The following is a 57671-nucleotide window of genomic DNA, read 5'->3' on the forward strand; positions in this document are numbered from 1 at the left end:
TTTTGACGAAGAAATTCAGAATTATTGGTTCCAAGCATCTTCTAATTGTGGTTTTGCGTTTTCAATCAATTGATCGACATCTTGATCTGTATTAGACAAAATGTTTTCCATGATTGAACGCATTTCATTGTAAGCAGGATCAGCATTTTCAATCACTGGGATCGAGAACAATTCTTTGGTTGCATCTTCTAATTTGGCAGCCACTTTTGTTTCAGGATTGTTTTTGTATTCATCGCTTTCCAAAACAGATTCAACAACTGGCATGTAGCCGGTATCGATTGCCCATGTTTTTTGCGCTTCTGGAGAAGTCAAGAATTTCATGTATTCAAAAGCAGCAGTACGTTGCTCTGGTGTTGCGCTGTTGAACATGTACAAGTCAGTTCCTTGTTGCAAGTTGATTGGTTCTGGACGAGCTGCTACGTCATATTCAAATTTGCCTTCGGTATCTTTTTTAACAAAACCTTCCCCTGCGATTGAGCCGACATACATTGCGACTTGCTCGTTGGCAAATGGTCCAGACAAGTATTGATCAGAACCAGCGATTCGGAAGTAGCCCTCTTTGACACCATCCAGGTAGTAGTTGATGACTTCTTTTGATTCATCGCTGTCTAGTTGCAAGTCTTTGTCAAAATCAACACCTTGGTTTTTCATTGCGATGGCGTAGTAGTTGTTTAATGAGTCAAAACCAGCACCTACTACTTCACCGTTTGATTTTTCAAAGATTTCTTGAGAAGCTTCTTTTAATTCTTCAAGGTTTGTCGGTACGTCAATACCATACTCGTCTAACATGTCTGCATTGTAGAACAGCATTTCTGTTGATTTGTTGAAAGGAATCCCGTATTGCACGCCGTCGATCTGCGCGCCTTCTAAAAGGGCACTGCGGATCTCTTCTTGGTCACCCCAACCGATAGTATCATCGTTGATGTATTCGCCAAGGTCAACCAACATGTCATCTTGGGCAGCATTCCATAACCAACCAGGATATGCTTGGGTGATAGTTGGTAGATCTTTTGGTGAAGGCAAGGTTGAATTCACCTTTGCTTGTAGATCAGAGTAGCTGGATTGGTTTTGCAATTCGATCTTGATGTTTGGATTTTCGTCCATGAATTGCTCCGTCAATTTCGTCAATGATTCTTCTTGCGCACCATTCATTGCATGCCAAAAGGTGACAGTCGTATCTTCGCTTAGTTCTGTAACGATTTCATCACTTTCGGTAGAACCAGATGAATCGTTGTTGTTTCCACAAGCCCCTAATACCAATGTCGCGGCTGCAGCTGCTGCAAATGCAAGTTTCTTTGTTTTCATTTTTTCCTCTCCTCTATCACTCTAAAATAATTTTTTCACCGCGTTGCGGCAATATTCTTTCACCATACGGATTCACCAGATTTTCTGGTTTCAGCGTATGGATTGGAACCAATCGTTGGGGCTCGATCCATGCAATGATCTGATCTAAATCAGCTGGTTTCGCATGTCCCGAGTTTGGCAAACGGACAAATTCGATCTCCAGTGCTGCCAGTTGATCCAAAAAGACTTGATAAGCTGGATCAAAATCGCCTAACGGCTGCGCATCACTGTGAATATACAATCCACCTGTTTGCAAGTTTTCAAAATGCGCGACTGCTTGCCAAAGGTACTGGCTCGTGTCGGCACATAATGCCTGATAAGAAATGGCGAAGGCTGGATCGAGAGTCGCTGGTACTTGATCATCGATCGTATAGAACGGTACATCTTTATTGAAAATTTCTTTCAACAAAGCAGCTTGCGTCGCCTCTAAAACAACCGTCCGCGGCGCGGCTTCAACAAGCGCCATAAAGCGCTCAACATTGGCTGGATAGCCATTGAAGGTAATTTGTCGTTGGGGATTTTCTTTGACCAAACGCACGAAGGTCTCAATCAATTCTGTTTCACTTTCCACCGTGATCGCTTTGGGGTCCGGTTCTCTTTCTGGGAAGCTGATGCTGACCCCTTCCATCATCAATAGATCCGTGTGTTTGGCTAATTGACAGAATTCTTTGGTACGCTCTGGATGATAGCCATGCAAACGCAAATCACCGGTATAAGCGATAAAATGATCCGGCGTGCGAATTAACAAGGCCGCCGCACCGTACGCATCATGATCGACTGGAATGATCTCGACTTCGATTTCCCCGACCCGAATCACATCATGGGGTTCTAAGCCGATCAATTCACGGACAAAGCTTTTTTCTTCATGAGGAACGGGCAGCAAGAAGTCCCCTTTTTGATTCAATACTTCGAGGATCGCTTTGGTTTCCTTCAAGGTGTACATAGGAATATTTGGGTCTAAAAAGTTGATCATCTTGGAATGATCCAGATGGGCGTGGGAAAGAAAAACTGCTGTTTCTTGGTATTCTTTCGTTTCGCTTCCTTGGTACGTGTAGTCTAAGCGTGGATCGTAGACATTTTTCAGTTCTGGTATCCAGCGATGCGCAACTAACGTTTGTAATTCTTCATCTGGTAAGGGTGTTTCTGGATGATACTCCGAACCGAAATCAAAAAAGATATGGGCATCTTTGTACGCAACTTCGATGACGGTTCCTCCAATCGTTAAAATTCCGCTATGGAAGGTGATCGTTGTTTTATCCTTTGATGCCATCTTTAGCCACTCCTTTGATAATTTCTTTTCTAAAGATCAAGTAAATGATCAGAATTGGAATGACGGTCAAGGTCGCTGCCGCCATTTGTAAATGAACGTCACTGCCGCTTTCTGTGGTAAAGGCAGCCAATCCATTATTTAAGAGACGGTATTTTTTCTCATTCGTCACTAACAACGGCCATAAGAAAGAATTCCAGCTAGAGATGAACGTCAGAATCCCGACTGTCACCAAGGCTGGTTTAGACATGGGGATCAAAATTCGGCGGATATAAGCTAGGTCGCTGGCACCGTCAATTTTGGCTGCCTTATAAAAGGTATTAGAAATACTTTGTAAATAACCGTTTAAATAATAGATGTAAAAAATACTGGTCAGAAACGGAATGATCAAGGCACTATACGTATTCAATAAGCCCATTCGAGCAATCGTATTGTAATTGGTAAAGATGATCGATTCATATGGAACCATCAATAACGAGATCATCAATCCGATAACTAACCGTTTGTATTTGAATTCAAGACTAGTCAATGCAAAGGCAGCTAGAATCGCAGTGATCAGCGTCGCGATAGTCGTCACCGCGGAAACGAAGACCGTATTAAAGAAGTAGCGTAAAAACGGTGCTCGGGTAAAAACTTCCCCGTAGTTGCTCCACTGGAAAGACTCTGGCATGATCGTCGGTGGAATACTGGTTGCTTCACTGTAGGTCATTAGACCAGCTAAAATCATATAGACAAAGGGAAACAGCGTGATCACTGCTAAAATTGCTAAAAACAGCATCGAAACAATCGTGACAATTTTTTTCATTCGTTTATTCGCCCACTTTCTTCAAAAGTTTATTTTGGATAAAGGTGACGAGCAAAATAATGATGAACAAGATCACGGTTGCCGCCATTGCAATCCCCGGACGTCCGGCGATATGGAATTTGTCATAAATATAAAAGACTGCCGTGGTTGCACTGCGGGCGATCCCTGGCTGTCCGCCAAACAAGGCATATACTTGAGTATAGACTTTAAAGGCACTGATCAGATTGACCGTTAACAAGAAGGCAAAAGTCGGGATCAACTGCGGAAAGGTGATTTTCCGAAAAATCTCGCCATCGGTGGCGCCAAACATTTTTGCGATTTTGTAGTGTTCTTTGTCGATGTTGCGCATTCCTGCCAACAAGATAATAATGTTGAAGGCGAGGCTCGTCCAAACGCCAAAGATGATCAAGGTCGTCATACTCATATTGACATTATCCAGCCAGTTGACTGGTGGAATGCCGACAAGACTCAACAAATAGTTGATGATCCCGTAAGAGCCATTGAAAAAGTAGCGAAACACGATCCCGATGGCAATCGTACTCGTGACATAAGGCATAAAAAAGATCGTTTCAAAAAAACTTTTGTATTTGACTTTTTCAAAAATGATCCACGCAATCGCTAAAGAAAGGATCAACGCGATCGGTACGACCGCAAAAGCAAAGAGCGCCGTATTTTGCAGTGCTCGAAAGAAGACTGGGTCCGTTAAAACCCTTTGATAGTTCTCAAGCCCAGCATACTGTTGGTTAATCAAGGTTCCTTTTTGGAAACTCATGATGAAGGAACGAAACAGCGGATATACACTGAATAAGAAAATAATGACCAATGAAGGCAGTAAAAACAGCCATGCTTTCGGTTGGTTCTCAGGGTTATAATTTTTTTTGAACATTAGTAGACCCGCTCTCCTTTTTCATCAAAGATAAAGGCTTTTTTGTAATGAAAATCAAATGACACTTGCGCGCCTTCTTCAATGATTTCTTCAATACTAACGATCGATTTCATATGTTTAGCAGCCAGATCAAAGTTCAAGATTCGTTCTCGTCCGATCAGCTCCACACTCTTGATTTCTGTTTGGAACAACCCCGTTTGTAAGGTGGTCAGCACATCTTCTGGACGAATACCTAACGTATATTGGCCGTCTGTCAATGGTTTCTTGAAGCGAATGTCGGTAAAGCGGTCAACTGGGATCGTGAATGCTGGATGGATCATTTGTCCCTCTTTGACTTCTACTGGCAAGATGTTGATGATTGGATTACCAATGAATTTCGCTACGAAAAGATTGTTTGGTTCTAAGTAAAGGTTTTGCGGATCATCATTTTGTTGAATGATCCCTTCATTCATCAAAATAATCTTATCACTGATAGAAAGAGCTTCTTCTTGGTCATGAGTCACGAAGATCGTAGTGATGCCCACTTCTTTGACTAACCGACGAATTTCTTCACGGATCTTCAAGCGCAAACGGGCATCTAAGTTACTTAATGGTTCATCCAGCAGTAACACTTCTGGACTTTGCACCAAAGCACGAGTAATGGCGACCCGTTGCTGTTGTCCACCGGAAAGGGTTCCTGGTTTTTTCTGACTTAATTCTTCAATATTGGTCAGCTTCATGAACTTTTCAGCAATTTTCTGTGCTTCGTTTTTCTTGATTTTTTTCTCTCCGACTGTCAAGGGAAACATGACATTTTCTAACACAGTCATATGGGGATAAAGGGCATAGTTCTGAAAAACAAACCCGATATTGCGGTCTTTCGGCTCCGTCTTAACAACGGAAGTACCATTAAAGCGGATATCACCATCGGTGGGACTTAACAACCCCGCGATCAAATTCAATATCGTCGATTTCCCGCAACCACTAGGTCCCAACAAACAAACCAAATCGCCTTTTTCTATTGTAAAATCTACTGCTTTCAAGGCTTCGAACTTATTATCAAAAACCTTCTTCAACCCGACTACTTCTATCAAAACTGCCCCTCCATTTTCTCTTTTTCCTCCGAATAGTTGACTGGCATTTCAAGTCACAAAAAAAACGAACTCTTGATGTTTCGGTCAAACGCTCAAAGAAATTCGATTTTAATCATAACAAACGAATGTTTTTATTCGATACTATTATTGTAAATGTTTTGTAAAAACCAATGGGAATTATGAAAGAATTTTTAATTAATTTACCAAACAATGAGAAAACGATGAGTGATTCAAAGGGAATTCTACCCGCTAATCCCGAACATTTCGTCATTTTTCGAAAATTTTCATGAAAAAATGAATGAATTTTATCAAATATACATACCTGTGTATAATAACACTATTTTTACACAACTTTTTTATCAAAAGCACCCTTATTAAATACTTACTAAAATCGTCAGTATCTCTCCGATTAAAATAACAAAAAAGGACGGTTTCCCCAAAGAAAACAATCGTCCTTTTTCCCCTTCGGTTATTCGACTTCATCGATCGTCAACGTCAGCAATTTCGTTGAGACTTGCTCAAGAAAATAACGGTCGTGTTCAATGATCAGCATAGAAGGCTCCACCAAATGGATTACTTCCTCTAATTGCTTCTGATTGAAGACATCCAAATAATTCAGAGGTTCATCCCAGATAAACAATTCTGCTGGTGTTGCTAATGATTTGGCTAGTTCCACGCGTTTACGCTGCCCCATGCTCATTTGCTGGATCGGCGTTTGAAAAACAGCTCTTTCCAAGCCAAGCTTTTTTAAGTTATTTAGCAGATCTTGATAATTCAAGCCATGTTCTTGGGCAAACTCTGTCAGCATCCCACAGTTGTCCTCGTAGTTTTGCCGGACATAACTGATGGTGATCCCATGGGCTGTTTTGATCTTCCCTGTCTGCTGTCCTTCGAAAGTACCTAAAATACTCGCAATCAAACTGGACTTGCCAGATCCGTTGGCCCCTTGAATCCCCAAGCGCTCTTTTTGACGGATCGCAAACGTCAGCGGTTTAAACAAAGGCTTCTCATAGCCGAGCTGAAAATGCTCTGCTTCCAGCAACACGTCATGATGGCTAACAAGCGGGGTCATTTTCAGAGGATCGATCCACTCAATGTCTTTTAACAACGCAGACTTGTCTTGAATTTGATCTTCCATCCGTTTAACGATCGCTTTCGAGCGCTTCATGGTCCGTGCCGCTCGGGCACCGATCGCCCCCGTATCATAGATTGCCCCACTGCCTTTTTTGGTCGGCGACCCTAATTTGTCCCGTTCGCGTCCTCGGGACCACTCCGCTTTCTCGGCTGCCGTCTGCTTCAAACGACCGATTTCTTTTTTCAACTTGCTGTTTTGTTCTTGCTCATAGGCATCTTTTTGCTGCTTTTGCAGTTCATAAACTGAATAATTCCCTTTGTACAACACCAAGCGGCTTTTTTCGATCGCCAATACATGATCGACGACTTCATCGACAAACTGTCGATCATGGCTCACAACGATAAACCCGGTTTTTTGCTGCAAATAGCGGGCAACATGTTGGCGAGCGGTCACATCCAAATGGTTGGTTGGCTCATCGATCAAAGCAAAATTCTCTTCATCAACGAACAAACGCGCCAATAGAACTTTCGTTTGCTCGCCGCCAGATAAAGTGGCAAAGGGCCGCCAAAGAACTTCTGGATCAAGTTGCAGCAGGTTCAATTCTCGTTCCAAACGCCACTGCTCAAATTCACCGGATTCTTGTAAAACAAAAAGCGTCAGTTGCTGATCGTCAGCGACGGTTAAGGGAAAATAAACGAATTGCTGCTCATGGGTAATCGAGCCGCTATAAGGCAATTCATTGAGCAGCAAACGCAGCAAGGTCGTTTTGCCGCGACCATTTCTGCCAATCAACCCTAATTTCCATTGAGTATCAAGGTTCAAGTTGGCATCCTCAAAAAGCAACCGTTCCTGGCTATCAAAGCCAAAAGTTAAATGATTAATACTGATATTCGACATAAATATACCTCGTCTCTATTCACGGAATAGAGTAGACTAAAGCTATTTTCAGAATCAGTTTTTAGAGGTACACAAAAAGATCCCCCATTGAAAAAGTCAACCAATCCTGAAAATCTGCAGACTATCCCCTTGGAGGAACAGTTTCATGCAGCTTTCAACAAATTGGTTAATTTTTCAATGGAGGATCCCTCATTTCGTTTAATAGTGCCCTAAGTATAGCATTGATCGACAAAAAAGCGCAAGCTTGCTATTCCTTGCTATTTCAACTTTATATTTTGTTCACAAACTATCCCCGCTTTTGATGGAAACATTTCATTAAAAAACAAAAAAAAACCATCAGGTTGGTTAGTCCTGATGGCAAAAGGAGTAAAATGAAAAATAAAAAGGTTGTTGGTTGTGAATTCATTATACCTCCGATAAAAAAACTTTACATGTGAAAAACATAACAGTTAAATTAAATAACTCTTGTTTAACTTGAATGTTTATCATTTTTTTAACAATAAAGCGGTCATCCGTTGGATAGCAAAAGAAATTTCGTCCGTTGCTTCATCTTGCTTAGCTTCAGCTGCATCAAAGGCTTCTTGGTCGATTTTGTTATCCAGACTCAAAATCATCTCATCACAGCCGGCAACATATTTCATATACGCTCGCTCGAATTTTTTATGGATCCCCATCACATTCGCTGGTGGACGCAATTTGCTGATTTTTTCCAGCATCAAGCGGTATTTGTCCGTGCCTTCTTTAAAAATTCTGGTAATCTCAGCTAGCCGCTCAGGTGTTACCTCTGCTTCTTTCTTCTCGTCGATCGCTTTGCGGATCTCTTCATAATTGGGATTCATTTTCTCCCCGATCGCTTCTGTTTCTTTGACAAGATCGTTGATTGTTTGTACATAAAAACCTAAGTTTGGTCGCACAGTGGGTCCCCTACTTTCTTTGTTATTATCTTCTATTTTACCGTTTCTTGCTGCAAATGAAAAGGTCAAGAAACAGCCATAGGGTTTATCGAAAATAAGCCAGCAAAAAAAGGCCTGCTGCCCATGGAGAAGGACAGCAGACCATTCGTTGTTTTTCTGTTTATTTTTGGCTTATTTGCGTCCCATTGCTCGTTGGATCGCTTTGACGATCTCAACGACTGGAATGATCGCAAAGGAGGCGCCTAAAACGATGCCCCATTGATACAAGTCAAGGTGTGCGACACGGAAGATATCATTCAATCCTGGCACAATGAAGATCACTAGCATCAATGCAAAGGAAAGTAGGATCGCCCAGTTGAAGGCTTTGTTTCTAAATGCTCCTACTTTAAAGAGCGACTGATGGATCGATTTGACGTTGAAGGCATGGAACAATTGCATCAATCCTAACGTGGCAAAGGCCATCGTTAAGGCATCGGCATGGATCGCATCGTACGTATTGTGAACGGGCCATTGGATCGCTGACCAATAAACGAACAGCACGGTTGCCGCTTCTAAGATCCCTTGGTAGATGATACTGCTCATCACACCACCGGAGAAGAAGTTGGAACTGCGTCCCCGCGGTGCATGTTTCATTAGATCTTTTTCAGCAGGCTCCATTCCTAAGGCAATTGCTGGGAAGGTATCGGTTACTAGGTTGATCCAAAGCAAGTGGATCGGCAATAGCGAGTCCCAACCCCACAAGGTTGCTAAGAACAAGGTCAAAACTTCCCCTAGGTTAGCGGCTAGCAAGTATTGAATCGCTTTTTGAATATTGGAGAAGACTTTACGTCCTTCTTCCACTGCTACGACGATCGTAGCAAAGTTGTCATCTGCTAGGACCATATCGGAAGCACCTTTAGAAACTTCGGTACCCGTAATCCCCATGCCAACACCAATATCGGCTTGCTTCAGTGATGGTGCATCATTGACCCCGTCACCAGTCATGGCAACGACTTTGCCTTCTTGCTGCCAAGCTTTGACGATGCGGACTTTATGTTCCGGCGATACCCGCGCATAGACTGAATAGTGGGCTACCTTTTGGGCAAACTCTTCTTCGCTCATTTTATTGAGTTCAGCGCCGGTCAAGACAGCATCATCATCGCCCGGTTTGATGATCCCTAAACGTCCCGCAATGGCTTCAGCTGTATCTCGGTGGTCTCCGGTGATCATGATTGGACGAATCCCAGCTTCTTTGGCTAAACGTACCGCATCGGCTGCTTCTGCTCGTTCTGGGTCAATCATTCCGACTAAGCCAGCAAAGACCAAATCATTTTCGACGATTTCTGATTCTAAGTTTTCTGGCACTTGATCTACGTATTTGTAGGCCATTCCCAATACCCGCAGCGCTTGTTTTGCCATATCGGTATTGTTGAATAAGATTTTTTCTTTTTCTTCATTCGTCATTGGTAGCTCTTGGCCATCCAATAGTACTTTTGAGGTTCTGCCTAGTAAGACATCCGGTGCACCTTTGACAGCAACTAAATAGCGGCCGTCTTCTTGTTGGTGGATCGTACTCATAAGTTTTCGGTCAGAATCAAAGGGCAGATCCGCTACCCGTGGTTCTTGATTGACGAGATCCCGCACATGGAATCCTTGATCCATCCCGAATTGCACCAATGCGGTCTCGGTCGGATCACCGATCAAGTTGCCTTCTTCACCAAATTTTGTATCATTGGCAAAGTTCATGACTTTTAATGCCATGTTGTCTAACGGAATATCTTCTGAAGCAGCATGTTGTTTGTTATTGACATACAATTTTTCCACGGTCATTTGATTCAACGTCAAAGTACCGGTTTTATCAGAAGCGATAATGTCCGTTGCCCCAAGGGTTTCAACCGCAGGCAATTTACGGATCACTGCATTTCGTTTCGCCATTACTTGCGTACCTAAGGCTAAGATGATCGTTACGATCGCTGGCAGCCCTTCTGGGATCGCCGCTACTGCTAATGAGATCGAAGTCAATAGCATGTCGACCCATGACGTATTGTTAAAGATCGTTCCAACAAAGAACATGATCACTGCAATGATAATGATGGCGATCGTCAGGAATTTTCCTAGTTCATTTAAGTTACGCTTCAACGGTGTTTCGGTTTCTTGGGCGCTAGCTAGCATGCCAGCGATTTTCCCAACTTCGGTTCCCATTCCTGTATTGACCACGACCCCTTTTCCGCGGCCATAGGTCACATTACTGTTTGAATAGGCCATATTGACGCGATCGCCGATCCCGACATCCGTCCCTTCGATGACAGTCAATTCTTTTTCGACTGGTACGGATTCACCGGTCAAAGCGGCTTCTTCAATTTTTAACGAACTTGCTTCTAAGAGGCGTAAATCTGCCGGTACGACATCGCCAGCTTCTAATAGGACAATATCCCCCGGAACCAATTCATCGCTCTTGATGGTGACGGTATGACCATTACGCAGGACATTGGCATTTGGTGTGGACATTTCTCTTAGTGCTTCGATGGCCTGCTCTGCCTTTGCCTCTTGAACAACACCCATGATCGCGTTGATAATGACAACTGCTAAAATAATAATTGAGTCCACGACTTCATGGGAAACGACTGCTGAGATAATTGCCGCCGCTAGCAAAACGATGATCATCAAATCTTTAAATTGCTCAAAGAATTTTTGTGCCATCGATTTCTTTTTGCCTTCTTCTAATTCGTTGGGACCATACTCAGATAAGCGTTTTTGCGCTTCATCGTTCGTTAATCCATTGGCATCTGTTTGCATTTCTTCCAGAACATGCTGCGCTTCTTGCGCATAAAACGCCTGCGATAGCTGCTCCTTTTTGTTTTCTTCTGACATGTTTCTCCTCCTTTTATACTTACTCTTCCTTTATTGTACATGATATGAAAAAAAATAGACTTATGTATGCACTGTCTAAGCATACATAAGTCTCACTGTTTAAGACAGCACCAGAAATTTCTTTCAGGATGGTGATACTGCCGCAGATAAAATCCGCCAATTACTCCCTCATGTTCATATCAATAACCTACATTATACAAAAACTTTTCGGGTCTGGCAATTTTATTTTCGCTGAAATTCAACAAAGAATTTCTCTTAAAAATCAAGCGATGACCGAGCCGTTTGGCATGCCTTTTGGCGCTTCCACGATTTGCAGACGACCATCATTGTCTTCTGCAGAAAGGATCATTCCTTGGCTGACTTGCCCCCGCATTTTCCGTGGTTTCAAGTTGGCAACGATCACGACTTTTTTGCCGATCAAATCTTGTGGTTCTGGATAAAATTCAGCAATCCCCGATAAAATTTGACGATCTTGATCATCTCCCGCAGCTAAGCGGAATTGTAGCAGCTTGTCGGCCCCTTTGACTTTTTGACAATCAACGACTTCTGCCACTTTTAATTCGATCTTGTCGAAGTCTTCGTATTTGATCTCGGCTTTGTCTGATTGCAATGTGGTTTCTTCTGGATTCCATTTGACTGTTTCTTCTGGACTTTGTGTCCCTTCAGCCATTTTCTTTTGGATGTAGGCTACTTCTGTTTCAAGTTCCAACCGAGGGAAAATCGGTGTGCCTTTGGCAACGACTTTCGTGCCACTTGGAAATTCACCAAAGCGTAAATCTTTCAGATCCATGGCAACAGAAGCCAGTCCTAATTGTTGGAAAATGTTGGCTGGTGTTTCTGTCATCACCGGTTGCAATAAGATCGCAACGATGCGTAAGCTTTCCGCCAAATGAACCATCACACTGTTTAATTCCGCGCGCTTTTCTTCTTCTTTGGCTAACACCCATGGTTGGGTTTCGTCAATGTATTTGTTGGCACGGGAAATCAATGTCCAAACTTCTGACAATGCCGTACTGAATTCCATTTTATCCATGGCTTCATGGTAACGACCAACCACATTGGCCGCAGTCGTTGACAGCTCGCTATCAAAAGGTGTTACTTTTGAGGCATAATCGGGCACTAAGCCATCACAATATTTATTGATCATGGCGATCGTCCGATTCAGCAGGTTGCCTAAGTCGTTGGCTAGATCGTAGTTCAAACGAGAAACGAAATCTTCTGGTGTAAACACACCATCGCTACCAAAAGGAACCGCCCGTAATAGATAGTAACGCAACGCATCTAAGCTGTAGCGCTCCACTAACATTTCTGGATAAACGACATTGCCTTTTGATTTCGACATCTTGCCGTCTTTCATCATCAACCAGCCATGACCAAAGATTTTTTTCGGTAAGGGCAAGTCTAAGGCCATCAGCATGATTGGCCAATAGATCGTATGGAAACGCACGATTTCTTTCCCAACCATATGCACGTCAGCTGGCCAGTATTTTTGGAACAAGGAATCGTCCTCTGAGCCATAGCCTAATGCCGTAATATAGTTAGATAACGCATCGATCCAAACATACACCACGTGTTCAGGACTAGCCGTGACAGGAATGCCCCATTTAAAGGTCGTTCTGGAAACAGCCAGGTCTTCTAAACCTGGTTTGATGAAGTTATTCAGCATTTCATTTTTGCGTGATTCTGGTTGAATGAACTCTGGATGTTCATCATAGTATTGAACCAAACGATCGGCGTATTTGCTCATGCGGAAGAAATAAGAAGATTCCTTCACCAATTCTACCTCATGACCGCTTGGCGCTTTGCCGCCGATGACTTTGCCCTCTTCATCTCGGTAAACTTCTGCTAATTGCGTTTCAGTAAAGTATTCTTCATCAGAAACAGAATACCAGCCTTCATATTCACCAAGATAGATATCTCCTTGATCAAGCAATTGCTGGAAGATTTTTTGAACGGCTGTTTTATGGTAGTCATCCGTTGTACGGATAAATTTGTCATAACTGATGTCTAGTGTGTTCCATAATTTCTTGACGTCAGCTGCCATTTTGTCGACGTATTCTTGCGGATCTACGCCAAGTTCTTCTGCTTTTTTCTCGATTTTTTGACCGTGCTCATCGACACCCGTTAAATAAAAGACATCAAAGCCCATCAATCGTTTGTATCGTGCTACCGCATCACAAGCGATCGTCGTGTAAGAATTCCCGATATGCAGCTTGCCGCTTGGATAATAAATTGGCGTCGTAATATAGAATGTTTCTTTTTCAGCCATGGACGCAAGTCCTCCTTTTCACTAGTAAAGTGTATACTTAGGTAGTATACAGTTCGCAACCCAAAAATGCTATAAATTTAATCAAAAAAGCGGACATAATAAGACCTTTCTTCATGCTCTAAAAGAAGCAAAGGAATCGTTTTCGTCCTTAAAACGCAGCAAATAAACCAGCAGATTTGAGTATTTCTTTTCTACTAATTATCATAGCGCAGATAGCCGTTCACTTCAATGTTCTAGGGGAAGAATCTGATCCTGACAACGAATCTCATAAGAAATAAAGGTGTTTTATCTCTCTTTGATTAACAGGTACTTCTTTTGCTATAATGAGGAAGACTTCTCTTATAGAAAGGAACGCTATGACTCGAAAAAACAAACAGCATTTTTTGCTTTTAACCGCGCTTTCTGTGGGGCACTTGCTCTTTTCAACCACAGGTTACCCCTTTTTGTTTGCTTACTTCAACAGCCATGATTACGCGGCGCTTTTTGCGACAGCGCTGGCAATCCTACGGGTAGCTTTTCTGCTATGGATCGCTCTTTGGGGCTATTTAGCACTCAAAGAACACCCTCGGTCTTCTTGGCTTTATCTCGCACTGTTTTTCATTAATTTGATCGTTCCTTATTTTTTCCGTTAAGGAAAACCATCGCGCTCAGTTACTTACTTTATCTAAGGCAGGAGAAACCAATGAAAGAATTTACCTCAAAATCAGCTGAAAAACACTACTATGAGAAAGAAGCTTCTGAAGCAGACTTTCTTACGTGGTATCAGGCACAAGATCAGCCGAAATACGAGAAACCCTCCGTAACCGTCGATATGGTGTTGATGTGTTACAACAAAGAAGAAGAACAACTCAAAATTGCGCTGATCCAAAGAAAAGGCCATCCCTTCCGCAATTCTTGGGCATTGCCGGGGGGCTTCGTCAATCCGAATGAATCGACAGGTCAAAGTGTGATCCGTGAGACCCAAGAAGAGATCGGGGTCACTATCTCCAAACAAAACATCGAACAGCTGCACACCTTCAGCACCCCTGGTCGTGATCCACGTGGGTGGGTAATCACCGTCAGCTATTTGGCATTTATTGGTGAAGAGCCCTTAAGTGCTGGGGACGATGCGAATCAGGTACGCTGGTTTTCTCTGGAAAGAAAAGCCAATCAAATCTATTTGACCAGCGGTGAGATCGAGATCATTCTTGACCTGGTGACTGGTGCCTCTGTTGGAAAAGATACGCTGGCTTTTGACCACAGCGCGATCATTCTCAAAGCCTTCAAACGGGTTGCCAATAAGATGGAGCACGAGCCGCAAGTGCTTCTTGTGTTAGGCAAAGACTTTACGATCACGGAAGCCCGTAAAGTATTCGCCAAGTTTTTAGGGATCGATTTTAAAATGATCGATCATTCCAACTTTAAAAAATCCATGCTTCAATATTTTACGGAGGTCGGCGAAAAGCCCGTTGGCATCGGGCGTCCCTCAAAGATCTATCGCTTAAATGACGCATTTTTAGGTGATAAAATGTAAAAAAAATACAACCCCCTGCTAAACCATAGTTTGGCAGGGGGTTGCTGGTTAATCATAATTAGTGAACGTGGTTCCTAGAAACAAAAATCATAAAGATTTTTTCTATACCCTAGGCGATCCCTGGCGTTCCTTCCAGTTCAAGCAGATCAGCTGCTCATTTCGCCTGAGAGCCGCTCTAGCTTCTGTTGGTCCTGCGTGTCCAACGTGACAAAACGCAGTTCTTTGCCGTACCACTGCGCTTTGTACTGGATTTTGCGAACAAACTGATGCCAATCGCTGATGCTGTAATGACCGGCTTTTAGAACCGTTTCTTCAGCAATTTGTTCCAAATAGATTGTATCGTACTGTTTTACGAGATGATAACTGACTTGATCGATGAATTCCCGCTTTTGACAGCAGTGAAAACGATAGAGGCGAGCGACTTTTCCTTTTAGCTTCTGATAATTCCGTGCCTGAGTCAAAAGGATTTTTTTCCGTTTGACCGCCGTAGCTTTCACCTGAAGTTTGCGTTCTGCTCGTGTCAGCTTCTGTTTTGTTTGGATCGCATGCTCACAAGTGACCGGTACCGATTGGTTGGCTTTGATCAGCTGCTGCGGATCATAAACAACTGCGATAGACGCTTGCTGTTTCGGGAGTGGTGTGATCTCTTCCAAACAAAGAATCGAGATATAAAACTCTTCATTGTTTTTCGCTGAGATCGTTGCCGATTTGATTTTCCCTTTGATTTCTCGATGCTTTTTTACTGGAACCAGTGTTTTGAGCTTTGGCAGCTTGATTTGATCCTCTTCAAAGTAAATGGTGTGCTGCTGATTATTCGTAGTATACGATTGCCAAATACTTTTTTTGGTTTTCATTTTTGGAAAGCCAGCCCGCTTTTGAAAGTAATTTCGAAACGCTCGGTCCAGATTCCTTTGTGCATTCGCCAATGCCAAACTATCGGTCTCCTTCAAAAAAGGATACTCCTTTTTTAGTTTGGCTGGCGTCAACCCTTGCTTTGCTTCATTGTTGGCCAGCTCCTCCATCTTCGCCTCCAGCAGTTGATTGTACGTAAACCGAACACAGCCGAAGGTTTCGATGAAAAACTGTTTTTGCTGTCCATTAGGATAGATCCGAAATTTGTATGCTTTTAAAACACCCAGTTTCATCTCCTCCTAACACTCCCTATACCTTTGACGCTAGTTCCCCTTTTTTTGTGCTAACTTTTCTTGGTAGATCTTGGCTTCTTGTTTCGTGGCATAAACGAAATGTCCTGGTGCGATCTCTTCCATTGCTCGTTCTTGGTTATCGTTTGGTTCGCTGACGTATTTGATCCGTTTGCGTTGACGCTCATGGTCAGGATCTGGCAGCGGAATCGCTGATAAAAGACTTTCAGTATACGGATGGACCCCGTAATGATAGATTTCATCACTGGTTCCTACTTCTAGCAGTTTGCCGTTGTGCATCACGCCGATCCGATCGCTGATGTGTTTGACCATCGATAAATCATGGGCGATAAACAAGTACGTCAATTTATGTTCTTCTTGCAGATCTTGCAGCAAGTTGACAACTTGGGCTTGGATCGAAACATCCAATGCCGAGATCGGTTCATCACAAATGATGAATTTTGGATCGACGGCTAATGCTCGGGCGATTCCGATCCGCTGACGTTGTCCCCCTGAAAATTCATGAGGATAACGGGTTCCATGACTTGGGTTTAGTCCGACGGTTCGCAAGAGTTCATCCACCCGATCATTGCGTTCTTTTTCATTTTTAGCTAATCCGTTGATATCGATCCCTTCGGCAATAATGTCGCGAACTTTCATCCGTGGATTCAAGGAGGCATAAGGATCTTGGAAGACCATTTGAACTTCCCGGCGAAAATCAGCCAGCGGTTTCTTTCCTTTGATTTTCATAACATCTTGTCCATCAAAAAGAACTTCGCCTCCGGTAGGATTATTCAAACGAATCACCGTCCGTCCAGTGGTCGATTTTCCGCTTCCGGATTCACCTACTAGACCAAAGGTTTCTCCTTCATAGATTTGGAAGGAGATATCATCGACGGCTTTGACTTCGTCTTTGCGGCCAACGTTAAAATATTGTTTGAGATTCTTTACTTCAAGTAAAACTTTTTCCAACCGTTTCTCCTCCTTTAGACAGATGCCTGAGTATTTTTTTCTTGGAATTTTTTCCAGCGAATCAAGATCTCATCCGGCGGAGTTACCTTCGGTGCTTGCGGCGCTAACAGCCAAGTTGCTGCTTTGTGGGTCGGTGAAACATCAAAGAACGGCGGTTGCTGTTCTGCATCGATCTGCAAAGCAAATTCGTTTCGTGGATAAAAAGCGTCCCCGGTTGGCGGGTCCAACAGATCCGGCGGTGAACCAGGAATCGCGTACAAACGATCGCCTGTCCCTTCTAACGTTGGCATCGAACCCAACAAGCCCCAGGTGTATGGATGTTGCGGGTTGTAGAAGATTTCTTCTGCGGTGCCCACTTCGACGATTTTCCCACCATACATCACGGCTACTCGGTCAGCCACATTGGCAACGACACCCAAGTCATGGGTGATAAAGACGATGGACGAATTGATTTTCTTCTGAATATCTTTTAATAACTCTAAGATCTGTGCTTGGATCGTTACATCCAATGCAGTCGTCGGTTCATCTGCAATTAAGATCTGTGGGTAACAGATCAGCGCGATCGCAATAACGATCCGCTGCCGCTGACCACCCGAAAATTGATGCGGATAATTTTTCAAGCGTTTCTCAGCATTCGGGATGCCGACAAGGTTCAGTAATTCCAACGCTTGTCGCAAGCCCTCTTTTTTACTGATTTTGTTGTGCTTCATCAATGACTCTGCCACTTGCTTGCCAATCGGCATCGTTGGGTCTAGTGAAGTCATTGGATCTTGGAAAATCATGGCGATTTCCTTGCCACGGATTTTTTGCAGTTCTTTTTCGGATTTTTTCAAAATGTCCGTCCCATTGAAGAGGATCTGGCCATTATCGACATTGGCATTGCTGGCTAACAACCCCATGATACTGCGGGTTGTCACGGACTTGCCACTCCCGGATTCGCCCACGATCGCCAAGGTTTCTCCTTTGTATAGATCGAAACTGACATCGCGGATCGCTTGGACTTTCCCAGCAAAGGTGTCAAAAGAAATTTCTAAGTTTTTCACTTCTAAGACTTTTTTCATAGCAATCACTCTTTCATTTTCGGATCAAAGGCATCACGCAAACCGTCTGCCAGCAAATTGAACCCAATCATAATCACAGACAAGGTCACAGCCGGTACCCACATTTGGTAAGGCAGGAACAAGAAGGTTTTGTAGCCATCGCTTAGTAGCATCCCTAAAGATGCTGAAGGTGGTTTTAATCCTAGCCCAATAAAGCTTAGGAAGGCCTCGAAGAAAATCGCCGAGGGAATACTGAACATCATTTGTACGATGATCACGCTGGAAATATTTGGTAATACGTGTTTCATCGCAATCTTGAGACGGCTTTCCCCCAGCGTTGTTGCGGCTAAAACGAATTCCTGATCTTTTAGTTTCATTGTTTGGGCCCGTACGATCCGCGCCATTGGAATCCAGTTAGTGATCGCCATTGCTGCCACGATCGAGAAGATCCCAGGTTCGAAAACTACCAGCATTAAGATCATTACCACTAAGTTGGGAATACCTGATAAGATTTCTAGGAAACGTTGCATCACATTATCGATTCGTCCACCTAAAAGACCAGAGATCAAACCATAGGTTACACCAAAGATGATATCTAGCATCGCTGCGATAAACGCAATCAATAAGGAGATACGTGTCCCTACAAATAGACGACTCAATAAGTCACGACCTAATCCATCCGTTCCTAAAAGGAAATATGTCCCGTCAGGTACATTGGCAGCTGCATACTTATCTACTAGCTCTCCTCCCACCATCGCATAGCCGTTTAAGCCATTGATGTTGATACCGGGAATTTTCGGCGGCAGATTTGTAAAGGTCACATTTTGCGCGGTCGGATCATGTGGCGAGACAAAAATGGTAATGATTGAGATCGTAATAATGATCAGCAACAAAATGATTGAGAAAACCGCGGCTTTGTTCTTTTTCAAACGACGCCACGAATCTTGGAAAAAGGTTAATGAGGGGGTTGCGATCGCTTCACGCTCTTCATTGGTATTTTTTTGTAACGGTTGAAATTTGGCTGCATCGATGGCAGCAACATCATTTGCTGTGTAAGGTTTCTCTGCCATTAGCCACGACTCCCTTCTGAAACTCGGATCCGCGGATCAACGATTCCATATAAAATATCAACAACAAGAATCACAAAGACCAACATTGCGGAATAAAGGATCGTTACCGCCATGATCGTCGGATAGTCATTGGTCATGATTGATTTTACGAACTGTTCACCGATACCCGGGATCGCAAAAATATTTTCTACGACAAGGGAACCAGTCATCAAACCGACAGCTAGCGGTCCTAACAACGTCAATAACGGAATCAAACTATTCCGCAAACCGTGCTTGAAGGCAATTTCCCAGCGGCTCAACCCTTTTGCTCGTGCCAACTCGACATAATCACTATGCAGCACTTCCACCATCTCGGTTCGAATAAACCTAGCGGAATCCGCTAACGGCGACATCGCTAAGGCGACGGTCGGTAAGATCGTGCTGGCAAAGGTCTCCCACTTGGCAATCGGCAAGATCCCTAGTTTGATGGCAAAAATATATTGCAGCAAAACGGCAAAGACAAAGTTAGGGATCGAACGCCCTAAGATCGCCACTAAGGTAGACGTTGTGTCGACCCAAGTATTTTGTTTCATTGCAGAGATCGTTCCTAAAATAATCCCAAAGAAGGTACCAAAGATGATCGCTTGTAGTCCTAGTTGCAGTGAAGGTCCGATTCTTCCTGATAATAAATTCGCTACTGGCTGGTTTTTAAATTGGAAAGAGATCCCAAAGTCACCTTTTAGTAGATTGGTCAAATAAAGCCAATATTGGGTAATGATCGGTTTGTCCAATCCTGCTTGCTCATTTAGCAAGGCAATTTGTTCTGGACTTAATTTTTCAGCATTCGTATATGGTGTTCCTGGCAAAAATTGCATCAAGAAAAAGGTGATCGTGGCAATCAGCCATAATGTTAAGACCATGTAGAACACTCGTTTCAATAAATATTTCAAAAAGCTGTTCACGCAGTTTCCCCCTTAAGTATTTTGACTTCTATTCAATAATTATGTAAATTAACATAGTACGAATCATTAAAAAGGAGTCAGATCATGAAAATAAAAAAAAGTAGTGGGCTCATACCCCTCCTATGCCTCGCAATTTCTGGCGGATGGTTAGCCATAAAAAATGAATTTTCCATAGCAGCTCTTTCAGATGCCCTTTTCTTGTGGGCGCTGTTCTTTTTGATCATTGGCGGTTTTTTATGGGTATTTGCTTCTGGTTTCTTTGACCATTTTCAATATTCCATGAAGAAAGCTTTTTCCAAAAATAAAACAGATTATCTGAAATTATCCCAAGTCGGCAAACAGAGTTACGCCTTTTGGTTATGGCCTGGTGTCTTCTTGTTATTCCTTTCATTGCTCTTTTTAATGATTGCTACTAGTTAATTTCATTCTTATAGTTTTACTCATTGAAATGAGAAGCAAAAGGCTGAGACAAGAAATTGTCCCAGCCTTTTCTTCGGCATTTCAAGTCAACTACTCGTGATTATTCGATTGATGTCCACTTGTAGTCGTATTGTGCGCCCGCTGCGTGAGCAACAACACCTTTGACTTTTGTTGCACGTAAATGTGCTTCCGCTTTTTGATAAACTGGAATGACACCTTGTTCATTCATAATGATTTTTTCTGCATTGACTAAATCTTCCCAACGTTTGTCAGGGTCATTGGCATTGGTCGTACCTGCTGCTTTTACAGCTGCATCGTATTCTTCACTGCTCCATTGACCACGGTTGTATGAGTTACCTGTCGTAAACAAGTCAGTAAAGCTACTTGCATCGGCATAGTCAGCACCCCAACCGCCCATTACTGTATCAAAATCACCCGCATTTGAACGATCCAAACGAACAGAGAATGGAACTGGACTTAACGTGACTTTCACACCGTCCAATGTTTTTTCGATCGTGTCTTGCAAGTACTCAATGATTTTCTTGGTTGAGTCTGTATCAGAAGCTAAGATATCAAATTCTAATGAATCGATTCCTAATTCTTCTTTGGCTTTTTCCCAATATTCTTTTGCTTTCTCTTGATCGTAGCTAATGACGCTGCCAGCTGCTTCTGTGAAGTCTGTATGATCGCCAGGGCTGAAAGTCATGCCTTCTGGAACCAAACCACTTGAAGCAATTGAACCATCACCTAAGATGGATGTTACTAAGGCATCACGGTCGATCGCATAAGAGATTGCTTTACGCAAATTTTCGTTACGGAAAGGTGAATCTTCATCACGTTGATTCAATTCTAAGTAAGAAGTCGTTGCTTCTGGTTGAGAAACGAATGCTTCGTCGTTAGCCATCTGTTGCGCCAGTTCACCTGTTAGGATGACATCATCTGCTTGACCATCTTGGAAAAGATTCAAGGCAGTTGAGGATTCTTTCACGACGCTTACGTTGATCGTTTGTAATTTAACAGTGTCTTTGTCCCAATACTGATCGTTCTTTTCATAAGCCCATTCTGTATCCGTTCCTGGTCCATCAAAACCAGTCAGGACAAATGGTCCATTATAAACGGCATTGTCGCTTGTTGATGCATATTGATCGCCATTTTCTTCCACTACTTTTTGATTTTGTGGGAAGAATGATGGGAATGCTAATAAGTAATCAAAGTAAGGTGTTGCTTTTTCTAGGGTGATTTCTAATTCATAATCCCCCACTGCTTTGATGCCTAGCTCTGATGGATCCGTATCGCCAGCTGTGATGGCATCCGCATTTTTGACTGGTGAAAATAGATACGCATATTCTGATGCAGTTTCAGGTTTGACCGTCCGTTGCCAGCCATAAACATAATCCGCTGCTGTAACAGGGTCACCATTTGACCATTTCGCATCTTCACGCAATTTGATCTTGTAAGTTAGTCCATCCTCGCTGACTTCAGCTGCTTCAGCTGCACCAGCAGGTTGTGGTGTGCTGTCAGCATCCAAACGATACAGTCCTTCATATACATTGTTCAATGCACTGAAGCTGATCGTATCGGTTGCTAATGAAAGATCCGCACTTGGCATTTCTTGTGAAACCACTACGTTAAATACTTGTTCTGCGTTGCTATCGCCGCTAGTTGCTGTGTCATTGCTTGAACTATTTGTTCCGCCTGTTGTACAGCCGGCTAACACCACGCCACACACAGCTACTAAACCATAGGCCCATTTATTTTTCATCCTGTCCTACCCCTTAATTGAATTAATTTTCAGAATAATCATTCGATTTCTGAAGTTAGATAAGATTTTAATTAATAATTATTAAAAAAGCAATCCCTTTTTCGATAAAAAACACCTTTGGAAGAAAGTTTTCTTGGTATTTACTTACCTTACTCTCATCAAACATTCGTTAAATGCTATTTTTCCTTTCTTTATTTATAAGAAATAAAGCGAAAAAAATAATAAAAAAACATGGTTAAATGTAACTTACATTCATTTTCTGTCTGCTTTTTTCATTTCAGTCATCAAAATGAGAAATGTCTGATAGAAAAGTAAACATGCAGAAAACAAGGATGATTTCTTATCAAATTCAGACAAAAAAGACCTGATCGCATGCTTACTGATCAGGTCTTTTCATTTTAAGAACTTTTGTTTTGTCCTCGAAAGGATGTCCTTCAATGATTAATGGATCGCGCCGCCAATCGCTTTTAAATCTTCTTTGTCGGCATAATCAACGATAGCTTCCACTGCTGCAGTTAATCCTTTGGCGATGTCTTCGATGCTCATTGCAGGCTGTCCTGCTTTATCGACGACTTGCTGAGGAATAAATGGCACGTGAATAAAACCGCCTTTCATTTCAGGGTATTTTGTATCGATCATGTATTGTACTTGATACATGATGTGGTTGCAGACGAAGGTTCCAGCAGTATTAGAAACGGCTGCAGGTATTCCTGCTTTTTTCATATTTTCTACCATTGCTTTGATTGGCAGTTGTGTGAAGTAGGCAGGCTTTCCTTCTGTTTGGATCGCTTCATCGACGGGTTGATTGCCTTCATTATCAGGAATCCGGGCATCATCCACATTGATTGCCACTCGTTCTGGTGAGATGGCAAACCGGCCGCCCGCTTGACCGATGTTTAAGACGACATCTGGGTGGACCTCTTCAATTTTCTCTTCGACGATCGCCGCTGATTTCCCAAATACAGTGGGGATCTCTACTTTCACGATCTGTGCACCATGAATTGTATCTGGCAGTAATTTCACTGCTTCTAAGGCAGGATTGATTGCTTCTCCGCCAAATGGATCAAATCCGGTAATTAATAGTTTCATTTCCATCATCCTTCCATCTCTGTTTTACCACTAAAATGCCCAAAAGTACATTAAAGCGATGTGGATCACTAACAATAATAAAGCAATTGGGGCTTGTGCTTTAATGACACCATTAGGGTCTTTCATCTCTAACAAAGCCACTGGCAGTGCATTGAAATTGGCTGCCATCGGGGTCAGCAACGTGCCGCAAAAACCAGCGGTCATTGCTAAAGCACCAGCAACAACTGGATCGCCGCCTTGCGCCATTACGAAAGGTACGCCAATACCGGCAGTTATAACGGTAAATGCTGCAAAGCCATTTCCCATGATCATAGTAAAGATCATCATTCCTAAACAGTAAGCCACGACACCGATAAAACGATTGCCTTCTGGCACGACGCCAGAGATTCCTTGAGAAATCACATCACCAACACCAGCAGCGTTAAAAATGACACCTAGTGCTGCTAATAACTGCGGCAAGATACCGGCAGTTCCGACTTGGCGAAGCATCCGGTCGGAATCGTCTAACACTGTTTTTGGTTTAGCGGAAGTTAGCACGACTGCCAACAAGAGTGCTAAGATCGACGCGATCCCGATCCCCACTTGGCCCCCTAATGGTGTATAAGAAATCACCACAGCGATCAATGCCAAGCTGATACATGGTACGAAGATCGTACTACCGATCCGTTTTGCTGACGCTTCGGCTTTTTCATCATCAACGTCGACGATTTTACCGATCTGTACTTGTTTGAAGAAGGTCAAACAGCCCATCAAAACGATCAAAATTCCGTCCACAAGATACGGCAAAAAATTTCCGAAAGCAAAGACGACCCCTAGCAGTAACCAAAAGGCAGAGGTGCCCAATCGTGTAGGATGGTCTGCTTCACGAAAAACCCGGACAGCCGTCATGATCGACAGCAGCCCAATCAAGATATAAAAGAATTCTAGTAATCCGTTAACGATTCCTTCCATCTATTTCTCCTCCTTCTTGCCATATTTTTTTGCTAATTTGCGATCAAAGAGCAAGTTCGATAACGTGGCAATAACTAAGACGATCAATGCGATCGGCAATGATGCTTGAGCGATCGAACTAGCTGCCACATCATATCCAAGTGATTGCAACGTTCCTACGATCAACAGCACACCAGAAGCAGCCACGAAGGTATTTTGCGCAAAGAAATTCCCGAAATTTTCATTAGCGGCAGCCCGAGCTTTGATTTTTTCCTGATCTTTTTCATCCAGTTCCCCAAATTTATTTTCCCCAGCAGCTTGCGCCATCGGGTTAACGATTGGGCGGATAAATTGCGTATGTCCTTGGATCCGAATAGAGAAAAAGCCAGCAAGTTCCCGAATAAATAAGTACAAACTCAAAAACTTCCCTGGTGTTAAGCCTTTGATTTTTTCAATCAATATGACGGCCTGCTGTTTCAAGCCAAAACGTTCCGACAAGCCGACCATTGGTAATGTCAACAAGAACAGTGTAACGAGTCGATTATTGACAAACGCTTCTCCTAACATTGTTAAAAAATCAACAACAGAAATTCCCGATACAAGCGCGGTGACAAAACCAGCAACGATTACGACAGCAATAGTATCTAGCTTCAGCAAAAAGCCGACTAAAATAACTAGAATACCAATTAATTTAATCCATTCCATCAAATCATCCTTTCACAGTAAGTTATTTTTAATGAATACCAGCTTTTAGTATAATCTATTTTTTTCTTGTAAAACAATGTTTTTTGAATTTTCTTTACAGGAATACGCTTTCTTTAAGGCGTTTTTTAATTGCTTAGATAATAAAAAACCAAAAGAAGAACTGCGCTTGTGCAGTCCTTCTTTTGGTTTTTTTTGTTTAAGAAGCAGAAGCTTCTTTTTTCATTTGTTTGCTTCGCAGCTGTCCGCATGCTGCGTCGATATCTGTCCCATGTTCTTTACGAATCACACAGTTGATGCCGTTTTTCTTTAAAATGTCATAAAAAGCTAACACATCGGCTTTTTTACTTCGAGCATATTGGTCATGCTCACTCACTGGGTTATAAGGAATCAAGTTGACGTAAGACAATTTCTTTTTATCCTTCAATAATGCTGCCAACTGACGGGCATGTTCCGGTCGGTCGTTGACATGATCCAGCATGATATACTCAAACGTGATGCGACGATTGGTTTTTTCTAAATAATAATCGACCGCTGCCATCAGTTTTTCAATCGGGAAGCTCCGATTGATCCGCATCATGGAGGTTCTGACTTCATTATTTGGGGCATGCAGCGAAATCGCTAGGTTCACTTGCAAGCCGTTCTCCGCAAACTCTTTGATTTTATGCGCCAAGCCGCTGGTTGACACGGTAATATGCCGCGCACCGATCGCTAAACCTTTTGGGTCGTTAATGATCTGCAAGAAATGCATCACATTGTCATAGTTATCAAAGGGTTCGCCGATCCCCATGACGACTACGTGAGAGACCCGTTCTCCCTCGTTGCGTTCATCAAAATAGTGTTGTACTAACATGATTTGAGCCACGATCTCGCCTGCTGTTAAATCCCGCTGTTTCTTTAATAACCCACTGGCACAAAAGGTACAGCCGATGTTGCAACCGACTTGGGTCGTCACACAAACCGACATGCCATACTCTTGACGCATCAAGACCGTTTCAATCATGTGATTGTCGGGCAATTGAAATAAATACTTGACGGTCCCATCACTGGCTTCTTGTACCACCATCTGCTTCAGGGGATTGATCACAAAGGCTGCCGTCAGTTTCTCAATCAAAGGTTTCGGTAAATTGGTCATTTCTTCAAAGCTGGTTACTCGTTTTTCATAGAGCCACTCCCACACTTGGTTGGCTCGAAATTTCTTTTCATTTTGTTCAGTTATCCACAAAGATAGATCTGATTTGGTAAGTCCATAAATCGATGGGTTCACTTTTTTCCCTCTTTTCAAACTAGTCGCTACATACTATAACTGAATTCTTTGTGAAAAGCAACCGTACCTTGGTTGTTTGTCAAAGCAAAACCGTTGCTCTACTGCGCTGGTTGATCATTTTTTCGATGCTCAATGTTCCCATCCATCACGCCATCTTACTTGAAATAGCTCTCACAAACATTTTAGTCATAAAAAACAAGCAGTGAATGAACCAACTCCTGTGAAATAAATGGAGCAGCTCTTTCCTGCTTGTTTGCTTTTCCTTGAAGAGATACTCTCTCATGGGCACTGCTTTCTTCACATGATCACCCTTCAAAAGAAAGGACTCGGCCTTCTTTGGCGGTCAACATCCCCCGTTGCGGTGGCTGTAGCTGTAAATAAAGCTGGAGTGACATTTCTAATATCAGTTCTTTGTCTCCTTGTTGAAAAACGCCGTAATAATGGGTCTGTTCCCGTTTCTCTTCATATGTATGACTGACAAGGTAATACCCTTGTTCCATGGTTTCGTTGCGCTTTTTGGTTTCTGAAAGAAAACGGCGAATATGTTTATAAGTAAAGAGAATCAATAAAATGACAACTACTATTAATACTACATACCCCATTGCTTGTTTTACACCTCGATCGTTGATGTAGCAAAGGTCGGCTCCACACCAATACTGATCATCAAAGCAGCATCGACTTCACACATCACTTTATCGTCTAAATGACAAACTTTTTCTTTCAACCGACTTTTGTCGATCGTGCGGATCTGTTCCATCAAAATGACGGAGTCTTTGCCAATCCCTGTGCAAGAAGCGGAAATCCCAATGTGGGTTGGTAATTTCGGCTTCGCCATTTTTGCCGTGATCGCCGCAATGATCACGGTGGGACTGAAGTGATTGCCCAAGTCATTTTGAATGATCAAGACCGGTCGTATTCCGCCTTGCTCCGATCCAACGACTGGTGAAAGATCGGCAAAATAAATATCTCCCCTTTTTACCATAGGACCACCCTAACTTTTATATTCTCGCGGAACCCTTGCTGAGAGGGTGCACGCTACTTCATAGTGAATCGTTTCTAACTGGTCTGCAACATCCTGCATCGTAATTCGTTTCCCATGATTCTCACCAATCAACGTGACCGTTGTACCGACAGCAAAGGCTCGCGGCAAACGAATCATCAGTTGATCCATACACACCCGACCGACGATTTCACAAGGTTCACCTTCTACTAAGAGTGAGAAGCCTTGCATTTTTCGTAACCAGCCATCCGCATAACCGATAGGCACAGTGCCGATCCATTCCTGATGGGGCGTGATATATGTCTCACCATAGCCAATCCCCGCTCCTTTTTCAAGTAATTTCACTTGGATCAGTTCAGAAACAAGTGAAAGGGCTGGTTTTAAGGAAAATGGTTCCTTCAATGCATGACCTGACGGATTCAATCCATACATCGCGATCCCAAAACGGACCATATTTCCAACGGCCTCTTTGTGCCACAAGGAGGTCGCGCTATTGCCTGTATGTATATATGTCGGCAAATAAGGCAAAACAGTTAAGACTTCTTTAAACCGCTGGTGCTGTGTTTCCCAATAAGTTGTATCAGCTTGATCGGCTGTGGAGAAATGGGTAAAGATTCCTTCCCAATCAAATGTGGGATGAGTTTCCAACCAAAGAACGGCTTGAAGCACTTCTTCTGGGGTCAAAAAACCGATTCTCCCCATGCCGGTATCCACTTTGACATGTACTTTAAGCGGTGTCTTTATAGGATTCTCCTCCAAATAAGTACCGGCTTCTACCAACCAGTCCATCGAAGCGACTGGAAAAGAAAAATCGTATTCTGCAAGTAAGGGAATATCTTGCACGTTCACAACCCCTAAAATCAGCAGCGGGTCAGTGATTCCTGCTTCTCGCAATTCGATTGCCTCATCGATCGTCGCAACGCAAAAACCGGCTGCACCGCCTTCTTTGGCTGCTTGAGCAGTTTGTACCGCTCCGTGCCCGTACCCATTGGCTTTTACCACCGCAAAAAGAAACGTCTCGCTTGGTAAGTGAGCAATCTCATTTTTGATGTTTTCGGTAATCGCGGTCGTATCAATAATCGCTTTCGTTGGTCTATGGTAAGCAACCACCATTTCCAGTTCCTTCTTTCTACTAATGCTTGATCAGACAAACAAATTAAGTTGGTTTTATGTAGTCGGCTGTTCGTCCATAAAGTATCGTCGTTTTTTCACCAAGTGACGACTTCCACTCAGGTTACTCACTATCCGATAATTCTAAGATAATTTGTGCAAAGGCAGTATCATTTGTATGGGTGATACTGACAAACGTTTTTTCTAAAGGGTGCGGTGCTTTGGTAACGATCGGTGCACCGAATTCATTGGTCAAGACTTCAATATCATGAAAAGAAACTTTGCCGATCCCCGTCCCCCAAGCTTTCGAGAACGCTTCTTTGCAGGCATAGCGCCCCCCGAGGAACTCTACCTGACGTTTCAGGGGCAAACGGGCAAATAATTTTGCTTCCTTCTCCGTTAAAATACGCGTTATAAACTGAGGTTTTTTTTCAATTAATTCTTTCATTCGAAGCAGCTCGACTGCATCGATCCCGATTCCTTTAATCATTCTTCTCGCTACCTTTACTTAAGATAGGGGTTTCCAAATTGGAATTGGCCCTTGTTTAGCTAGTTACCATTCTACCAAAAAAATGGCGAATTACCATTCAAATCTGACGAGTTTATACGGAGATTAAGATTTTCAATCACTCGTATTTGTTTTTTATATAAAAAAGACCTTGCAAGTTTCCTTACAAGGTCCACAAAATCAATTAGTCTTGGTTATTTCTGATAACGAAACCGCGTTTTTTGTCGTTGCTACGGCGATTGTTTTTACGGGCACCATCTTTTGAATAGTTACCACGGGCTTTATTGCCGTTGCCGCCGCCACGGTTCCCACCGTTTTCTTTGCGGTTACGATTGCCGCCATTGCTGTTATTGCTGCGACGTCCGTTTTTATTGAATGATTTTTTTCCTTGAGGTAATGGGCGTTCTGGTGTAATTTTGACTGGTTCTAAATCAGCTGGATCTTTCGCCATTGTTTTTAGAAGCAGTGCTGCTAAATCTTGTGCAGAATAACGCTCCAAAAGATCGTCGGCTGCTTGCAAGTATTTATCCAAACCATTTTCATCCAATTTTGTTTCAACAGATTCGATTGCGGCACCTAATTGACCTTTAAAAGCTTCTTTTTCGGTTGGTGGGCGCATTGGTGTCATCCGTTTTTTCGTTAAGTTTTCAATGACATGCAAGTAGCTCATTTCGTTTGGTGTAACGAAAGTCACTGACATTCCGCCTTTTCCGGCACGACCTGTACGTCCGATCCGGTGAACATAGCTTTCAGGATCTTGAGGGATATCGTAGTTGTAAACGTGTGTAACACCAGAAATATCTAATCCGCGAGCTGCTACGTCTGTGGCAACTAAGATATCTAATTGACCACTCTTAAATGAACGTAAAACGCTCATTCGTTTTTGTTGAGAAAGGTCCCCATGAATGCCTTCAGCTTTGTAGCCACGGGCTTCTAAACCACGTGCCAATTCATCAACGCGACGTTTCGTACGACCGAAAACGATCGTCAATTCTGGTGATTGCACATCCAACAAACGAGTCATGACATCGAATTTTTCGTAATCTTTTGAGCGAACATAATATTGATCAATCAAATCAGCGGTCATTTCTTTGGCTTTGATTTGAACATGTTCAGGCTCTTTCATGAATTTCACGCCGATATTTTTGATTGCTGGCGGCATTGTTGCTGAAAATAGTAACGTTTGACGAACATCTGGCACTTGGCTGATGATTTTTTCAATATCTTCCAAGAAGCCCATGTTCAACATTTCGTCTGCTTCATCTAATACAAGCGTTTCAACCGTACCTAATTTTAAGGTGTGGCGGTTGATATGGTCTAACATACGTCCTGGCGTACCAACTACGATATGGGGACGATCTTTTAATTGACGGATTTGACGGCCGATATCGGCTCCACCGTAAACTGCTTGAACGCGAATTTTTTTGTCTTTACCAAGACGATACAATTCTTCTTGGGTTTGGATCGCTAATTCACGGGTTGGGGCAATCACTAATCCTTGTAGTTGATGGTTCGCTGGGTCGATTTTTTCTAACATTGGCAAACCAAATGCGGCGGTTTTACCAGTACCGGTCTGTGCTTGACCGATCACGTCTTTGCCTGCTAAGGCTAATGGAATCGTTGCTTCTTGGATGGGTGTTGCTTCTTCAAAGCCGGCACGCTCAACAGAAGTCAATAATTCGTTGGATAATTCTAGATCTTTAAATTTCAAATGGATCCTCCTAGGCTGGTCATCTTTTCGATGCCTGTTTTTCTATCATCGAAGCGTAGGTTAGTTCTTCAGAAACACAAGAGTAGTCCCATTTACTCTTATCTTTCTCTCGGTACCGAAAAACCGCTTCACGAAGGCATTATAAAAGGCTAAAACAAGTGTTGTTTGTCTCAGCCATCATTTTATCTCAAAACGTCAATGTTTTTTACAGTAATCATTCTGTGCTTCATCTTTCGGCGTTAGATAAGTATAACACGTTTTGAAAGTTTCAGCAAGATTTCAACTCCGCTTTACATTCCTTTTAGTGCATCAACGACTTCGCTCAAGCCCATGCCATTGCTCCCTTTGATTACCAAGCTGTCGGAAGGTTCTAAAGTTTCCTTTAAGGAGGCGATCAGTTGTAGTTTTTCATCTGTCGCAAAATAGCGCACCTTGTCAGCCAGTGGTGACTGAGCTAGTCGTTTTTGCAATGCTTGCATTTCTTTGCCATAAAGAAAAACTAGTTGGAACGAGTCATCTAAATGTGCGGCCATCTGCTCATGCATTTGTGCAGAATCTGGTCCTAATTCAAGCATATCTGCCAATACGGCGATCCGTCGGCCTTCTAACGGCAATTTGCGGAAACTATCCAATACGAGACCCATGGCAGTCGGATTGGCATTGTATATATCGCTCAAAATCGCTGCTCCATTACCGGCAGTCACCCATTGGGTCCGATTTTTCGTTAATTGAAAATGCGCCAAGCCCTCCTTGATGGCTTCATTTGATACACCAAAATGACGTCCTAAACCAATCGCGATCAAGGCATTTTTGACATTATAACCGCCTAATACCGGTAAGGTAAAAGTCGTACCTGCTACCGTAAAAATCGTTTGATCTTGCGATTCCTCTACGATGTCTCCTTGCAGATCTCCCTCTGTTAAGCCAAAAGTTTCAATGGTCTGCGTCAAGTTAGGAACAAAGGGGTCTAACAATGGTTCATCCACCGGCATCATAAAGAAGCCGTCTTTTTTCAATCCTGCGGTGATCTCCATTTTGGCTTTGGCGATCCCTTCTCTGGACCCTAAGTTTTCAATGTGGGCTTCGCCAATCAACGTGATAGCAGCAGCATCAGGTTCTGCTAAGCGCGAAAGGACTTCGATCTCTCCTGCATGGTCCATTCCCATTTCTAAAATCAACACTTGCGTATCTTCTGGTGCATGCAAGATAGTCAAAGGCACGCCTAGTTCATTGTTATGATTACCTTGAGTTTTGTAGGTCTGGTATTTTTGTGCCATAACCGCGTCTACCATATCTTTTGTGGTTGTTTTCCCATTACTTCCGGTAATAGCGATGATTTTTGGCGCAAGTTTTTCTTTGTAGGCTCGTGCTAACTGTTGGAACGCTTTGACAGTATCCGTGACGGGGATCACAAGGATGCCTTGCGGTGGTTGGATGGTGGGATGACTCCACAATGTCGCGATCGCACCATTGTCTTTGGCTTGTTGGGCAAATTCATGTCCATCCCGAGTCCCCGCCAAGGGAACAAAAAGACTGTTTTCTTTGATTAGACGGCTGTCAAACTCCACAGAGGCAAGTGGTGTCTCATTTTCAATTGGCTGACCAAATACGGCAGCGGCTTCTTTTACAGTAAAATTCATCAGGTTCGCTCCTTTTTTACAAAAAAAGAAAGCACAAGATCGCTTCAAGTATTTTCCTTGAGTTGAGCTGGCTTTCTTCCTGCTATTTATTCTGCTTCTTTTTCATTCTCTGCTTCAACTTCTGCTTCTTCCACATTCGTCAAGAAAGAACGTCTTTGGTTGAAACGATTCATCCCTAATTGGATCAATTCTTCAATCAAATCACCATACGGCAATCCGGTCTTCTCCCATAACAGTGGGTACATGCTGAATTCAGTGAATCCCGGCATCGTGTTCAGCTCATTTAAAAAGAGCTCGTTTTTATTGGTCAAAAAGAAATCACAACGGCTCAACCCACTGCCGCCCAACATCGTATAGGCTTTTTTCGCAAACTCTTGGGCTTTGGCTTGTGTTTCTTCGGGAATTTGCGCAGGAATCTGCATCTCGATTCGGTTGTCAATGTATTTGGAATTGTAATCATAAAACGCAACATCTTTTACGATTTCTCCCGGCATGGTGGTCCGCACGTCTTCGTTTCCAAGAACAGCGACTTCGATCTCACGGGCTTCGATTCCTTGTTCAACGATCGCTCGGGTATCGTAGCGATACGCTTCTTGCAACGCATTTTGCAGTTCTTCGCGGTTCTCGGCTTTCGAGATACCGACACTTGATCCCATGTTGGCTGGTTTGACAAACATCGGATAAAGGAGACTGCCTTCGCATTGATCGAAAATCTTTTTCGGATTTTCTTTCCACGCATTTTTCAAGACTGGTACATACGGAACTTGCGGAATTCCCGCAGCTTGCAAGATGTACTTGGTCATGATTTTGTCCATCCCACAGGCACTAGTCAAGACACCAGCACCGACATAAGGCATTCCGATGGTTTCTAAAAACCCTTGGATCGTGCCGTCTTCGCCGTTTGGTCCATGGAGCAATGGAAAGACGATCGCGTCTTCTTCATAGATGGCCCCAGGTGAAATTTCTTCCCCTTTGGTCTCTTCGTTGGTCAATGCCAAAGTATCTGGTGACGTTGGCGCCTCAGACAATAATGGGCCTTTTAACCAGCGTCCTTCTTTAGTGATCATTACTAATTGAACTTGGTAGTAATTATAATATACAGCATTAACAACTGAAAAAGCGGATAACAGTGATACCTCATGCTCTGCACTGCGTCCCCCGTATAATAAAATGATTTTCAAAAGAATTTCCTCCTGTATTCATTGATTCTACCAAACTAAGTCTTCCACATTTTAGCACAAAATCGACCAACCGGCATTAAATCTTGCAGAAATTTCTTTAAGCTTACACAGTCGTTAGTTGAATGTTTTTCATTTTGTCAGTACTATGAATATATCACGGCACGTTTAAAGAGGTGGGACCTATGACAGAACAAACTGCTCCTTCTAGAAAAGGACGATTAAAACAAATCCTTCAAGTCTTTTTGAAATACAAAGTCGTTCAAAATATCAGCAAACAGCAGCATCCCGAAATGGTGCGTCAAGCGTTTGAAGAATTAGGACCAACATTTATCAAAATCGGGCAGATGCTTTCGGTCCGCAATGACCTGCTTTCCAGCACTTTCGTTGATGCCTTCAAGCAGTTACAAGACAATGTCAAAAGTGATCCATTTCCCAAGGTCAAAGCACTGCTGGAAGCAGAACTACAGCAGCCACTAACGGAAGTTTTTTCCGCTTTTGATGAAATCCCAGTCGCCTCAGCTTCCATCGGACAAGCCCACCGAGCAAACTTGATCAGCGGCAAAGAAGTGATCGTCAAAGTGCAGCATCCGGGAATCATTGCGGCGATTCAAGTGGATCTCGATCTTTTTGAAAAGGCTCTACCGTTGGTTCGTGCAATTCCAGAAGCCAATGTGGTGGATTTAAAAAGCGTGTTAAGCGAAGTCAGACGATCCCTTGCCAATGAAACAAATTTTTTACAAGAGATGAAAAATGCGCAGGAATTCTACCGTAACAATCACCAAAACCCGCAATTGGCATTGCCAAAAGTTTATCCCGAATGGTGCACCCAAAAAGTATTAGTCATGGATTACATGGCCGGTGAAAGTTTGAACTGCTTGCTGACCCGCAGCAATCAAGATATCGTTTATGACAATCAGTCCGTGAAAGCAGTGAAAAAACAAGTGGGAACGCTATTAGTCGAAAACTTTATGAAGCAAGTCTTTGAAGATGGCTTCTTTCACGCTGATCCGCATCCTGGCAATCTTTTTTTACATGTCTTCACAGATCAAACCAACCGACCAAAACCATTCCAAGTCAAACAGCGCGTCGGTGTCCTCGGCGGTGTTGATTATTCATTGAAGTGGCAAGAAGAAGCGATTATGCCGCCTTACCAAGTGATTTTCTTAGATTTTGGGATGATGGGACACTTGGATCAGTCATTACGCAGTCGCTTAGCTGATGCATTGATTGCTTTGTATACCCAAGACACCCAAGAAGTCGGCAAAGCTGTCTTGCGTTTGTGCAACAGCAGCGGCAGTTCCTTTGATGAAGTCGCCTTCTATCAGGATCTTCAAAAATTTGTTGAAAACTACTATAATATGCCGCTAAAGGATATCGACTTGCAAAAAGTGATGGGGGAAGTCATCACGATCTGCCATGATAACCAACTGCAGATGCATCGAGACATCACCTTGCTGATTAAGGCTTTTGGCACCTTGGAAGGTGTGATCAAAGCCTTAGACCCCGAATTATCAATGATGGAAGTCACTCAGCCTTTTGCACAAAAATATTTCTTACAGCAGCTGAGTATTGAAGACGAGGTGAAAAAAAGCGCCTTGGCAACCGCAAAAAGCTTGCGGGCACTTAGCCATCTTCCTGATCGAACCTTGGCTGTCTTAGACACTTTTGCGACTGGTAAACACCGGTTAAATTTAGAGATCCGCGAACAAAAACAGCTATTGGATCGCTTTGATCAGATGGTCAATCGACTGGTGATCGGTATTATTCTAGCTGCGGTCATCCTTGGCTCTTCCTTATTGGTGGTCGCCAGCCCGCAACAAGGAGCCTTCGTCCATCAGATGGGGATCTTCGGATATACCTTGGCATTTTTCGCGATCGTAGCTTTAGTCGGCAAATACTTTTATGATCGTTTTCGTAAGAAATAAATAAGCACCTTCAATTCCCGTGTTTCATGCAGAAGCTGGGTCTTGAGGGTGCTTATTTTGCAAGGGTCTGTCGCAATTCGTTTTCAAAGATTCGTTTGAAGACTTCCCGATCCTCTTTCGTAAAGGGCTTCGGTCCTTTTGTGCGCTTGCCTGCTTTACGCATCTGCGCACCTAAGTAGCGTTGACCTAATAAAAAATCGATCGTTTCTGGCAAATACTCTGTACTGTTATGGTGAAAAACTCGTGCTTTTTTGGGCAAGACTAACGAGGCTAAGCCATAATCTTGGGTGACGAGAAAATCGCCGGGTTCTATCTCCTTCACGATTTCATAATCCGCGCGATCCGAGCCTTTGTCGACATAGACAAAGTGGACATGGGCGGGATAGTCTTTGGTCGTATAATGATCGACACTGGTCACGATCACTACCGGCAGCTGATACTGCTGAGCCAGTTCAATCACTTCATTTTTCACCGGCGAACCGTCGCCGTCAATAAAAAGCCGCATCTGCTTGCTCCTCTCAAAAGTTCCTTCTTTTACAATTACTTCTATTGTAAGAGGAGCACCTAGAAGATGCAAGCAGACTTTGCGGTATTTTCATTTCAGTCTTGCTCAATGAGGGAATAAGAATGACGATCTTTGTCTCACTAACTAGCAGTTACCATACGCAAAGCTCACCTTTCAATTTTAGAAAATGCTCGTTCCTTCAACTCATAAACGACATCGCAAGCCTTTGCTACTTCTTGTTCATGGGTCACTAAGATGATACATTTTTTTTGCTCATGGGCAATTTCTTGAAACAGTTTGACGATTTCTTTAGATGTCGTTTCATCCAAATTTCCAGTCGGTTCATCGGCTACGATCAGCTCATGTTCACAGCACAACGCGCGAACGATAGCGACCCGCTGCTGTTGCCCACCCGATAATTGGGTCACTTTTTTCAGTGCCAGCTCTTCCGTGATGCCAACTTTGGCTAAGTTGGCTAAAGCATAGGCCTTTTTATCGGCTTGCTGCGACTTCGCGATCGCCATGGCTGTGATCACATTGTCCAGTGCCGACATATAAGGCAATAGATTATACGCTTGGAACACGATGGAAACATCTTTGCGGCGGTATTCTCGCAATCCGATTTTTGCTAACGTTTCTTCATTGTAGAAAATCTTTCCTTCTTTCGGTGTATCTAGGCCCGTGATCAGTGACAGGAAAGTTGTTTTCCCCGATCCGCTGGAACCTAAGATCGCATACATCTTGCCAGGTTCAAAGGTCAAATCAACGTCACGAAACAGCGCTTCTGCTTCGCTTTGATACCAATATCCTAATTGTTCTGTTCGTAATGTCATGTCGTTCCTCCTAAGAAACCAAGATTTTTTTCGGATTCAACCGCAAAATGCCCGCGGAAGAGAGTAAGATCGAGCCAAAACTGATCCCTAGACCGAGTAATGCCAATAAACCAATTTGTTGAGGGGAAACGGTGATCTCCAAGGACTCCACTTCTGCTGATTGGGTGAAGGATGGGAAAGAACCACCACGATTTCCGCCCATTTGCGGCATCTCCCCGCCTCCAGGACCAGCGTTTTCAGTGGCTGCTTGATCAGTCGTTGTCTCTGTTTGTTGTGCCAATAATTGCTCTCCGACGGCATTCCCGACAAGATTGCCGCTAGCGGCCGCGATCCCTAAAGCAAACACCATACAGACAAAAATCTCTGTGAAAAACTGTAGGATCACTTTAGCCCGTGACTCGCCTAAAGAGAGCAATACACCAATCTCATAGCGACGTTCCCGAATCGACATCATCACGATCAACGTCAAAATAATGATACCGGCAGCAGCAACTAACACAATAATATTTTTTGCAAAGCTAGCGACATTATTCAATGGTGTCAGCATCGACTGATACATTTGATCGTTGGTTTGAATGCTGTAGGTTTCTGTATCGATCAACCCTTCCGCTTCTTCCACGAATGCTGTCATCTCAGACGGATCACTCAAGGTATAGGTTGCTGAATCAATGGTGTCCTCATTGCCGCTCAACGTATTGGCAAGAGTATAAGAGGCAATGATCGTGTTGGCTGGGTTGAGAAAGTTAAACATTTGGCTCATGCTGTTGCCAACTTCACTCGTTTCATAGATTCCCTTGATCGTCACTTCTACTTCATTGTCCTCTGCATCAGTGATCGAAAACGTATCTCCGACCGCCAAATCATTCGCTTCAGCTAGTGAGGATTCGATCAGGACTTGGTTCGTACCTTCATCCTCAGAAGTAATTCCTTCTCCATCCGTGATCGTCGCTGTTCCTTCCGAAAAAGTCGTATACGCCGCACTGCTTGATACACCAGTGATTTGGAAATCACCCGTACTCATATTCCCACCAGGCATTCCTCCTGGCATACCGTCCATTTGCCCCGTCTCGCTGCTATCGGTTGCTTCTGACTCTGTCGATGAGTCACTGCTGGAGATCGGTTCGATCCCGCTGACGGCATCAGCAGAGGTGCTGACTTCAAAACTATATGAGGCAACCCCGTCTAAATCGGCGATCGCTTGGGCATCAGTAATCGCTACTGGTGTCGATTGAAAACTCCCTGGATCTGGTCGGGTGCTTTGGTCATCGCTGTCAGAAGAAGAGCTCCTTTGCTGAAAAGCCTGCTCGCGGTTTGCTTGCAACGTCACAGTTGCGCCAACACTTTTCTGGGCATTTTCAGTCGCTACTAGTGCCGCACTGCGAATCGTCAGACCCGCCAATACAAAAATCAAGATTGCAGAAAATACGGCGATCAGCAACAGGCTCCGGCCTTTTTTCGCCCATAAACTTTGGAGACCTCGTTTCAAAAAATTCATCTTTGTTCCTCCTGAATAGCTATTTATTGTCTTTCGACTATAAGGATCCTAGCTTAAATTGACCTTAAACCGTCTCCTGATTTTTTGAATCATAGAAACAGACCGCAACGGCTGCCTGCGATCTGTTCGATTTATTGATAACCATTTGGTGATGATCGGTGAAACTTCAACTAACGACCAAAACCACCGCCCATCTGATTGGTTGTCGCTGTTGCACCTGATTGGGTCAAGTTAGCGATAGTATCCGTGACGGACAATGTTCCTAACTCTGTCCCATCACTGAGGGTTCCGCCAGCATAATAACCGGAGACTGCTTGTGCATCATTCGTCCCACCACTGACCAACGTATAGCTGCTATCGGTCAAATCTGGGCTGGAAAGAACCACGTGTTGGTAGCTTTTGCTTGGGGCATAGGACAAGATCGTCTGACCTTGACTGTCCTTTAAGGTCACTAGGGTCTCGGCTGATTGGGTTTGATCGAAACTGATTCCGATCGACTGTTGATTACCACCGCTAACGTTCATGGCCATATCGGTCGTGCCTGCCGCTAACAAGACGCCGCCGGTGAGTTCAAATGTGCCGTTATAGTCCAAAGCACCATTGCCACCGGTCGTTGGACCATTTACGATGACGACGCCATCACTCATGGTGACATTGCCATTACTATCCAGGCCATCCCCTTCGGCATCAATGACCAACGTTCCACCAGTGATCGTGATCTGTTTACTGTCATCCGCGGTATCGCCGCCGCCAGGGCCGCCGCCAAAACTGTCTTGACCAAATTGTCCCGTTGTTTCATCCGTATCACTGCCACCACCGGCATTGATCCCATCATCGCTAGCCACGACGTGTGTCGTGCCACCTGCAATCGTGATTACACTTGCTTCTAATCCTTCATAGGATTCTTCGATAGAAATCGTTCCGTCGGAGATCGTCAATTCATTGTCGGCGTGGATCCCATCATCGCCACTGCTGGCAGTGATCGTGCCACCTGCAATGTTGATCGTATCATTGGCATGCAAGCTATCATCCGCACTATCGATCGCAAAGGTGCCGCTGCTGATGGTCATCACACCGCCAGCTTTCAATCCTTTGTAACTTTCATCCGTCACTAGCGACTGACTTTGGGCTCCGTCAGCCGTTTTGATCGTGATATCAGCTGATTGGATGCTTAAATTTGTTTCTGCTTGGATCCCGTCACGACCACTTTGGATCGTAAAGGTACCACCATCAATCGCAACGTAGCCTTTTTCCGCATCTTCCGTATTATTCGCTTGGATGCCATCTCCTTCAGTGGTGTTCAGTGTGTAGTTCCCCGCCAAGATCGACACGGAATCTTTTCCTTTGATGGCATTGTTTTTCGCTGTGATTTCAATCGTCCCCCCTGCTAAAACCAAATCATCTTTGCTGCGCAATCCGTTGCTGTAATTTCCTGTGATCACCAACGTCCCATCGCCGTTGATGGACAAATCTTCTTTACTATAAAAGGCAGCATCTGGTTCTGTCTCGCCTTCAGCCAAGGTGTAGCTGCTGCCATCCGTCAGAGTATTCGTCGTATCACTGGCTAAGGTCGTGATGACTTTTTCTGCTTGTTCGATGACGACGGCCGCCCCGTCTTCATTGGTGATCGTGACACCGGCAAAGATCAGATGGACTTTTTCTTCTTTGTTGACGTTGACAACCAGTTGGCCATTACTTAACGACCCGCTGACGACATAGGTGCCGGCTTGGGTGATCGTCACGGTTTGGTCTTCCACTGAAACGCCATCAACAGCCGTCGTGTCGCTGCCATTCAATTCAAGTTGCGTAGCAGTTGCCTCATCGTAGGAAGCATCAACATCTTCTTCTTCGTAACTACCGTAATAGTCCACAGAATCATCAAGGGTCGTTGAAACGTTGGTCACTGCGGCAGAACCGGAAACTGCTGCTGCGGAACTGGAACTGCTGCTCGTGCTAGTACTATCGGTTTGCCCGCAAGCGCCTAAGAGCAGCGATGAGAGCAAGAGTGGATAAATGAGTTTTTTCATAAAAGGTTCCTCCTTCTACAGCTCATCGCGGTTAGCGGTGAGCTTGCCTAAAACAACAGGTAAATTGCCATTACGAACCCGAACTTCATCAATGATTTGCTTTTCTTGCGCTTGGTCTTTTAACAGCAACTGATAGCGCAATTCATACAAGCTTCCCATCGTCGTCGTTCGAACCGATGTCAGTTTGGCAGAATGCGTATATTTTTCAAAGAGATCATCGAATAATTGTGGATAATCCAAATCTTCCGGAATCGTGACCTTCAGTTCCCGTTCACTCGTGGCTTGTCGATCGCCAAAGGGCATCGTATATAAAAGGGTCAAGAAAAGCGCCACGATAATGGAAAAAATGACAACATAGCCGACATACCCCATCCCAGTTGCCAGACCGATCCCCATCGACCAAAAGACGCTGGTAATCTCTCTAGACCCCCCGGGAACCGAGCGGAAACGAATCAAACTGAAGGCACCTAAGATCGCCACCCCTGTGCCAAGATTGCCGTTGACTAGCATGATCACCGATTGAACGAGAATCGGTAAGACTGCCAAGGTAATGACGAAGTTTTTCGTATAGACATTGCGGATCATATGGATCGCTGCCACTAATAATCCTAAAAGCAATGAGGCGGCGATACAGATCAATAAGCTACTCCATTCAAGGGTGCTCGTATCGCCAGAAAATAGACTAGATAACATGTAACCGTTCCTCCTTCTTGAATAAATGCCGTTGATAGGTTTGGGCATATTTTGAAAAGCTGCCTTTGCGCACACTGTATTTGTTCAGCAGTTCCACAAACCATATTGGATAAGAGCCGAGGGCTTTGACTTCCATCAACACTCCGACTTCCGGTGCTACTAGTGCACCGTCACTACCGGAACCTAACATGAGATCGCAGGTGCGAAAGCGAATGTTTTGATCGAACGTCACGCGAAATTCACTATCATCATCAACAAACAGCGACAGGCGATCATAGGCAATCAAGACTTTTGGTAGCAGGTCCGGGTTTTTCTTAAATAACCAGTGGATCTCCGCGGCGATTTGCGGGGCTTCCTCCATTGACGGCAAGACCCCCGTTTGCAACCAGCGGCAATAGTCAGCATAGGGCATCGGAACGCGGCGTTTGTAGACCACGCCACTGACTTTCTTCTTGATCTCTAAAAAAATCAACTGTTGCTCTGTCGGTACCCCATAGCTGCGGACCCGAAATTTTTCTTTGTATTTCGGTTTGTCCATCGAATGACGAATAAAGCGGTAATCCTGGGTATCATAATACAAGGACATAATCGTGTGTTGCCCATATTCATCGATCGCCATTTTTTGCTGCAACTCGCCAAGAAATGCTGGAAATTGCTCCTTAGTCAATAGATATTTCGTCTCTTTTCTTTGAAAGACTTTTTTTAATTTCATAAAATGTTCCTCCCTTGAAATCCATGCACTGAATTTACGGCAGCTATCTTAAATGCAGCTTAAGACAAAACAGTTTTTTTAAGCATTTTTTATGCTATTCGTGCTATTCTTATCCTTAAAGAGGTGGGAACATGATTAAATTATTAGTAATCGAAGATGACAAAACATTATCTGAAAATATGAAAGAGATCGTCAGCGAAATCGGTGAAGTCACGCAAGCATATGATGGCAGTGAAGGCTTGTACGAGGCGGAAACGGGGATCTATGACTTGATTATTCTTGACTTGATGATGCCTGAGATGAACGGCTATGAGGTGCTTTCAGCATTACGAAAAAAAGGACTCCAAACACCCGTCCTGATTTTAACAGCCAAAGACGGCTTAGAAGACAAAGTAACCGGCTTTCAAAAAGGGGCTGATGATTATTTGACCAAGCCTTTTTATCGGGAAGAATTATTGATGCGGATCAAAGCGTTGCTAAAACGCTCCTTAGGTTTGTTCAATGAAAATACACTGGAATATAACGGGTTGCTCTGTAACCTTGGCACCAACGAGGTCAGCTATCAAGGGGAGCTTTTACCGATTCAAGGGAAAGAATTTGAGCTACTGCTCTATTTTCTACAAAATAGAAACATTATTTTGACCAAGGAACAGATTTTTGATCGCATCTGGGGGTTCGATTCAGAAACGACCCTGACTGTCGTAGAAGTCTACATGAGCAATCTGCGAAAACACTTGCGCCAGACAGGAATCGACAAAGAGATCCGTACGTTGCGAAATGTCGGCTATATTATGCAAGGAGCCTAGTCTATGAATAAAGAACGCTCTAAGAGACAACGGCTGCACTCCTTTCTCCTAAATGTCAGTGCCTTTGCTTTGGTCTTCTTACTTTTAGGAACGATCGTGCTCCAATTATTCAACCAATCGGCTTATCGTCAAACCGATATTTCTTTGGAACAAGCAGTCAAAGATACCCGCTTGATCCAAGCTGAGATCAGCGCTTCGCAATCCAATCTAGAGGTATTGCCACCAGATAGTGCAATGCCGAAGATCCCTGGTACCAATCGCTTCAACACCCAGTTGATCCTCTGGTCTGAGGACGGCGAGATTTTAAACAAACAGACTTTAGGCGGCCGTTTTTCACAATTGGCAAGTCTATCTTTAGATACGAGCCATTTAGACAGTATCACGTCTTTTTCAGTGGTGGATCAGTCCTTGTCAGAGGAAGAAGAGACACTTTTGTTTCGCTCAATCACCACCAAAGCCCCAACCAATGACGCCGGGGTCGGCTATATCCAAGTCTTAGCGAACACCAATCAAATCAAAAATGCCATGAACAATTTCCAAACCATCTTGATTTTATCGATGATTTTTTTCTGGATTCTCTCGATCGGGATCAGCTACTTGCTTTCCAGCTTGAACATGCGCCCAATTTTAGCCTCGTGGAAGAAACAACAAGAATTTGTCGAAAATGCTTCTCACGAGCTGCGCACACCATTGACGATCATTCAAAATAGTCTGGAGCGCCTGTTTACCAAGCCCAATCATACGATCATTGAAGAATCTGAAAGCATTGCACAAGCGTTAGCGGAAACCCGACGGCTAACTGGATTAACGGCTGATCTACTAACGATTGCCCGCAGTGATTCCAATCAACTGCTGTTAACGAAAGAAACCGTCGAATTAGTTCCGTTTATCGATGACTTAGTCAAACCTTTCAAAGAAATTGCCGAACTGGATCAAAAACATTTTATTGTCGAAAATTTTGCCAAAACGACCGCTTGCTTTGATCAAAAGAAAATTCATCAAGTCCTCGTGATTCTCCTAGATAATGCCTTAAAATATACCAGCAGTGGTGATAAAATTACGCTCTTATCGGAGATTTCTAACAAGCAATGGCTGATCGAGGTCAAAAACACGGGACCAACTATTTCCGATGAAGAGAAAGCTCGCATCTTTGACCGCTTCTACCGCGAGGATCGTTCTCGCTCCAAGGAGACCGGCGGCTATGGTTTAGGCTTAGCGATCGCCAAGCAAATCGTCGAAGAGCACAAAGGACAAATTCTGGTCAAAGATCTGCAGCCACGAGGGGTTATTTTTCAGATTCGCTTACCTAAAGAAGGATAAAGGAGAAAAAAATGCAGGTCATCACCCTTAAAGAACACCCTGAATACTTAGCAGAAGCGATCCGTTACTTCCAAAAACAGTGGGCTGGCCCCGATTCCCTCATGGTTTATGAAGACAGCCTGACCCATAGTTTTTCAACAAGCATTTTGCCGCAATGGCTACTGCTGGTCAACGAAGAAATCGCAGCAGACGGACCTTATCAAATCATCGGCTGCGGCGGCTTGATCCCCAACGACTTCATCAGTCGGATGGATTTGACGCCTTGGCTTTGCGCCTTGTATGTGGACCCTTTGTGGCGTGGCCAAGGCGGTGCCCGCCTTTTGATCGAAACAGCTAAACAGCGCGCTGCTGGAGCTGGTTTTGATTCTCTGTATCTATGTACGGATCTTTCTACTTTTTATGAGCAGTTTGCTTTCGAACCGATCGGCACTGGCTACCACCCTTGGGGAGAGTCTTCCACCATCTATCGCTGTTCTCTCACGTAAATAAACAAAAAAAGCTGTGAACAAAATTGTTCACAGCTTTTTTCACTCACAGTACTATTGCTAGTAGAATACCCTATCTCCACAAAAGGAATATTCCGACACCCTACAAATCCGGTAGGTTGCTTACGCGGTGTGCCTCTGCTATCAATCTGGTCAGCTAATGCTAGACCTTCTCGACTCGTCGCATGAGGATTACTTTACCATAAAATTAGTCGGAATACTACTGTTTTTTTTTATAAAATCAAAAACTGCGGATAAACATCTTTCAAGAAAGAGCACTTATCAGCAGTTTTACATGAACCAGTTGTTTCTTCTCAAAAGAAACGTTCAAATCGATGGATTCAAGAAACCTTAGGATAAGAAGGTTGCCACTTTGGTCGTAATCAAATCAATGGCTACGTGGTTTTCGCCGCCTTCTGGTACGATGACATCAGCATACCGTTTTGTCGGTTCGATAAATTGATGATACATCGGTTTTACGACCGTCAAGTATTGTTCGATCACAGAATCCAACGTCCGGCCACGCTCTTCCATATCACGTTTGATCCGGCGAATGATGCGAATATCATCATCTGTATCAACATAAAGTTTAATATCCATTAAATTACGCAAACGTTCATCTTCTAAAATCAAGATCCCTTCCAAGATAATGACTTCTTTGGGTTCTTGAATGATCGTTGCTTCGCTGCGGGTATGAGCGACATAATCATAGACAGGTTTTTCGATCGTTTGATATGCAAGCAGCTGCTGCAAGTGATCGATCAACAAATCAGTATCAAATGCAAAAGGATGGTCATAGTTGGTGTTCAACCGTTCTTCAAAGCGCAGATCACTTTGGTCTTTATAGTAGGAGTCTTGTTCAAGCATCATAATAGAATGGTTGGGGAAATGATTAAAGATCGCCCGACTCACGCTTGTTTTTCCACTACCTGATCCACCTGTCACACCAATAATAATGGGCTTGCCATTCGTCATTCAATTAACCTCTTTCATCTTAAAAAATTCACACTGGTTCTATTATAGCGAAAATTCGGCAAATTACTACTGTTTCTGTAGAATCAGTGCTGCAATAAAGGAAGTAATTGCTGCAAGCGTTCGATCTCAAAGGTAGGCTGAATCTCACCACTGTTTTTTTTCTTTGGATTAAACCAAATCGTGTCGATCCCTGCCAATTGTCCGCCTAAGATATCTGAAGTCAGTGAATCGCCAATAATGACTGTTTCTTGTTTTTTAACGTTTGGTATGCGGGCAAACACGTAGTCAAAATATTCTTTCATTGGTTTTTGATAACCCGTGTCTTCTGAAACAAAAATATCACGGAAATAGGGCTTCAATTTGGCATCTTCCAAGCGACGGTACTGGGTTTCAGAAACCCCGTTCGTAACCACGTATAGGTCAAAATGCTGCGCCAACTCCGCTAAGATCTCATCACTGTTGTCTAACAGTTTATGTCCTTCATTTAGAAATTCTCGGTACGCCAATTCAACTGCTGGACTATCGACCTGAATGCCTTGCGTTTCAAAAAACAAGCCGAAACGCTCATTGATGACTTGGTCTCTCGTGATTTTCCCTTGCTCAAACTGCTGCCACAAATCATGATTGATCGTTTGATAGCTTTGTTTGCGCTCTGGAGTCATTTCCAAGCCATGAGCTTCAAACAGTGCTTTTAAGGCTTGATCTTCGGTATCTTGAAAGTCGAGGATCGTGTCATCGACATCAAATAATAATGTTTTATACTTCATTTTCTCCCTCTTTCTCAGCGGAAATGCGCCGCCAGTCCTTTTAATTCTTCTTGCGTCAGCGAGCGATAACTGCCCACTGCTAAATCATCTGGTAGAACCAGCGAACCCATCGCTGTTCGTTTCAGCTGAATGACTTTTTTCCCTCGGGATAAAAACATCTTTTTCACTTGATGGAACTTGCCTTCAGCAATTTCTAACGAAACAAAGGAATGATCCGCTCGGGCATCGATGATCGTTAGGGCAGCTGGTTTGCAAGTGACACCACCATGAAAGGTGATCCCTGCAGCAAATGCCGCCACATCCTCAGGAGTCACCAAGTCATTGACCACCACTTCATATCGCTTGGTCACCTTTTTGGTGGGATGCAGCAAGTCATAGCCTAACTGACCATTCGTCGTAACTAATACCAACCCTTCCGTGTCCCGATCCAATCGACCGACGGCATAAAGATCAGGATGTTGATCTTCGGGTGCAATCAAAGCGATCACTGTCTGGTGCTGTTGATCCAGATTGGCTGTAACGACACCCTTGGGCTTGTTGACGATATAATAGCGTTCCTGTGTTTCCAACTGCCGCCCCGCAACCATGATTTGATGCAAGCTGCTATCGACGTTGCGCTCGGGCCTTCGCTCAATCCTATGATCCACAAAGACTTTTCCTTGCTGAAACAACCGTTTCATCTCTTTCCGGGATGTATTCAATTGTTGCTCGATCACTTTATCTAAACGCATAAATTTTTCTCCATAGTGGCTATTATAGCTTAGGATTTAGCGAAAGGAAACTGCCAGGATTTCAAATGATTTGACTTTCTTTGTCTTTTTGCGTAAGGTTAAAGAGTAAAGTAAATATAGTTTCTCATACACAGCGTTATGACCTGGTGGAGAAAAGTTGAACCAAAACTTTCTGGGGCAGTTGTGTACACAACTGCCCTTTTGCGTGTTTTCACTCACGTACCACTTAATGTGCAGAGTTAACAAAATTTGCTTAAAAAATCTCGTTACTAACGAGAAAATTTTAGGAGGAATTGAGTTATGTCAGTATCATTAGAAGTTACGAAAAGAGAAGTTCGCCCACGTTCTTTACGGAACAAGTTGCGTCACGAAGGAAAAGTACCTGCAATTGTCAATGGGTACAAAGTAGAAAGCACACCGATTGCTGTCAATGCAGCAGAATTAGAAAAAATCTTGCGTGAAAATGGATTGAATACCGTAATCACGATCAGTTTAGAAGGCAAAAAAGTCAATACACTGATCAAAGAGTATCAATCAGATACCTTCACACGCAATTTAACCCACGTTGAATTCCTATCTGTCGATATGAATGAAGAAACAGAAGTAGAAGCAGAAGTAACCTTAATTGGTGAATCTGCTGGTGTCAAAGCTGGTGGTGTTCTAGCACAAAACTTGTATACAGTCGTTGTATCAGCAACACCAGACAAATTGCCTGAACGTGTTGAGATCGATGTGACGTCATTAGAGATCGGCGATTCATTAACAGTGGCTGATCTGCCTAAGAACGACGAGTACACGATCGTGACCGATCCAGAAGAACAAATCGTTGCGGTTACTGAACCACAAGAAATCTCTGAAGATGAAGAAGCCGGCGAAGCTGCTGAACCAGCAGTTATCGGTGAAGACGAAGAGTAATCATAGAACACCGTTCTTAAGACCACGTCTTCAATCAACAGACACTTCTAAGAAATGTAGGACTCTTGAAGGGATTTCCCTTCAAGAGTCCTTTTCATTCTTACGAAGAGCTGGTATGCTGCAACTGACTATTTCCCATTGAAAGACGTCTTTGGGAAAGCTTGGTCCAGCCAACCCAACAAATTTTTAAGAAAATAGTTAAAATGCGTCGCTGACCAAAAAGAAAAGCAGAAGTAGTTGCATTTTTGACGGTTCTTCATTATGATAAATAGACAAATTTGATGTTAATGGCAAGCCTACTTGAAGGAGGGGTTTATTATGTTTGAAACATTTGATGATCACCGCAGTCGTTACGCTTCTGGCGGTATTGTTCAAACACTACCTAGCGAACTGATCGATAGTATATGGTTAATCATTGATCTTGATTTAAAAGGGTTTATTCCGTTGACAAATCTGCTCACCTTTGAAGTCCAAAACAATCATGGTCGTGTCACCCTGCTTTTTTCTCAAGCCCAAAGTCAAATCGAACTTGGTGTTGATCTACCGTACCGGTATTCCGACCTGTATCCCCAAAAAGTCTATGTATATGACGATGGGCAACGGCAAACGATTTTATTGCCTAGCGAGACTCGTTAACGCCCATTCGCCATTCTCTTTTTATAACGACACCTATATAAAAAACCACCCTTTTTATTTTAGAAGGCGGTTTTTTTTTGCATACCTCCTTTCATTTAATTCTGTCTAGCAGCAATTTCAAATAAATACTCGACAAAAACATCGTTTTTTATTACGTTTTATTGACTATTTTTTGCGAGTGAAAATAACGAATGAAGTTCCCTTATAATAAGGACAGTTGCAAAATTTAGCTGAAAGAGGTGCATGATGTTGAAAAATATCCTTGAAAAAGATATTATGCAAATGCTGCGACTCTCCACAACACTTTTAACCGAAAATCCCCTGCCTTTGAATAAAGCTGCTTCCGCCCAAAATATCTCTGTCAAAACGATCCGCCGGCTGCTGTCAAGCTATTTAAACGAGGACCCATTCTTCCACTATGATGTACAACAAGGGCACATTCGTGCAGACCGTCATTTGCAGCAATCAGCCAGTTGCTCCCTCCCCCATATGGAAATGATTGCTGCATTATTCAATAAAAGTGTAAATTATCAGCTACTCTTGCTCTTGTTAAAAATGCCGACTATTTCCTTTGCAGACCTCTACAAACGCTATTATCTCAGCCCATCCAGTTTGCATCGGCGCTTTTCATCCTTTTCTAACTTTTTAGCACCTTATCAACTAGCTATCGATCGCCGCAGTTATCCTTTAATCACTGGCAACGAACGACAACTGCGCTATGTGCTTTTTCGCCTTACCCTCTTAGCAAACCCAGCGCTTATCTCCCCCAATCAAGCGTTTCAGGAGCTGACACAAATCCATCAGTTACGGAAAACTGCTTTTTATCCCAACACATCAATCACGTTTACTCAACAAGTTTTTCCCAAACACTTTGTTCCAAGTTTCTACTTAGTCGGTGAACGCAGCTATTTGTTTTTATGGAAACAGCTTCTAACACTGGAGCCTTTCTATGTACCTGCAGAAGAATCTGTCCTCTTATGCCAAATCATCACCCCAGTTTTGAGGCAGTATCCAATCGAGCAGCCGTTAGAGGTTCTTTTGCCGAAAATTTTCCAAGCCCATCTGCTGGGGGCATTATTGGAGGGCAATTTATTTGTCTATCCGCCATTAAATCCTCGCTTATCTGAACGTTCACAATGCTTGGTCCGTGTTTTCTTGACACAGCTTCCCCACTACGAAAAACTTTTAAAGAAGCATCCCGAGTTGCCCTTGCTCTATGAATGCATTTGGCAAGACGTCTCTTTCTTCCAACCCATCATTGCCTTTCCGCAACAAAAAGAGCGCCCACTTGAATAGCGGTACGCTCTTTTTAAAATCATTTTACTATCAGTGAATTATTTTGCGTCAGCATCAACGATTTTCACTGAACCTTGCCATTGTTCTTCAACAAAGTCTTTGATTTCGTCTGAATGAAGCACTTCGATCAATTTCTTGATTTTGTCGCTATCTTCGTCACCACTGCGGACAGCAATCACGTTGACATAAGGAGAATTATCCGCTTCTAATAAAACAGAATCATCCGCTGGGTTCAAATCGATCCCAAATGCGAAGTTCGCATTGATGGCAATTAGGTCTGCTTCGTCGTTTTGATAAGCAGTCGCCAAAAGAGATGGATCGACGTCATGTTTAAATTCTAAGTTTTTCGGATTTTCAGCAATATCATCAAAGGTTGCCGTTTCTGTATCAACGCCGTCTTTTAAGGTGATCAAGTCAGCATCTTGTAAAATCGTTAGGATACGACCCCAGTCAGATTCAGAAGTGGAAGTAAGAACCGTTGCACCATCTTCTAGTTCTGAAATATCAGAGATTCGTTTTGAGTAAAGACCCATTGGCTCGATATGAATCGCACCAGCATTGACAAAGTCATAGCCATTGTCTGCGATTTGTTTGTTTAAGTAAGGAATGTGTTGGAAGTAATTGGCATCGATATCGCCATTTTCCAATGCTTTGTTTGGCAACACATAATCATCGAAGGTTTTGATTTCAAGATCAATGCCTTCTTCTGCTAGTAAAGGTTTGGCTTGTTCTAAAATTTCCGCATGAGGCGTAACCGATGCACCGATCACTAATTTTGTTGATTCTCCCTCAGCCGCAGATGAATCAGAGCTTCCTGAATTTGAGCCTGTTCCACAAGCAGCTAAAGCGGCAGTTAACAATAAGGTTGTTGCAATACCAAAAATCTTTTTCATATCCATTTCCTCCCATATTTTCCACTTTTTGTTCTTCGTTTCATTTACCGTTTATCGGTGGCCTTCGCAAGGAAATCGCCGACCCCTTGGATAATGAAAACGATAATTAAAATAATCACTGTTGCAACAAGCGTAACAGTGTAATTTCCACGTTGAAATCCTTCTTGCCAAGCCAAAGCGCCTAGCCCACCGGCACCAATCGCACCTGCCATGGCGGTATAACCAATCATTGAGATCGTTGTGACCGTCAGTCCTGAAATCAATGCCGGAACACTTTCTGGAATCACGATCTTATAAATGATCTCCCAGTAACTGGCGCCCATCGCTTCGGCGGCTTCAATCACACCAGGATTGACTTCACGAAAAGCAATTTCCACCATCCGAGCATAAAACGGCGCAGCCGATAAAACTAATGCTGGGATCGCTGCTTTTGCCCCCAGGAACGAACCGACTAATAATGTTGTAAACGGAATGATCAAGACCATCAAAATCATGAATGGCGTTGAGCGAAAGGCGTTACTGATGATGGAAACCACATTATAGAAAATGTTGGCTCCCGCCGTTTGTTTACGCCCTAGTGAATAAAGCGCCAATCCTAGAAGCAAACCGATCACAACCACTAAAACCATTGAGAAAAAAGTCATAAACAAAGTGTCCAGAGTTGCTTGCTGCATGTTGGTCCAGTCGACTTTTTCAAAATTAAAATAGGTTTCTACAAATGATTTATCCACGCTCAATCACCTCCACGCCCACTTGCTGCTCTTTGAAAAAGGCGATCGCTTTTTCGACCTCACTTGCTTCACCTGTCAATAAGACCGTCAAGCCGCCAAAGGATCCTTCATTGGTTTGTTGGATCTTTCCGTAAACGACATTGACATCGATCTGAAAGCGGCGGATCGCTTGTGAAATGACTGGTTCATTGGCGTTGTCTTGTGTAAAGGTCAAGGTCACTAAATGCCCTTGCGGATTTTCTCGTAAGAAGGCTTGCCGTAGTTCTTCAACATCTTCTTCTGGTTCCAAATCTTGCTGAACAAAACGTTTGGTCACTTCTTGCTGTGGGTTACGGAAAACCGATTGTACTGATCCTTCTTCCACGATCTGCCCATGCTCCATCACCGCGACCTTGTTGCAGATTTTGCGAATGACGTTCATTTCATGGGTAATCAGCACGATCGTCAAATGCAATTTTTTATTGATGGAAAGCAAGAGATCCAACACTTCTTCTGTTGTTTGTGGATCTAACGCACTCGTTGCTTCATCACACAGCAAAATTTCTGGTTCATTCGCTAATGCACGAGCAATCCCGACTCTTTGCTTTTGTCCGCCAGACAATTGTGCCGGATAGGCAGTTTCCCGTCCTTCCAACCCAACTAACTTGATCAGCTCTTGCGCCCGTTGCCGTCGTTTTGCTTTTTCAACGCCTGCCAACTCCAATGGCAATTCGATGTTCTCCGCCACCGTTCGAGACCATAATAGATTAAAGTGCTGAAAAATCATGCCGATTTTTTTACGGAAGTTTCTCAATTCTTTGTTTTTCAATGCCAAAATATTTTGACCGTTAATGACTACATCTCCTGCTGTCGGCAATTCTAAGCCGTTCAACAAACGAACTAATGTACTTTTCCCAGCACCAGAGTAGCCAACGATTCCATAGATATCGCCTTTTTCCACTTGCAGTGAAACATCATTGACGGCGTGGACAGCCGTTTGCTTTTTGCCGAATGACTTTTTTACATGCGACAATTCGATTAATGCCATGTTATTCCCATCTTTCCTCTTTGGTTGGTTAAACACAAAAAAAGCTTTCATCCTCTGTACATTATACTGTTACAAAGGACGAAAGCACAACTTCCGCGTTACCACCTTGATTTACTGTCGATTCACATCAACAGCCTCGCTCAGTACTTGAATTGCTTCGCATACTGCTGCACTGTAACGGGTGCCTCCCGTGATAGGCTTGTTTCCACTCACCTATCATGCTCAAAGACCATCTTCCATCCTCTCTCCGTTGCCCATTTGCACCAAACAGGGCTCTCTGTGTACGTTAAGAACATGTACTCTTCTTTTCAAAGCATTCATTTATTGAGCAAATTATAGCAACGTCTTATCCGACTGTCAATTCTTTTTGAAAAAATAGTCGTTTTTACAGATCTGACTTACAAAGCTTCAAATTGACTTGGGTCAACCTCTTTGAAGCTGACCAGCCAAGCATTCATTTCGTCTTCATCATTTAAGGTATCAATGGATTGATCGATTTTTTCATTTACGGAAGAAATCACACCCGTCAATGGACTTGGAAATTCACTGACTGCTTTTTCCGCTTCCAGCTCAACAAGGGTCTCTCCTTGTTTTAAAGCAGTTCCTGCTTTTTGAATCGAAGCAAACGTGACCGCACCAAGTTCTTCTTGCGCTTCTTTTGTTAAACCGACACAATATTCTTTCCCGTTAAACAAAACCCACAAATTATCTTTTTTTCTTAAGCATTTCTTTTCCATGATTCTAGTAAGACTCCTTCATATTCATTTTCTTTAAATCCATTAATCAAAAAGCGGTCGCCGCTAACTAGCAGTGGGCGCTTGATCAACATACCATCGGTTGCCAGCACGTCGGCTGCGTCTTGGGCAGTCATGGTCGGCACTTTTTCTTTTAATTGCAATTCACGGTATTTCATGCCGCTTGTGTTAAAGAAACGGGTTAACGGTGCTTCGCTTGATTGGATCCAAGCCAGCAATTGTTCCGGTTGAGGCGGTGTGGTCACCATATCGATCGCTTCAAAGGGAATCTCGTGCTCTTCTAACCAACGCTTCGCATTTCGGCATGTACTGCATTTTGGGTACCAATAAAATGTAATCATGTGAACTCCTTAAAGTGTTTTTGGTGCGGTCTCAGCTTGATAGCGCATCGATAAAATCAAACCGATCCCAATCATATTGCTTAATAGGGCAGATCCTCCTTGGCTAATAAACGGCAGTGGAATTCCCGTCAACGGTAAGAGACCGATGTTTGCGCCAATGTTTTCAAACACATGGAAGAGAATCATCATAATGATCCCAGTTGCCAAGTAAGCATAAAATTCATTGTTGGTATCGAAACATACGCGGATCATCCGATAGATCAAAATAAAATACAATAAAATGACAAACGCGCTGCCAATAAACCCAAAATTCTCACCGATCACCGAAAAAATCATATCAGATTCTCGGACTGGTACATACACATCGCTGACATTAAATCCTTTCCCGAACATCCCGCCAGAGGCGATCGCCATCAGAGCGTACGCCAATTGGAAGGATTGCCCTTGGGTATCATGAAAAGGATCTAGCCACGAATCGATACGGGCAAACTGGTACTCTTTAAAGATCCCTGTATTGTACAGCAACTCACGACCAACATCGGTAGTCACTAAGAAAATCGTTCCGCCGCCGAGAATCACGAATGCCGCAATCACTGGCACAACGATTCGCCAAGAGATCCCCGACATCAAGAAGACCCCACCGAAAATCGCCAGAAAGACCAACATCGTACCAAAGTCGTTTTGCAAGGTGATCAGGATCAGTACTGGAATCGTGACGGCCAACATTTTCGCAATCAGCAACCCATCTGTTTTCAGATCTCGTTCCCGATGCTTGACATTGTGCTGTGTGACGACTAAGGCCAACATCATAATATAGGCGATCTTCATCAACTCTGACGGCTGGAGAGTAAAGGCCCCAAAACGGAACCAGTTTTTTGACCCTGTCGAGGCAGCCATTGTCCGGTCGTAAAATTTCAAAAGCGCCAACATGACGGCTAATCCGGCTCCATAAATATAGGGAGTCAATTTCCAAAGCCATTTTGATTTGATCTGCATGATAATAATCACCGCAATAATACCTAGCACATACCATAAAGCTTGAAACCCTAACGTTCGCAACATATTCGGGTTATTTGGATCGTGGGTCAACGCCACATACAAGGACGCCACACCAATCAGACATAATAAAAATACGGGTAGAATCACACCGTAATCAATTCGATTATCGTTCGTTTTTATTCGTGAATTTTCCATGTCCACACTCTCTTCTGTAGAATCTTTATCCATTATAGTGATATTTGAGGAGAAAAGAAAGGATTGTCCACGAGCATTCACAAAAAATTTAGAAACTTTAATGATTTTCGGGAAAAGAGGGTTAAAAACAATCCGAAATTGTTTAGAATTACAATGAAAGAAGGGCTATATTCTGATGCATATCTGATCAATCAGAGTAAAACGATCGTATATGTACTAGATAGGAAGTTCAGCGACATACTTTTCAATGAAAACTCGCTGAATTCGTCTATTCTCCTTACTTAATAAAATATCTTATTCTAAGTATTCTTCTTTATTTTAATTATTCTTTACTCAATGTAACCGAACAAAGCAACTTTAAATCAGTCAAAAATTGCCACCTTATTTTCGTTTCAAAGAAATAGCAACCTGTGACTACTTCCCTTAAGTTGCTCAGAATATAAATTGATGCACGACGAGCCTATTTACCACATTAATGTGGTAATGAAATGTTATTTACGCCACCACATAATTTCACTAGAATACAATTAAGGAAGCGCTTCCGGAGGTGAACCAATGATTTTAAATAATCGAGAACAACTACTGTTGCAACTACTATTAGAACAAACGGAGTTTCGCCCTGCCTCTTTTTTTCAAAAGCAGTTAAATGTATCCCAAAAAACGGTTTATAACAATTTAACGACTTTAGAAAAGAAACTAAAAGATTCGGGACTAGCTATCAAAAAAGTACCAAGAAAAGGAATCTTTTTATCTGGTTCTGAATCAGCAAAACAGAATGGTTATCGATTGTTAGCAAAAAAAGAGACTAAACTCGAACTATTTTCACCTAATTATCGTAAAATCTTTATTTTCGCTAACTATCTGTTTTCAGTAAAACCAATGCATTATCAGGAATTCTCTGAATATTTTTATATTAGCAACCAGTCAATAAAGAAAGATGTTGATGAAATCGTTGCTTTCTGTCGATTCCATCAAGTATCAACAAAAATGACTACTAGCGGACTCAAGCTAACCTCAGTTGAATCTGCTGCTCAAAACGTATTCAAATCTTTTTTAGAGAAGTATACCGACGCCAAAGCCAGTGAAAATCTTTTGGTCAACAATCTCTTTGACTCTAAGGTTCTCGATTTAACGAAGAAATTTGTCTCAGACATGACTCAAACAATCGGCCATCCAGTCAATAATTATTCTATTGAATCCTTGAAGCTTTCATTGCGAATTTTTCTTTCAAGACTTCTTATAGATAAACACATTGAAAAACAAGAGCATCTAGTATTTGACGAACTTAGACGAATGAAATTCTATATGATCGCGGTTGATTTTTCTGAAATGATCCAACAGCAACTACCTGTTCAATTTAGTGATACAGATATTCAATATGTATGTTCCTTGTTATTAGCACACGGCATCGAACCTTTTGGTCAAATGGATGAGCCTCACGAATCTACTATCACAAATTGTACGAAACAAATTATTCAAAAAATGTCACATATGTTAAACGCAGATCTGACACAAGATAAATTATTGCTGCAAACATTATTGGCTCATATCGTTCCCATGATCCATCGATCAAAGACAGGAATTTTATTGAAAAACCCACTGATAAAAAGTATCAAAAAACAATACTCAACAATGTATACATTGACCAAATATGCAATTGGAGATTTAGAGGAGCGATTTCAAATCTTATTAACAGAAGACGAAGTTTCTTTTCTGACGATCCATTTTCAGCTAGCCTTTGAAAAGATAAAAATTACTAACCATATACTAATTGTTTGCCAATCTGGTTTTGCTACATCGGAGTTGATTTTTAACCGTATCAAACAGACGATCGCTGCTGATACCGTACTGGAGATCATTCCTTTGAGTAAACTGGTCAGTACATCTCTTGAGACTGTTGATTTGATTATATCAACTATTCCATTGGACATTACAGCACTACCAGTTATTTATATTTCGCCGCTTCCTACTACCGAAGAAATAGGAAGAATCTCAGCAAAGATATCTAATCTTAATGAGAATGAGAAAAATTTTTACTCAAAAAAATACCAGAAAACGACTTTATTACAAAAATATTTAGATCCTACTTTCCTTTTTGTCAAAAAAAAGTTTCGAACAAAAAAAGATGTACTGGATTTTTTAGCAGATGATTATCTGAAAAAAAAGCTTGTTACAACGAAATTTAAGCATTCTCTATTTGAACGAGAGGAACTAGGAAGCACGGGCTTAAAGACAGGAGTAGCCATTCCACATGCTGATCCATATACAGTGAAAGAAACAAAACTTGCTTTTCTCACCCTCGATGCGCCAATTACTTGGGGAGACACAAAAATCCAACTGATTGTTTTGCTTGCGATTGCTGAAGAAAACATGATCGAGGCAAAAGAGTTGATCGCTTCGATTTACGGATTGTTTAACTCAGCCGAAGAAATTCAATGGATCGTTAATAGTCAAACGCAAGAAGAACTGTATCAAAGATTGTTAAGAGGAGGAAATTGATCATGTTTTTTGATCACCAAATCGTGTTACTTGAAAAAGATTTTAAAACAAAAGAGGAAGCTTTTCGACTATTAGCAGACGAACTCATCAAAACTCATTGTGTAAATGATCAGTTCTATCAAAATATCGTACAGCGAGAAGAAACCTTTCCTACAGGTTTAAAAATTAACGGCATTGGGGTAGCGATCCCACATACGGACAGCAAATTTGTTTTACGATCCCAAGTCGCTTTTATGTCACTTGCCTCTCCCCTTTCATTTATTGAAATGGGTTCGCAAGAAAAGAAAATCGATGTATCTCTGTTGTTCATGCTTGCATTGAAGGAACCACATGAGCAATTGGGTATGCTACAAAATCTTATCTCTATGTTTCAAACACCAGGTGTTTTGGAAGCCCTATCCGCAGTAACGACTAAAGAAGCGTATCTTTCGATTATTGAAAAAAATGGACTGCAATAAAAAGGAGGAACAATTATGTTAAATGCATTACAGTGGTTCGTTGATCTAGGTTCAATCGTTGTTTTGCCTATTTTAATTTTTATTTTTGGAATAATTTTGGGGACCAAGCCTGGCAAAGCCTTTACTTCAGCCTTAACTGTTGGTGTCGGGTTTGTTGGATTGAATTTGGTGATTGACCTTCTAAGCAGCAGCTTGGGTCCTGCCGCCCAGCATATGGTTGAACGTCTAGGATTAAATTTGACAACGATTGATGTCGGATGGCCTGCCGCAGCGG

At 42.9% G+C, this 57671-nt stretch carries 54 protein-coding genes and 1 other annotated feature (1 of these 55 cut by a window edge); of the genes, 13 read left to right on the forward strand and 41 right to left on the reverse strand.

Going from position 1 to position 57671, the window contains the following annotated elements; all coding sequences use genetic code 11:
* Positions 1-21: 21 nt before the first annotated feature.
* The 9 genes from A5882_RS02145 to metG form a co-directional block, all read right to left on the reverse strand.
* Entirely contained in the window at positions 22-1305 is a 1284-nt protein-coding gene (locus tag A5882_RS02145; protein WP_005233730.1) for an ABC transporter substrate-binding protein, read from the reverse strand.
* A 16-nt stretch (positions 1306-1321) separates the two neighbouring features.
* A complete protein-coding gene (locus A5882_RS02150; RefSeq protein ID WP_005228016.1) occupies positions 1322-2614 on the reverse strand; it encodes an MBL fold metallo-hydrolase in 1293 nt (430 codons plus the stop codon).
* Positions 2598-3416: a carbohydrate ABC transporter permease gene (locus A5882_RS02155; protein ID WP_005228015.1), complete on the reverse strand. Its 819-nt coding sequence runs from the start codon at positions 3414-3416 to the stop codon at positions 2598-2600. The genes A5882_RS02150 and A5882_RS02155 overlap by 17 nt, the downstream gene beginning before the upstream one ends.
* 4 nt (positions 3417-3420) lie before the next feature.
* Entirely contained in the window at positions 3421-4302 is an 882-nt protein-coding gene (locus A5882_RS02160) for a carbohydrate ABC transporter permease (RefSeq protein WP_005228014.1), read from the reverse strand.
* Positions 4302-5375: an ABC transporter ATP-binding protein gene (locus A5882_RS02165; protein ID WP_005233711.1), complete on the reverse strand. Its 1074-nt coding sequence runs from the start codon at positions 5373-5375 to the stop codon at positions 4302-4304. Before A5882_RS02165 ends, A5882_RS02160 begins: the two co-directional genes overlap by 1 nt.
* Positions 5376-5844: 469 nt before the next feature.
* A complete protein-coding gene (abc-f, locus tag A5882_RS02170) occupies positions 5845-7347 on the reverse strand; it encodes a ribosomal protection-like ABC-F family protein (RefSeq protein ID WP_086298269.1) in 1503 nt (500 codons plus the stop codon).
* 485 nt (positions 7348-7832) lie between these two features.
* Complete coding sequence (locus tag A5882_RS02175) at positions 7833-8261, reverse strand: hypothetical protein (RefSeq protein ID WP_005228008.1); 429 nt, start codon at positions 8259-8261, stop codon at positions 7833-7835.
* A 171-nt stretch (positions 8262-8432) separates the two neighbouring features.
* A complete protein-coding gene (locus A5882_RS02180) occupies positions 8433-11111 on the reverse strand; it encodes a cation-translocating P-type ATPase (protein ID WP_008379442.1) in 2679 nt (892 codons plus the stop codon).
* A gap of 262 nt (positions 11112-11373) precedes the next feature.
* Complete coding sequence (gene metG / locus A5882_RS02185) at positions 11374-13380, reverse strand: methionine--tRNA ligase (RefSeq protein ID WP_005233704.1); 2007 nt, start codon at positions 13378-13380, stop codon at positions 11374-11376.
* Between the two features lie 356 nt (positions 13381-13736).
* Between metG and A5882_RS02190 the strand changes: the two genes are divergently transcribed.
* Both A5882_RS02190 and A5882_RS02195 read left to right on the forward strand, forming a co-directional pair.
* Complete coding sequence (locus A5882_RS02190; RefSeq protein WP_034872151.1) at positions 13737-14012, forward strand: hypothetical protein; 276 nt, start codon at positions 13737-13739, stop codon at positions 14010-14012.
* Between the two features lie 50 nt (positions 14013-14062).
* Positions 14063-14893, forward strand: a complete 831-nt coding sequence (locus A5882_RS02195; RefSeq protein ID WP_005233702.1) for an NUDIX hydrolase — start codon at positions 14063-14065, stop codon at positions 14891-14893.
* Between the two features lie 146 nt (positions 14894-15039).
* Here A5882_RS02195 and A5882_RS02200 read toward each other — a convergent pair whose 3' ends face one another.
* The 5 genes from A5882_RS02200 to opp3b are packed head-to-tail and all read right to left on the reverse strand — an operon-like array spanning position 15040 to position 20058.
* Positions 15040-16038, reverse strand: a complete 999-nt coding sequence (locus tag A5882_RS02200) for an RNA-guided endonuclease TnpB family protein (RefSeq protein WP_008379437.1) — start codon at positions 16036-16038, stop codon at positions 15040-15042.
* Positions 16039-16068: 30 nt separating this feature from the next.
* Entirely contained in the window at positions 16069-17007 is a 939-nt protein-coding gene (locus A5882_RS02205; RefSeq protein WP_005233685.1) for an ABC transporter ATP-binding protein, read from the reverse strand.
* A gap of 14 nt (positions 17008-17021) precedes the next feature.
* Positions 17022-18074 carry an ABC transporter ATP-binding protein gene (locus A5882_RS02210; RefSeq protein ID WP_216593164.1) on the reverse strand — a complete coding sequence of 351 codons (1053 nt, stop codon included), beginning with the start codon at positions 18072-18074 and terminating at the stop codon, positions 17022-17024.
* Positions 18074-19117 (reverse strand): ABC transporter permease, encoded by a 1044-nt coding sequence (locus A5882_RS02215; protein WP_086372382.1) that lies wholly within the window; start codon positions 19115-19117, stop codon positions 18074-18076. The genes A5882_RS02210 and A5882_RS02215 overlap by 1 nt, the downstream gene beginning before the upstream one ends.
* Positions 19117-20058 (reverse strand): oligopeptide ABC transporter permease, encoded by a 942-nt coding sequence (opp3b, locus tag A5882_RS02220; RefSeq protein ID WP_005233681.1) that lies wholly within the window; start codon positions 20056-20058, stop codon positions 19117-19119. The genes A5882_RS02215 and opp3b overlap by 1 nt, the downstream gene beginning before the upstream one ends.
* Before the next feature lie 84 nt (positions 20059-20142).
* Between opp3b and A5882_RS02225 the strand changes: the two genes are divergently transcribed.
* Positions 20143-20478, forward strand: coding sequence for a DUF3899 domain-containing protein (locus tag A5882_RS02225; RefSeq protein WP_005227990.1), 336 nt, complete (start codon positions 20143-20145; stop codon positions 20476-20478).
* A gap of 100 nt (positions 20479-20578) precedes the next feature.
* On the opposite strand, the gene A5882_RS02230 is transcribed toward A5882_RS02225, so the two are convergent.
* The 12 genes from A5882_RS02230 to A5882_RS02285 form a co-directional block, all read right to left on the reverse strand.
* Positions 20579-22240: a peptide ABC transporter substrate-binding protein gene (locus A5882_RS02230; protein WP_005233679.1), complete on the reverse strand. Its 1662-nt coding sequence runs from the start codon at positions 22238-22240 to the stop codon at positions 20579-20581.
* Between the two features lie 441 nt (positions 22241-22681).
* Positions 22682-23329, reverse strand: a complete 648-nt coding sequence (gene pcp / locus A5882_RS02235; protein WP_034872152.1) for a pyroglutamyl-peptidase I — start codon at positions 23327-23329, stop codon at positions 22682-22684.
* 30 nt (positions 23330-23359) lie between these two features.
* Positions 23360-24280, reverse strand: a complete 921-nt coding sequence (locus tag A5882_RS02240) for a DUF979 domain-containing protein (RefSeq protein WP_005233677.1) — start codon at positions 24278-24280, stop codon at positions 23360-23362.
* Positions 24281-24964: a DUF969 domain-containing protein gene (locus A5882_RS02245; protein ID WP_005233676.1), complete on the reverse strand. Its 684-nt coding sequence runs from the start codon at positions 24962-24964 to the stop codon at positions 24281-24283.
* Positions 24965-25160: 196 nt separating this feature from the next.
* Positions 25161-26228, reverse strand: a complete 1068-nt coding sequence (rlmN, locus tag A5882_RS02250) for a 23S rRNA (adenine(2503)-C(2))-methyltransferase RlmN (RefSeq protein ID WP_010749104.1) — start codon at positions 26226-26228, stop codon at positions 25161-25163.
* Between the two features lie 305 nt (positions 26229-26533).
* The gene (locus tag A5882_RS02255) at positions 26534-26830 is read right to left on the reverse strand and encodes a hypothetical protein (RefSeq protein WP_016612926.1); all 297 of its coding nucleotides are present in this window, start codon (positions 26828-26830) and stop codon (positions 26534-26536) included.
* Positions 26831-26838: 8 nt separating this feature from the next.
* A complete protein-coding gene (locus tag A5882_RS02260) occupies positions 26839-27210 on the reverse strand; it encodes a type II toxin-antitoxin system PemK/MazF family toxin (protein WP_005227961.1) in 372 nt (123 codons plus the stop codon).
* A gap of 9 nt (positions 27211-27219) precedes the next feature.
* Positions 27220-28341, reverse strand: a complete 1122-nt coding sequence (alr, locus tag A5882_RS02265; protein WP_008379416.1) for an alanine racemase — start codon at positions 28339-28341, stop codon at positions 27220-27222.
* Positions 28342-28462: 121 nt separating this feature from the next.
* Entirely contained in the window at positions 28463-28828 is a 366-nt protein-coding gene (gene acpS / locus A5882_RS02270) for a holo-ACP synthase (RefSeq protein ID WP_016612927.1), read from the reverse strand.
* Between the two features lie 202 nt (positions 28829-29030).
* Positions 29031-30557, reverse strand: coding sequence for a DEAD/DEAH box helicase (locus tag A5882_RS02275; RefSeq protein WP_010749100.1), 1527 nt, complete (start codon positions 30555-30557; stop codon positions 29031-29033).
* 290 nt (positions 30558-30847) lie between these two features.
* Complete coding sequence (murF, locus tag A5882_RS02280; protein WP_016612928.1) at positions 30848-32197, reverse strand: UDP-N-acetylmuramoyl-tripeptide--D-alanyl-D-alanine ligase; 1350 nt, start codon at positions 32195-32197, stop codon at positions 30848-30850.
* Positions 32198-32283: 86 nt separating this feature from the next.
* Positions 32284-33378 carry a D-alanine--D-alanine ligase gene (locus A5882_RS02285; protein WP_005233659.1) on the reverse strand — a complete coding sequence of 365 codons (1095 nt, stop codon included), beginning with the start codon at positions 33376-33378 and terminating at the stop codon, positions 32284-32286.
* A 182-nt stretch (positions 33379-33560) separates the two neighbouring features.
* On the opposite strand from A5882_RS02285, the gene A5882_RS02290 reads away from it, so the two are divergent.
* Complete coding sequence (locus A5882_RS02290; protein WP_016612930.1) at positions 33561-35303, forward strand: AarF/ABC1/UbiB kinase family protein; 1743 nt, start codon at positions 33561-33563, stop codon at positions 35301-35303.
* A 52-nt stretch (positions 35304-35355) separates the two neighbouring features.
* On the opposite strand, the gene A5882_RS02295 is transcribed toward A5882_RS02290, so the two are convergent.
* The 6 genes from A5882_RS02295 to A5882_RS02320 form a co-directional block, all read right to left on the reverse strand.
* On the reverse strand, positions 35356-35808 hold the full coding sequence (locus A5882_RS02295) for a YaiI/YqxD family protein (protein ID WP_008379406.1): 453 nt from the start codon (positions 35806-35808) through the stop codon (positions 35356-35358).
* Between the two features lie 167 nt (positions 35809-35975).
* Positions 35976-36641 carry an ABC transporter ATP-binding protein gene (locus tag A5882_RS02300; RefSeq protein WP_005233653.1) on the reverse strand — a complete coding sequence of 222 codons (666 nt, stop codon included), beginning with the start codon at positions 36639-36641 and terminating at the stop codon, positions 35976-35978.
* 10 nt (positions 36642-36651) lie between these two features.
* Positions 36652-38136: an ABC transporter permease gene (locus tag A5882_RS02305; protein WP_016612931.1), complete on the reverse strand. Its 1485-nt coding sequence runs from the start codon at positions 38134-38136 to the stop codon at positions 36652-36654.
* A 170-nt stretch (positions 38137-38306) separates the two neighbouring features.
* Positions 38307-40163, reverse strand: coding sequence for a carbohydrate-binding domain-containing protein (locus A5882_RS02310; protein WP_086372383.1), 1857 nt, complete (start codon positions 40161-40163; stop codon positions 38307-38309).
* Between the two features lie 15 nt (positions 40164-40178).
* The gene (locus tag A5882_RS02315; RefSeq protein ID WP_005233649.1) at positions 40179-40856 is read right to left on the reverse strand and encodes a DUF4956 domain-containing protein; all 678 of its coding nucleotides are present in this window, start codon (positions 40854-40856) and stop codon (positions 40179-40181) included.
* Positions 40846-41568 carry a polyphosphate polymerase domain-containing protein gene (locus A5882_RS02320; RefSeq protein WP_005233646.1) on the reverse strand — a complete coding sequence of 241 codons (723 nt, stop codon included), beginning with the start codon at positions 41566-41568 and terminating at the stop codon, positions 40846-40848. Before A5882_RS02320 ends, A5882_RS02315 begins: the two co-directional genes overlap by 11 nt.
* 131 nt (positions 41569-41699) lie before the next feature.
* Between A5882_RS02320 and A5882_RS02325 the strand changes: the two genes are divergently transcribed.
* From A5882_RS02325 to A5882_RS02335, 3 genes are read left to right on the forward strand one after another with little or no spacing between them, the layout of a single operon-like run.
* Positions 41700-42374: a response regulator transcription factor gene (locus A5882_RS02325; protein WP_005233644.1), complete on the forward strand. Its 675-nt coding sequence runs from the start codon at positions 41700-41702 to the stop codon at positions 42372-42374.
* Positions 42375-42377: 3 nt separating this feature from the next.
* The gene (locus A5882_RS02330) at positions 42378-43694 is read left to right on the forward strand and encodes a cell wall metabolism sensor histidine kinase WalK (protein WP_005233642.1); all 1317 of its coding nucleotides are present in this window, start codon (positions 42378-42380) and stop codon (positions 43692-43694) included.
* 11 nt (positions 43695-43705) lie between these two features.
* Positions 43706-44179, forward strand: a complete 474-nt coding sequence (locus A5882_RS02335; protein WP_016612933.1) for a GNAT family N-acetyltransferase — start codon at positions 43706-43708, stop codon at positions 44177-44179.
* 351 nt (positions 44180-44530) lie between these two features.
* Here A5882_RS02335 and udk read toward each other — a convergent pair whose 3' ends face one another.
* The 3 genes from udk to A5882_RS02355 all read right to left on the reverse strand — a co-directional run bounded on the left by udk (position 44531) and on the right by A5882_RS02355 (position 46652).
* Positions 44531-45154 (reverse strand): uridine kinase, encoded by a 624-nt coding sequence (gene udk / locus A5882_RS02345; RefSeq protein WP_086372384.1) that lies wholly within the window; start codon positions 45152-45154, stop codon positions 44531-44533.
* 83 nt (positions 45155-45237) lie between these two features.
* On the reverse strand, positions 45238-45921 hold the full coding sequence (locus A5882_RS02350; protein WP_016612934.1) for a YjjG family noncanonical pyrimidine nucleotidase: 684 nt from the start codon (positions 45919-45921) through the stop codon (positions 45238-45240).
* 14 nt (positions 45922-45935) lie between these two features.
* The gene (locus A5882_RS02355) at positions 45936-46652 is read right to left on the reverse strand and encodes a 16S rRNA pseudouridine(516) synthase (protein WP_016612935.1); all 717 of its coding nucleotides are present in this window, start codon (positions 46650-46652) and stop codon (positions 45936-45938) included.
* Positions 46653-46952: 300 nt separating this feature from the next.
* On the opposite strand from A5882_RS02355, the gene A5882_RS02360 reads away from it, so the two are divergent.
* From A5882_RS02360 to A5882_RS02370, 3 genes are all read left to right on the forward strand, one after another.
* Positions 46953-47567 (forward strand): 50S ribosomal protein L25/general stress protein Ctc, encoded by a 615-nt coding sequence (locus tag A5882_RS02360; protein WP_005227923.1) that lies wholly within the window; start codon positions 46953-46955, stop codon positions 47565-47567.
* A 318-nt stretch (positions 47568-47885) separates the two neighbouring features.
* Positions 47886-48203 (forward strand): DUF960 domain-containing protein, encoded by a 318-nt coding sequence (locus A5882_RS02365; RefSeq protein ID WP_005233624.1) that lies wholly within the window; start codon positions 47886-47888, stop codon positions 48201-48203.
* A 243-nt stretch (positions 48204-48446) separates the two neighbouring features.
* Positions 48447-49499 carry a helix-turn-helix domain-containing protein gene (locus A5882_RS02370; RefSeq protein ID WP_016612937.1) on the forward strand — a complete coding sequence of 351 codons (1053 nt, stop codon included), beginning with the start codon at positions 48447-48449 and terminating at the stop codon, positions 49497-49499.
* A gap of 38 nt (positions 49500-49537) precedes the next feature.
* Here the strand turns inward: A5882_RS02370 and A5882_RS02375 are convergent, their stop codons facing one another.
* From A5882_RS02375 to A5882_RS02400, 6 genes are all read right to left on the reverse strand, one after another.
* A complete protein-coding gene (locus tag A5882_RS02375) occupies positions 49538-50392 on the reverse strand; it encodes a MetQ/NlpA family ABC transporter substrate-binding protein (protein ID WP_010749087.1) in 855 nt (284 codons plus the stop codon).
* A gap of 44 nt (positions 50393-50436) precedes the next feature.
* Positions 50437-51123: a methionine ABC transporter permease gene (locus A5882_RS02380; RefSeq protein ID WP_005233617.1), complete on the reverse strand. Its 687-nt coding sequence runs from the start codon at positions 51121-51123 to the stop codon at positions 50437-50439.
* Entirely contained in the window at positions 51116-52150 is a 1035-nt protein-coding gene (locus A5882_RS02385; protein ID WP_008379383.1) for a methionine ABC transporter ATP-binding protein, read from the reverse strand. The genes A5882_RS02380 and A5882_RS02385 overlap by 8 nt, the downstream gene beginning before the upstream one ends.
* A 71-nt stretch (positions 52151-52221) precedes the next feature.
* Positions 52222-52471: a binding site (T-box leader), on the reverse strand.
* Positions 52472-52548: 77 nt separating this feature from the next.
* Complete coding sequence (locus A5882_RS02390; RefSeq protein ID WP_010749086.1) at positions 52549-52887, reverse strand: glycine cleavage system protein H; 339 nt, start codon at positions 52885-52887, stop codon at positions 52549-52551.
* Positions 52869-53246: an arsenate reductase family protein gene (locus tag A5882_RS02395; RefSeq protein WP_005233612.1), complete on the reverse strand. Its 378-nt coding sequence runs from the start codon at positions 53244-53246 to the stop codon at positions 52869-52871. The genes A5882_RS02390 and A5882_RS02395 overlap by 19 nt, the downstream gene beginning before the upstream one ends.
* Before the next feature lie 9 nt (positions 53247-53255).
* Positions 53256-54440: an FtsW/RodA/SpoVE family cell cycle protein gene (locus A5882_RS02400; protein WP_034872154.1), complete on the reverse strand. Its 1185-nt coding sequence runs from the start codon at positions 54438-54440 to the stop codon at positions 53256-53258.
* Between the two features lie 555 nt (positions 54441-54995).
* On the opposite strand from A5882_RS02400, the gene A5882_RS02410 reads away from it, so the two are divergent.
* The 3 genes in view from A5882_RS02410 to A5882_RS02420 are tightly spaced (at most 15 nt apart) and all read left to right on the forward strand, a layout consistent with a single transcriptional unit that may run on beyond the window.
* Positions 54996-56939 carry a transcription antiterminator gene (locus A5882_RS02410; protein WP_016612940.1) on the forward strand — a complete coding sequence of 648 codons (1944 nt, stop codon included), beginning with the start codon at positions 54996-54998 and terminating at the stop codon, positions 56937-56939.
* A gap of 2 nt (positions 56940-56941) precedes the next feature.
* On the forward strand, positions 56942-57397 hold the full coding sequence (locus A5882_RS02415) for a PTS sugar transporter subunit IIA (RefSeq protein ID WP_008379372.1): 456 nt from the start codon (positions 56942-56944) through the stop codon (positions 57395-57397).
* 15 nt (positions 57398-57412) lie between these two features.
* On the forward strand, positions 57413-57671 hold the beginning of the coding sequence (locus tag A5882_RS02420) for a PTS galactitol transporter subunit IIC (protein WP_005233598.1). Its footprint extends 1079 nt past the window's final position; only the first 259 of its 1338 coding nucleotides appear in the window; it begins with the start codon at positions 57413-57415; the stop codon falls past the right edge of the window.

This window comes from Enterococcus sp. 4E1_DIV0656 (genome assembly GCF_002140695.1).
Classification (GTDB): domain Bacteria; phylum Bacillota; class Bacilli; order Lactobacillales; family Enterococcaceae; genus Enterococcus_D; species Enterococcus_D entomosocium.

Bases quoted from the DNA above. Each gene is read 5' to 3' on its own strand.
- A5882_RS02290 (WP_016612930.1), top strand. From the start codon at position 33,561: ATGACAGAACAAACTGCTCCTTCTAGAAAAGGACGATTAAAACAAATC.
- A5882_RS02350 (WP_016612934.1), bottom strand. From the start codon at position 45,921: ATGAAGTATAAAACATTATTATTTGATGTCGATGACACGATCCTCGAC.
- A5882_RS02370 (WP_016612937.1), top strand. From the start codon at position 48,447: ATGATGTTGAAAAATATCCTTGAAAAAGATATTATGCAAATGCTGCGA.
- A5882_RS02150 (WP_005228016.1), bottom strand. From the start codon at position 2,614: ATGGCATCAAAGGATAAAACAACGATCACCTTCCATAGCGGAATTTTA.
- A5882_RS02225 (WP_005227990.1), top strand. From the start codon at position 20,143: ATGAAAATAAAAAAAAGTAGTGGGCTCATACCCCTCCTATGCCTCGCA.
- alr (WP_008379416.1), bottom strand. From the start codon at position 28,341: ATGGTGGTTGCTTACCATAGACCAACGAAAGCGATTATTGATACGACC.
- A5882_RS02335 (WP_016612933.1), top strand. From the start codon at position 43,706: ATGCAGGTCATCACCCTTAAAGAACACCCTGAATACTTAGCAGAAGCG.
- A5882_RS02410 (WP_016612940.1), top strand. From the start codon at position 54,996: ATGATTTTAAATAATCGAGAACAACTACTGTTGCAACTACTATTAGAA.
- A5882_RS02155 (WP_005228015.1), bottom strand. From the start codon at position 3,416: ATGAAAAAAATTGTCACGATTGTTTCGATGCTGTTTTTAGCAATTTTA.
- A5882_RS02330 (WP_005233642.1), top strand. From the start codon at position 42,378: ATGAATAAAGAACGCTCTAAGAGACAACGGCTGCACTCCTTTCTCCTA.
- abc-f (WP_086298269.1), bottom strand. From the start codon at position 7,347: ATGTCGAATATCAGTATTAATCATTTAACTTTTGGCTTTGATAGCCAG.
- A5882_RS02365 (WP_005233624.1), top strand. From the start codon at position 47,886: ATGTTTGAAACATTTGATGATCACCGCAGTCGTTACGCTTCTGGCGGT.
- A5882_RS02395 (WP_005233612.1), bottom strand. From the start codon at position 53,246: ATGATTACATTTTATTGGTACCCAAAATGCAGTACATGCCGAAATGCG.
- A5882_RS02400 (WP_034872154.1), bottom strand. From the start codon at position 54,440: ATGGAAAATTCACGAATAAAAACGAACGATAATCGAATTGATTACGGT.
- A5882_RS02240 (WP_005233677.1), bottom strand. From the start codon at position 24,280: ATGGAAGGAATCGTTAACGGATTACTAGAATTCTTTTATATCTTGATT.
- A5882_RS02255 (WP_016612926.1), bottom strand. From the start codon at position 26,830: ATGGGGTATGTAGTATTAATAGTAGTTGTCATTTTATTGATTCTCTTT.
- A5882_RS02300 (WP_005233653.1), bottom strand. From the start codon at position 36,641: ATGACATTACGAACAGAACAATTAGGATATTGGTATCAAAGCGAAGCA.
- A5882_RS02375 (WP_010749087.1), bottom strand. From the start codon at position 50,392: ATGAAAAAGATTTTTGGTATTGCAACAACCTTATTGTTAACTGCCGCT.
- A5882_RS02385 (WP_008379383.1), bottom strand. From the start codon at position 52,150: ATGGCATTAATCGAATTGTCGCATGTAAAAAAGTCATTCGGCAAAAAG.
- A5882_RS02160 (WP_005228014.1), bottom strand. From the start codon at position 4,302: ATGTTCAAAAAAAATTATAACCCTGAGAACCAACCGAAAGCATGGCTG.
- udk (WP_086372384.1), bottom strand. From the start codon at position 45,154: ATGACGAATGGCAAGCCCATTATTATTGGTGTGACAGGTGGATCAGGT.
- murF (WP_016612928.1), bottom strand. From the start codon at position 32,197: ATGAATTTTACTGTAAAAGAAGCCGCTGCCGTATTTGGTCAGCCAATT.
- pcp (WP_034872152.1), bottom strand. From the start codon at position 23,329: ATGAAACTATTAATTACCGGATTTGATCCATTTGGCGGAGAAGCAATC.
- A5882_RS02295 (WP_008379406.1), bottom strand. From the start codon at position 35,808: ATGCGGCTTTTTATTGACGGCGACGGTTCGCCGGTGAAAAATGAAGTG.
- A5882_RS02230 (WP_005233679.1), bottom strand. From the start codon at position 22,240: ATGAAAAATAAATGGGCCTATGGTTTAGTAGCTGTGTGTGGCGTGGTG.
- acpS (WP_016612927.1), bottom strand. From the start codon at position 28,828: ATGATTAAAGGAATCGGGATCGATGCAGTCGAGCTGCTTCGAATGAAA.
- A5882_RS02320 (WP_005233646.1), bottom strand. From the start codon at position 41,568: ATGAAATTAAAAAAAGTCTTTCAAAGAAAAGAGACGAAATATCTATTG.
- A5882_RS02390 (WP_010749086.1), bottom strand. From the start codon at position 52,887: ATGGAAAAGAAATGCTTAAGAAAAAAAGATAATTTGTGGGTTTTGTTT.
- A5882_RS02180 (WP_008379442.1), bottom strand. From the start codon at position 11,111: ATGTCAGAAGAAAACAAAAAGGAGCAGCTATCGCAGGCGTTTTATGCG.
- A5882_RS02360 (WP_005227923.1), top strand. From the start codon at position 46,953: ATGTCAGTATCATTAGAAGTTACGAAAAGAGAAGTTCGCCCACGTTCT.
- metG (WP_005233704.1), bottom strand. From the start codon at position 13,380: ATGGCTGAAAAAGAAACATTCTATATTACGACGCCAATTTATTATCCA.
- A5882_RS02305 (WP_016612931.1), bottom strand. From the start codon at position 38,136: ATGAATTTTTTGAAACGAGGTCTCCAAAGTTTATGGGCGAAAAAAGGC.
- A5882_RS02310 (WP_086372383.1), bottom strand. From the start codon at position 40,163: ATGAAAAAACTCATTTATCCACTCTTGCTCTCATCGCTGCTCTTAGGC.
- A5882_RS02190 (WP_034872151.1), top strand. From the start codon at position 13,737: ATGACTCGAAAAAACAAACAGCATTTTTTGCTTTTAACCGCGCTTTCT.
- A5882_RS02355 (WP_016612935.1), bottom strand. From the start codon at position 46,652: ATGCGTTTAGATAAAGTGATCGAGCAACAATTGAATACATCCCGGAAA.
- A5882_RS02145 (WP_005233730.1), bottom strand. From the start codon at position 1,305: ATGAAAACAAAGAAACTTGCATTTGCAGCAGCTGCAGCCGCGACATTG.
- A5882_RS02325 (WP_005233644.1), top strand. From the start codon at position 41,700: ATGATTAAATTATTAGTAATCGAAGATGACAAAACATTATCTGAAAAT.
- A5882_RS02415 (WP_008379372.1), top strand. From the start codon at position 56,942: ATGTTTTTTGATCACCAAATCGTGTTACTTGAAAAAGATTTTAAAACA.
- A5882_RS02260 (WP_005227961.1), bottom strand. From the start codon at position 27,210: ATGGTAAAAAGGGGAGATATTTATTTTGCCGATCTTTCACCAGTCGTT.
- A5882_RS02245 (WP_005233676.1), bottom strand. From the start codon at position 24,964: ATGGAATGGATTAAATTAATTGGTATTCTAGTTATTTTAGTCGGCTTT.
- A5882_RS02200 (WP_008379437.1), bottom strand. From the start codon at position 16,038: ATGAAACTGGGTGTTTTAAAAGCATACAAATTTCGGATCTATCCTAAT.
- A5882_RS02315 (WP_005233649.1), bottom strand. From the start codon at position 40,856: ATGTTATCTAGTCTATTTTCTGGCGATACGAGCACCCTTGAATGGAGT.
- A5882_RS02215 (WP_086372382.1), bottom strand. From the start codon at position 19,117: ATGGCAGAGAAACCTTACACAGCAAATGATGTTGCTGCCATCGATGCA.
- A5882_RS02195 (WP_005233702.1), top strand. From the start codon at position 14,063: ATGAAAGAATTTACCTCAAAATCAGCTGAAAAACACTACTATGAGAAA.